50 protein-coding genes, 1 rRNA gene, 1 riboswitch and 1 other annotated feature are annotated in these 56,103 nt (G+C 39.1%); of the genes, 43 read left to right on the forward strand and 8 right to left on the reverse strand.

Annotated features, from left to right (window positions below; all coding sequences use genetic code 11):
• The 26 genes from A3O17_RS02725 to A3O17_RS02850 all read left to right on the forward strand — a co-directional run.
• A partial coding sequence (locus A3O17_RS02725; protein WP_064572380.1) for an LPXTG cell wall anchor domain-containing protein occupies positions 1–1,378 on the forward strand: 1,378 nt, incomplete at its 5' end.
• Positions 1,379–1,781: 403 nt separating this feature from the next.
• On the forward strand, positions 1,782–3,071 hold the full coding sequence (locus tag A3O17_RS02730; protein ID WP_191979112.1) for a sensor histidine kinase: 1,290 nt from the start codon (positions 1,782–1,784) through the stop codon (positions 3,069–3,071).
• A gap of 441 nt (positions 3,072–3,512) precedes the next feature.
• Positions 3,513–4,961, forward strand: coding sequence for an LPXTG cell wall anchor domain-containing protein (locus A3O17_RS02735; protein WP_064212562.1), 1,449 nt, complete (start codon positions 3,513–3,515; stop codon positions 4,959–4,961).
• Between the two features lie 461 nt (positions 4,962–5,422).
• The gene (locus A3O17_RS02740) at positions 5,423–6,403 is read left to right on the forward strand and encodes a Gfo/Idh/MocA family protein (RefSeq protein WP_064212563.1); all 981 of its coding nucleotides are present in this window, start codon (positions 5,423–5,425) and stop codon (positions 6,401–6,403) included.
• A gap of 158 nt (positions 6,404–6,561) precedes the next feature.
• Complete coding sequence (locus tag A3O17_RS02745) at positions 6,562–7,608, forward strand: Fic family protein (protein ID WP_064212564.1); 1,047 nt, start codon at positions 6,562–6,564, stop codon at positions 7,606–7,608.
• Between the two features lie 84 nt (positions 7,609–7,692).
• The gene (locus A3O17_RS02750) at positions 7,693–8,199 is read left to right on the forward strand and encodes a zeta toxin family protein (protein WP_064212565.1); all 507 of its coding nucleotides are present in this window, start codon (positions 7,693–7,695) and stop codon (positions 8,197–8,199) included.
• A gap of 59 nt (positions 8,200–8,258) precedes the next feature.
• Positions 8,259–9,269, forward strand: a complete 1,011-nt coding sequence (locus A3O17_RS02755) for a LacI family DNA-binding transcriptional regulator (RefSeq protein ID WP_064212566.1) — start codon at positions 8,259–8,261, stop codon at positions 9,267–9,269.
• 107 nt (positions 9,270–9,376) lie between these two features.
• Complete coding sequence (locus tag A3O17_RS02760) at positions 9,377–10,651, forward strand: AAA family ATPase (RefSeq protein WP_064212567.1); 1,275 nt, start codon at positions 9,377–9,379, stop codon at positions 10,649–10,651.
• 3 nt (positions 10,652–10,654) lie between these two features.
• Positions 10,655–11,227: an RloB family protein gene (locus A3O17_RS02765; protein ID WP_064212568.1), complete on the forward strand. Its 573-nt coding sequence runs from the start codon at positions 10,655–10,657 to the stop codon at positions 11,225–11,227.
• A 249-nt stretch (positions 11,228–11,476) separates the two neighbouring features.
• A complete protein-coding gene (tdc, locus tag A3O17_RS02770; protein WP_064212569.1) occupies positions 11,477–13,321 on the forward strand; it encodes a tyrosine decarboxylase in 1,845 nt (614 codons plus the stop codon).
• A 78-nt stretch (positions 13,322–13,399) separates the two neighbouring features.
• Positions 13,400–14,812, forward strand: coding sequence for a tyrosine-tyramine antiporter (tyrP, locus tag A3O17_RS02775; protein WP_064212570.1), 1,413 nt, complete (start codon positions 13,400–13,402; stop codon positions 14,810–14,812).
• A gap of 63 nt (positions 14,813–14,875) precedes the next feature.
• Positions 14,876–16,273, forward strand: a complete 1,398-nt coding sequence (nhaC, locus tag A3O17_RS02780; RefSeq protein WP_064212571.1) for a Na+/H+ antiporter NhaC — start codon at positions 14,876–14,878, stop codon at positions 16,271–16,273.
• 38 nt (positions 16,274–16,311) lie between these two features.
• Positions 16,312–16,507: a binding site (T-box leader), on the forward strand.
• A gap of 71 nt (positions 16,508–16,578) precedes the next feature.
• Positions 16,579–17,841, forward strand: a complete 1,263-nt coding sequence (gene tyrS, locus A3O17_RS02785; protein WP_064212572.1) for a tyrosine--tRNA ligase — start codon at positions 16,579–16,581, stop codon at positions 17,839–17,841.
• Positions 17,842–18,089: 248 nt separating this feature from the next.
• Positions 18,090–19,508, forward strand: a complete 1,419-nt coding sequence (locus A3O17_RS02790; protein WP_064212573.1) for an SLC45 family MFS transporter — start codon at positions 18,090–18,092, stop codon at positions 19,506–19,508.
• Positions 19,509–19,609: 101 nt separating this feature from the next.
• Positions 19,610–21,352: a glycoside hydrolase family 13 protein gene (locus A3O17_RS02795; RefSeq protein WP_064212574.1), complete on the forward strand. Its 1,743-nt coding sequence runs from the start codon at positions 19,610–19,612 to the stop codon at positions 21,350–21,352.
• Positions 21,353–21,520: 168 nt separating this feature from the next.
• Positions 21,521–22,900 carry an SLC45 family MFS transporter gene (locus A3O17_RS02800; RefSeq protein ID WP_064212575.1) on the forward strand — a complete coding sequence of 460 codons (1,380 nt, stop codon included), beginning with the start codon at positions 21,521–21,523 and terminating at the stop codon, positions 22,898–22,900.
• A 16-nt stretch (positions 22,901–22,916) separates the two neighbouring features.
• Positions 22,917–23,909, forward strand: a complete 993-nt coding sequence (locus A3O17_RS02805) for an aldose epimerase family protein (RefSeq protein ID WP_064212576.1) — start codon at positions 22,917–22,919, stop codon at positions 23,907–23,909.
• Between the two features lie 22 nt (positions 23,910–23,931).
• Positions 23,932–26,202, forward strand: coding sequence for a glycoside hydrolase family 65 protein (locus tag A3O17_RS02810; protein ID WP_064212577.1), 2,271 nt, complete (start codon positions 23,932–23,934; stop codon positions 26,200–26,202).
• An 87-nt stretch (positions 26,203–26,289) separates the two neighbouring features.
• Entirely contained in the window at positions 26,290–26,958 is a 669-nt protein-coding gene (gene pgmB, locus A3O17_RS02815) for a beta-phosphoglucomutase (protein WP_064208006.1), read from the forward strand.
• A 110-nt stretch (positions 26,959–27,068) separates the two neighbouring features.
• Positions 27,069–27,869, forward strand: coding sequence for a Cof-type HAD-IIB family hydrolase (locus tag A3O17_RS02820; protein WP_064212578.1), 801 nt, complete (start codon positions 27,069–27,071; stop codon positions 27,867–27,869).
• A gap of 103 nt (positions 27,870–27,972) precedes the next feature.
• The gene (locus A3O17_RS02825) at positions 27,973–29,067 is read left to right on the forward strand and encodes a Cdc6/Cdc18 family protein (RefSeq protein WP_064212579.1); all 1,095 of its coding nucleotides are present in this window, start codon (positions 27,973–27,975) and stop codon (positions 29,065–29,067) included.
• A 104-nt stretch (positions 29,068–29,171) separates the two neighbouring features.
• The gene (gene nagA / locus A3O17_RS02830) at positions 29,172–30,326 is read left to right on the forward strand and encodes an N-acetylglucosamine-6-phosphate deacetylase (RefSeq protein ID WP_064212580.1); all 1,155 of its coding nucleotides are present in this window, start codon (positions 29,172–29,174) and stop codon (positions 30,324–30,326) included.
• Positions 30,327–30,566: 240 nt separating this feature from the next.
• Positions 30,567–31,190 (forward strand): FMN-dependent NADH-azoreductase, encoded by a 624-nt coding sequence (locus A3O17_RS02835; RefSeq protein WP_064212581.1) that lies wholly within the window; start codon positions 30,567–30,569, stop codon positions 31,188–31,190.
• Positions 31,191–31,193: 3 nt separating this feature from the next.
• A complete protein-coding gene (locus tag A3O17_RS02840; RefSeq protein WP_064212582.1) occupies positions 31,194–31,670 on the forward strand; it encodes a MarR family winged helix-turn-helix transcriptional regulator in 477 nt (158 codons plus the stop codon).
• Positions 31,671–31,992: 322 nt separating this feature from the next.
• Positions 31,993–32,955 (forward strand): L-lactate dehydrogenase, encoded by a 963-nt coding sequence (locus A3O17_RS02845; RefSeq protein ID WP_064212583.1) that lies wholly within the window; start codon positions 31,993–31,995, stop codon positions 32,953–32,955.
• Between the two features lie 76 nt (positions 32,956–33,031).
• The gene (locus A3O17_RS02850) at positions 33,032–33,694 is read left to right on the forward strand and encodes a uracil-DNA glycosylase (protein WP_064212584.1); all 663 of its coding nucleotides are present in this window, start codon (positions 33,032–33,034) and stop codon (positions 33,692–33,694) included.
• Here A3O17_RS02850 and A3O17_RS02855 read toward each other — a convergent pair.
• Genes A3O17_RS02855 through A3O17_RS02865 form a run of 3 tightly spaced genes read right to left on the reverse strand, consistent with a single transcriptional unit; the run spans position 33,659 to position 36,268 of the window.
• A complete protein-coding gene (locus A3O17_RS02855) occupies positions 33,659–34,324 on the reverse strand; it encodes an energy-coupling factor transporter transmembrane component T family protein (protein ID WP_064212585.1) in 666 nt (221 codons plus the stop codon). The two genes, A3O17_RS02850 and A3O17_RS02855, sit on opposite strands and share 36 nt — an antisense overlap.
• The gene (locus tag A3O17_RS02860; RefSeq protein ID WP_064212586.1) at positions 34,308–35,699 is read right to left on the reverse strand and encodes an ATP-binding cassette domain-containing protein; all 1,392 of its coding nucleotides are present in this window, start codon (positions 35,697–35,699) and stop codon (positions 34,308–34,310) included. Before A3O17_RS02860 ends, A3O17_RS02855 begins: the two co-directional genes overlap by 17 nt.
• A complete protein-coding gene (locus A3O17_RS02865; RefSeq protein WP_064208775.1) occupies positions 35,699–36,268 on the reverse strand; it encodes an ECF transporter S component in 570 nt (189 codons plus the stop codon). The genes A3O17_RS02860 and A3O17_RS02865 overlap by 1 nt, the downstream gene beginning before the upstream one ends.
• A 62-nt stretch (positions 36,269–36,330) precedes the next feature.
• Between A3O17_RS02865 and A3O17_RS02870 the strand changes: the two genes are divergently transcribed.
• On the forward strand, positions 36,331–37,053 hold the full coding sequence (locus tag A3O17_RS02870) for a hypothetical protein (RefSeq protein WP_064212587.1): 723 nt from the start codon (positions 36,331–36,333) through the stop codon (positions 37,051–37,053).
• 50 nt (positions 37,054–37,103) lie between these two features.
• On the opposite strand, the gene A3O17_RS02875 is transcribed toward A3O17_RS02870, so the two are convergent.
• A complete protein-coding gene (locus tag A3O17_RS02875) occupies positions 37,104–37,805 on the reverse strand; it encodes a hypothetical protein (protein ID WP_064212588.1) in 702 nt (233 codons plus the stop codon).
• Positions 37,806–38,028: 223 nt separating this feature from the next.
• On the opposite strand from A3O17_RS02875, the gene A3O17_RS02880 reads away from it, so the two are divergent.
• The 7 genes from A3O17_RS02880 to A3O17_RS02910 all read left to right on the forward strand — a co-directional run bounded on the left by A3O17_RS02880 (position 38,029) and on the right by A3O17_RS02910 (position 44,013).
• Positions 38,029–38,718 carry a response regulator transcription factor gene (locus A3O17_RS02880; protein ID WP_064212589.1) on the forward strand — a complete coding sequence of 230 codons (690 nt, stop codon included), beginning with the start codon at positions 38,029–38,031 and terminating at the stop codon, positions 38,716–38,718.
• A gap of 30 nt (positions 38,719–38,748) precedes the next feature.
• Positions 38,749–39,912 carry a sensor histidine kinase gene (locus A3O17_RS02885; RefSeq protein WP_064212590.1) on the forward strand — a complete coding sequence of 388 codons (1,164 nt, stop codon included), beginning with the start codon at positions 38,749–38,751 and terminating at the stop codon, positions 39,910–39,912.
• 16 nt (positions 39,913–39,928) lie between these two features.
• Positions 39,929–41,287: a D-alanyl-D-alanine carboxypeptidase family protein gene (locus tag A3O17_RS02890; RefSeq protein WP_064212591.1), complete on the forward strand. Its 1,359-nt coding sequence runs from the start codon at positions 39,929–39,931 to the stop codon at positions 41,285–41,287.
• An 81-nt stretch (positions 41,288–41,368) separates the two neighbouring features.
• Positions 41,369–42,112 (forward strand): AzlC family ABC transporter permease, encoded by a 744-nt coding sequence (locus tag A3O17_RS02895; RefSeq protein WP_057827282.1) that lies wholly within the window; start codon positions 41,369–41,371, stop codon positions 42,110–42,112.
• Positions 42,113–42,133: 21 nt separating this feature from the next.
• Positions 42,134–42,475 carry an AzlD domain-containing protein gene (locus tag A3O17_RS02900; RefSeq protein ID WP_086427346.1) on the forward strand — a complete coding sequence of 114 codons (342 nt, stop codon included), beginning with the start codon at positions 42,134–42,136 and terminating at the stop codon, positions 42,473–42,475.
• Positions 42,476–42,586: 111 nt separating this feature from the next.
• A complete protein-coding gene (locus A3O17_RS02905; RefSeq protein WP_064212592.1) occupies positions 42,587–43,396 on the forward strand; it encodes an alpha/beta hydrolase in 810 nt (269 codons plus the stop codon).
• Positions 43,397–43,416: 20 nt separating this feature from the next.
• On the forward strand, positions 43,417–44,013 hold the full coding sequence (locus A3O17_RS02910) for a hypothetical protein (protein WP_064212593.1): 597 nt from the start codon (positions 43,417–43,419) through the stop codon (positions 44,011–44,013).
• A 40-nt stretch (positions 44,014–44,053) separates the two neighbouring features.
• On the opposite strand, the gene A3O17_RS02915 is transcribed toward A3O17_RS02910, so the two are convergent.
• The gene (locus A3O17_RS02915; RefSeq protein ID WP_064212594.1) at positions 44,054–44,728 is read right to left on the reverse strand and encodes a phosphatase PAP2 family protein; all 675 of its coding nucleotides are present in this window, start codon (positions 44,726–44,728) and stop codon (positions 44,054–44,056) included.
• 135 nt (positions 44,729–44,863) lie between these two features.
• Here A3O17_RS02915 and A3O17_RS02920 point away from each other — a divergent pair, with 135 nt between their 5' ends.
• From A3O17_RS02920 to A3O17_RS02935, 4 genes are all read left to right on the forward strand, one after another.
• Positions 44,864–45,760 carry an RluA family pseudouridine synthase gene (locus A3O17_RS02920; protein ID WP_064212595.1) on the forward strand — a complete coding sequence of 299 codons (897 nt, stop codon included), beginning with the start codon at positions 44,864–44,866 and terminating at the stop codon, positions 45,758–45,760.
• 66 nt (positions 45,761–45,826) lie between these two features.
• Positions 45,827–46,474: a metal-dependent transcriptional regulator gene (locus A3O17_RS02925; RefSeq protein WP_057827287.1), complete on the forward strand. Its 648-nt coding sequence runs from the start codon at positions 45,827–45,829 to the stop codon at positions 46,472–46,474.
• 82 nt (positions 46,475–46,556) lie between these two features.
• Complete coding sequence (locus A3O17_RS02930) at positions 46,557–47,300, forward strand: threonine/serine exporter family protein (RefSeq protein WP_064212596.1); 744 nt, start codon at positions 46,557–46,559, stop codon at positions 47,298–47,300.
• A gap of 12 nt (positions 47,301–47,312) precedes the next feature.
• Complete coding sequence (locus A3O17_RS02935) at positions 47,313–47,789, forward strand: threonine/serine exporter family protein (protein ID WP_057827289.1); 477 nt, start codon at positions 47,313–47,315, stop codon at positions 47,787–47,789.
• 39 nt (positions 47,790–47,828) lie between these two features.
• Here A3O17_RS02935 and A3O17_RS02940 read toward each other — a convergent pair whose 3' ends face one another.
• The 3 genes from A3O17_RS02940 to A3O17_RS02950 all read right to left on the reverse strand — a co-directional run bounded on the left by A3O17_RS02940 (position 47,829) and on the right by A3O17_RS02950 (position 50,324).
• On the reverse strand, positions 47,829–48,989 hold the full coding sequence (locus tag A3O17_RS02940) for an LCP family glycopolymer transferase (RefSeq protein ID WP_064212597.1): 1,161 nt from the start codon (positions 48,987–48,989) through the stop codon (positions 47,829–47,831).
• A gap of 113 nt (positions 48,990–49,102) precedes the next feature.
• Complete coding sequence (locus tag A3O17_RS02945; protein WP_057827296.1) at positions 49,103–49,474, reverse strand: DUF1634 domain-containing protein; 372 nt, start codon at positions 49,472–49,474, stop codon at positions 49,103–49,105.
• Between the two features lie 7 nt (positions 49,475–49,481).
• Positions 49,482–50,324, reverse strand: coding sequence for a sulfite exporter TauE/SafE family protein (locus tag A3O17_RS02950; RefSeq protein ID WP_404802688.1), 843 nt, complete (start codon positions 50,322–50,324; stop codon positions 49,482–49,484).
• 137 nt (positions 50,325–50,461) lie between these two features.
• Here A3O17_RS02950 and A3O17_RS02955 point away from each other — a divergent pair, with 137 nt between their 5' ends.
• The 5 genes from A3O17_RS02955 to A3O17_RS02975 form a co-directional block, all read left to right on the forward strand.
• A complete protein-coding gene (locus tag A3O17_RS02955; protein ID WP_064212598.1) occupies positions 50,462–51,361 on the forward strand; it encodes a LysR family transcriptional regulator in 900 nt (299 codons plus the stop codon).
• An 8-nt stretch (positions 51,362–51,369) separates the two neighbouring features.
• Positions 51,370–52,176: a zinc-ribbon domain-containing protein gene (locus A3O17_RS02960; protein WP_180752387.1), complete on the forward strand. Its 807-nt coding sequence runs from the start codon at positions 51,370–51,372 to the stop codon at positions 52,174–52,176.
• A 49-nt stretch (positions 52,177–52,225) separates the two neighbouring features.
• Positions 52,226–52,406: riboswitch (Lysine riboswitch) on the forward strand.
• Positions 52,407–52,556: 150 nt separating this feature from the next.
• A complete protein-coding gene (locus A3O17_RS02965; RefSeq protein WP_064212600.1) occupies positions 52,557–54,038 on the forward strand; it encodes an amino acid permease in 1,482 nt (493 codons plus the stop codon).
• A 300-nt stretch (positions 54,039–54,338) separates the two neighbouring features.
• The gene (gene serS / locus A3O17_RS02970; protein WP_064212601.1) at positions 54,339–55,622 is read left to right on the forward strand and encodes a serine--tRNA ligase; all 1,284 of its coding nucleotides are present in this window, start codon (positions 54,339–54,341) and stop codon (positions 55,620–55,622) included.
• A 337-nt stretch (positions 55,623–55,959) separates the two neighbouring features.
• Positions 55,960–56,103: ribosomal RNA gene (locus A3O17_RS02975) — 16S ribosomal RNA — on the forward strand; the annotation flags it as partial.

Consider the following 56,103-nt stretch of genomic DNA (forward strand, 5'->3'; position numbering starts at 1 on the left):
GAAGGTTGCTTCAAGCAGCAAGCAGTCATCAAGTTTGAAGAGTTCAAGTAAGAAAGTTGCTTCAAGCAGTAAGAAGAGCTCAAGCTTGAAGAGTTCAAGTAAGAAGGTTGCTTCAAGTAGTAAGAAGTTATCAAGCTTGAATAGTTCAAGCAAGAAGAGCTCAAGTTTGAATAGTTCAAGCAAGAAAGTAGTTTCAAGCAGTAAGAAGTCATTAAGCTTAAATAGTTCAAGCAAGAAAACTGTATCAAGCAGCAAGGAATCATCAAGCTTGAATAGTTCAAGCAAGAAAGCTGTATCAAGCAGCAAGGAATCATCAAGCTTAAATAGTTCAAGCAAGAAAGTTGTTTCAAGCAGTAAGAAGTCATCAAGCTTAAAGAGCTCAAGCAAGAAGATTGCTTCAAGCAGTAAGGAATCAACAAGCTTGAAGAGCTCAAGCGCAATCAAGAGTTCAAATACGAAATCAACAACAGGACGTAGTCACCGTGTTGTGATTCGTTCAGTTAAGTCATCAAATGCAGTCAAAGGATCAAGCAGTGCAAAGAGTTCATCAATTGTTTCACAATCATCGAGCTTAAATAGTTCAAGCAAGAAGGCTATTTCAAGCAGTAAGCAGTCATCAAGCCCAATCAAGCACTCAAGTATGAAGATTGTTTCAAATAGTCAGTTGTCAAGCATCGCTAAGCGTTCAAGCGTTAATGCAGCGAAAACGTCAATTAGTAAGGAAAATTCAGAAGAAGTATCTGAAGAGCCGCTTGTGAAATCTTCAGAAGTTGATTTATCCAGTGTTCAAAATGGTAAGAATGACGAACAAATTAATGGAAATAATGATTCTAAGGAGACAACAGTTATTAGTTCGAAGGTTATTAATGTTTCATCAAATAAAAACATTCCAGTAACCGTAAATAGTACTAAAGAAGTCCCAGTACCGGTTAAAAACGGTTCTTCGATTAGCAGCAGTATAAAGAATGAAAGTATTCCAGTGACGTCGATGACATCAACGACGGTGATCTATTCTAAGGTAATTGGAGTACCAGTTAAATCTGAACTTTTAGTTTCGCACAAAGAGAATCAAAATCCTGGAAACGGAACACCAACTTATCATTCACATTCGGCTGAAGATTCGGCTAGAAAAGCAACTGGACAATCAGAAGAAAATTCTCAGGTGATTAAAAAACAACAAAATTTAATGGATATTAAAACAACTGCAAAGTCGATGGAACAATCATCGTCTTCAAGTAAAAAATACGCACCATCGTTTACAAATAAACGGAGTGAAAAACAGCTTCCACAAACGGGAGAAGCTGTTTCACTGTTCGAAGTGGTGATTGGAATCATGACGATTGCATTGGGTTATAATCTTTTAAAGAAGTTTAAGTAAAAAGAAAAGAGGCTGTGACAAGTCACAACCTCTTTTCTATATCCGCATAATTGGGTCGAGCTACGACGCGAAGCTAGAGGAAGTTCGAAAGCCTTCGAATCTTGTGCGATTCGTTCGACTTTCTGCTTCCACCACGTTTATTTTTAACGTTTTGTCACACCTTCTTTATTTGAATTGTTTGTTTAAAATTTTTAAAATATTCATTAGTGTTAATTTTTAAATGTTAAAATTTAGTATATTTTTAATTGATAAGTAAGTTATATAAGGACATAAAAGGTATAATATAATTCTAGCAAGAAAATTGAGAGCAAGGATCACTATGTTACAGTTTATATCACTTTTAATTGAGCCATTGCATGTGATGTGCTTTTACATGTTATTTTTCGCTCAAAATTGGTCACGGATGAAAGAGGTACGAACCAATAAATTTGTTAAGCTTGCAATTACTATTATTACGATGCTAGTAATTCAGGTGGTTATTGAAATCGCAGTTCCGATTCCGTGGTTGATGATTTTATGTACAAATTTAGCAACGATTTTATTTTTGATTTTATTTACATACCTGTGTTTGCGACAACATGATAGTTCAGATTTGACGTTGAGAATTAATGTGTTGCTTTCAATGGATATTTTCATTGCGATTCAAATTTTCTGTGCTTTCTTAGATAAGTCACTAATTGTTTTATGTCACAATGCTGATCTAGTTCATCCGATGTTTTTAGTGGTGATTTTACACAACATTATTGAAGCGATTTTGTCTATTACTTTGGGAATTATTTCGAGTCGATTATATAATATTGATCGAATTATTGATCGAAAAATTGATAAACAGATTCAACGGATTGTGATTGGAATGTTTATCATCACGTATGCTTTAACCGGGGTTTATACCATGATGCAACAACTTTATGATCATGTTGAAAACTTGTTAATCTTTTTACTGATTCAATTAGTTTTATTTTGGGTTTTGTATTTTTCAGTCAATCGACGGGAAAAGCAACGGATTCATAATAAAATGGTTGAAGATCGCTTAAGTAATTTAAAAGAGTATACGGATCATTTGGAACAGGAACAACGCCGTTTACGAAAATTTAAACACGACTATCAAAATATGCTGTTAAGTTTGGAAGAGAACTTAAGATCCACTGATTCGGAAGATGCAAAAAAATATGTTGAAACGTTTAAGCAGTATAGTGACACTTATATAAGTGAAAGCGGATTATGGGTATTTAATGATTTTGATAATATCAAAACTCCATATTTAAAGAGCATTTTGATTAATAAAACTTCACAGGCAATTAAGCAGAAAATTGATATTCATTTTGAGTGCAAGTATGATGTGGATGAAATTTCAATGAAGCCATATGATTTAGTCAGAATCATTGGGATCGCATATGATAATGCAATCGAGGCAGTTAAGAATCTTGATCAAAAGTATAGAAAAATCGATCTTTTAGTTTATCGTACTCAAGGGCAAGTTGAAATTACAATTGCTAACCCAGTTTTAAAGAATAAAAACTTATCACATATCAAAAAGGAAGGAATAACCACTAAAAAAGGTCATTCTGGTTTTGGCTTGGCAAATATTGAAGAAATTAGCGACCAGTATCCTAATTTATTAGTTAATTATCAAGAAAAAGACGGCTGGTTTACGATTCAATTTGTGATTATGGATACAAAGAATGATAAATAAAGTATTTAATGATGGAATAAATGCGACTGTAGGAAGCGTTTATTCCATTATTTTTTTGTAGGAGGAAAACCAAAAATATTATTTTAATAAAAAACTTTATTTATTAAAATAATATATGCAAAACCGGAAATTAATTGGATGTAACATTTTCTTAACTATTTTTTAATATTTAATAAAATTATTTCAATTTATTCAATAACAGTTCTTATTTTATTTATTGAACCAATGGCTATAAATCGCTGATTTGTTAGTCATTAAGCAGGAAAAATAATCAATAACAATTACCAAAGACGAATGGATTTTAGATTAATGTTATTAACAAAAATTCACAAAATTAGCAAAAATAATTCATGATATATTGACAATTAGACTTTGATATGAGAAATTACATTTCAGTGATTAGCAATCATTATATAAAAAAGATAAGGAGTGAGTAATGAAATGGCAAATCACAAGAATCTTAAAAAAGTAATCGCGGTTTCAAGTATGGCAGCCGCAACAATGGGTGCAGGTGCAATGGTAAACGCTGATAACGTTCACCAACAACCAGTATCATCACAAAAATCAAGCATTTCAACAAAGGTTTCATCAGAATCACAATCTGTTAAATCAAGCAGCAAAGTTGTATTGAAGTCATCACAAGCTTCATCAGCTAAAGCAGCAACATCATCAGTTGCTTCATCAAGTTCAAGTGCAGTTGCTTCATCAACTAAGCAAGCTGCTCAACCAATGAACTTGGCTGCGACAGTTACACCTTCAATGACAAGTGCTCAACACGACACAATTCAAAACGACATTAACAACGTAAATAATGTGATCAACAAGTACCAATCAGATAACTCAATGGCTGTTTCAATGGCAAGTTCAAACTTTGGTACAGATCTTGTTACAGACGCACTTGGCGACTACACAAGCGGTTTGGCAACTAAGGAAGAACTTCAAAAGGATGTTCAAAAAGTTCAAGGTGTCCTTAACGATGACAAGGATGCTTTAGCTAAGGAAACAAATGCGCACGCAAAGGAAATTATTCAAGCCCAAGTAAAACTTGACCAAGATGTATACAACTTGTTATCACAAGCTGTAAACGGTAATGCTTCACAAGCTTCAAGCTCAAAGGCATCATCACAATCATCAGCTAAGACTTCATCACAAAGTTCAAAGAAGAGCGAATCAAAGGTTTCATCATCAAAGAAAGCTTCATCAAGCTCAAAGGCTGATAACAAGAAAGCATCATCACAATCATCAGCTAAGGCTTCATCACAAGCTTCAAAGAAGAATGAAACAAACGTTACTCCAGCAGTAAATGCGTTGAAGAACGATGCTGATAAGTACCAAAACTCAAGTGACGCAATCACAAAATCATATGCTCAAGAAGCACAACAATGGTTAGATACCGTTCAATCATTTGCAAACAATGGCCAAAACGACTCAAATGATGAAATCAACTTTCTTAAAAATGATATGAAGTCACTCGAAGACACATTGAATGCTAGTTGGTTTAAGGGTAATGCTCAAACAAAACAAATTATGCAAGACCAAATCAATGCTGACAAAGCAATGTTGGCTTACTTAACAGGTCAAAACCAAGCTTCATCAACATCATCAAAGAAGAATGATGTTAAGGCATCAGCTAAGAAAGCTTCAAGCAACAAAGCTGTTAAGAACAACGGCGTAAAGAGCAATGCCAAGGTTGCTGCAAAGGCAGTTAAGGCTAACCACCAAGCAACAGTTTCAAGCAAGAAAGCTGCTGGAAAGCACGCAACAGCTAACTCAGCTAAGAAAGCTTCAATGCCACAAACTGGTGAAGCAAACAACGCTGGTATTTTAGCCGGAATCGGTGCCCTTGCAATTGCTGCAGCTGGCGCATTCTTATTCCGTAAGCGGGGATAATTAAAAATTAAGAACTATCTTTAAGTCACAGGCGGTCACGTCTGTGGCTTTTTTTATGTGGTTGGGAATAGTGTTGGAAAAGATGTTTGATATGATAAAAATCTTAAAAAATAAGAACGGCACAAAGAACCCTAATTAGGGTTCCTCGAAATTCCATCAATCCATGCAGGCACGGGCGTACGCCTTTACAAGGATGACAAAAGTTTGGTGAAAAGGGTGAAAAATTTGAAATCCCCCCTTTTTAATAGATTGTACTCTAAGTACATTTATATCTTAAGCGAAAGTATGTTCGATGTAAATAGAATGATGATTGATTTTTTTTATCGGATTTATTAAAATGTAAGTGAAAAGGGTGAGGCTCACACAGCTGTGTGGGCTTTTTTTATTTTGACGTTATGTAAGCGTTGTCTTGACTAAAATTTACTTATATAATACAAGTAAACGTTAATGGAGGAAAAGCAATGAAAAAGTACAATTGGGCAATTGTCGGCACTGGCTGGGCAGCTAGTGACATGGCAGATGCATTAAATAAGGAAAATGGCGAAATCTACGCAGTGGTTAATCCACATAAGGAGCATGCCGATCAATTTGCAGAAAAGTATCAGGTAAAAAAGACGTATTATGACTATGCGGCAATGCTTGCGGATTCCAACGTTGACATTGTTTATATTGCAACCCCGCATACATTTCATTATGAACAAATCAAGCAAGCGTTAAATGCAGGTAAACACGTCTTTTGCGAAAAGGCGATCACCGTTAACGCAGCTCAATTTGATGAAGTTGAACAGCTTGCACGCTCAAAAAATTTGATTTTGACAGAAGGTTTTACGTTATATCACATGCCGCTTTATCGCCAAGTTAAGCAATTGATTGCAGATGGTAAACTGGGTGAAATCAAAATGGTTCAGGTCAACTTCGGCAGTTTAAAGAACGATGATCCAACGCAACGATTCTTCAGCAAGGATCTTGCAGGCGGTGCGTTGCTTGATATTGGAGGATACGCAACGGCATTTGCACGGATGTTTCTTGATACGCCGCATGTGGCTGAAACGTCGGTTAAGTTTTTTGAAACCGGGGTTGATGAAATGTCAGGGATCATTTTGAAAAATGCGAAGGAACAAATGGGAGTAATCAGTCTTTCATTCCGGGCTAAACAACCGAAACGCGGCGTTGTTTCCGGAACAAAGGGATTTGTTGAAATCAATAATTATCCGCGAGCAACGGAAGCTGAGATTACGTATACATCTGATGCGCATACTTCAACGACTGACAAAATTAGTGCAGGGAAAACCGATGAGGCGCTGCAATATGAAGTGCGCGACATGCAACGGTACATTGAACAGGGGCATGATGATGGCGAATTAGAATTCAGTCGCGATGTGGCCCACATTTTAGATGATGTGCGTTCTGATTGGGGAATGCGGTATCCATTTGAGAAATAGAAAGGCGAGGCGTGGTTGGAAACCAACGCCTCATTTTTTTGATATCATTTTATTGGATTCGATATCAAATCACCCTAAATGATATCGAATAATTGGCAATGATAACGAATATTCGATATCATTTACTTACAAATGATATTGAATAATGGAGACTGATAATGAAAAAGTTTGATTATAAGACCTTAAATCATTTGAAACTTACAAATTCAATTGTTAATAAACTAAATAAAATATATGAGATTCGCGGGCAAACAGTAAGTTATCAAGCGGAAGCGACAGAGGTTCTTGAACGATTGACAGAAGTTGCAAAAATTCAAAGTACGGATGCTTCTAACCGAATTGAAGGAATTTACACCACCGATTCACGATTGAAAAAGATCGTTGAAAGTAAAGTTGAACCGCATAACCGCAGCGAAGCTGAAATCTCGGGATATCGGGATGTGTTGAAGCTGATTCACGAAAATTATACTTACATGCCGGTTAGTAAAAACACAATTTTAGCAATGCATAAACAGTTATTTGAATATACTGGTGATTCATGGGGCGGTCAGTTTAAAGATACAAATAATCAAATTATTACAAAATATGCGGATGGCAGCGAGGAGATTCGATTTACCCCGTCGGCTGCGTTGATTACCCCTGAACTGGTTGAACAGTTATGCGCTGCGTATGATCAAGCCGTTGAAAGGTCAGATTTTTCGCCGTTAATTTTAGCCGGAGCGTTTATTTTTGATTTTGTTTCAATTCATCCATTCAAAGATGGAAACGGGCGAATGTCGCGGCTGTTAATGCTGTTGACTCTTTATAAAACGGGATTTGATGTCGGTAAGTATATTAGTTTGGAAAAAATCATTGAGGAAACCAAACCGTCCTATTATGAAACTTTAAAGCAAAGTTCAGCAGGATGGAATGATAATCAGAATGATTACGAACCGTTTTTAGATTATTTCTTGGGAGTAATCGTAAAGGCATATTGGCTGTTTGAAGAACGTTTGGGAATTGTCGGTCATCAATCATTGTCAGCCTCGAAACTGGTAATCAAAATTTTACGCCAGGAATTACGGCCACTTTCAATGAGCGAACTTAGTGAAAAAATTCCTCAATTTAGCAAAATTACCATTCAACGAACGGTACGTAAATTACGCGATGAGCAACGAATTGAAATGATTGGTAAGGGAAAAAATACAAAATATATTTTGAAGTGATTATTGAGAATCATTTTAATTGATTCGATATCAAATCACCCTAAATGATATCGAATAATTGGATATGATAGCGAAAGGCAGAAAATGAAACAAGCAGAATTAGTAATAATTGCTGGAATCAATGGCGCGGGAAAGACGACCTTTTACCAGCAAAACCAGCAACGATTTAATCGATTTACGTATGTCAGTGCGGATGAATTTTTGCGAAAGATGCATGGTAATTGGCGCAAAAGTGATGATCAAATCAAAGCACTGTTGCAGACGGATGCAGCAATTCGAAAGCTAATTAATCAGCAAATAAATATTGTTTATGAAGTTAACCTGGGTGGCAATGCCCGCAGTTTGATTAAAATTATGGATTTAGCGCATTCAATGCAATATTCTGTAACGGTGGTTGAAATTCGAATTCGGGATGCAGCTCTTGCGGTTAAACGGATTTTACATCGCTTCAAGGCAGGCGGTTTTGGTGCTGATCCGGCATTGATCACGAAGCGGTTTACGAATCTTGAATCAGATTTTGCCGAACTTGAACAGACGGCAGACCAAGTGATCAAGTTTGATAACACCCAGTCGTTTATTAGGTGTGATTGATTTTAATTATTATTGAACTATAATTTTAATATTAGTGAAATAAAGAAGAGGAAATTGAAATGGCAACAATCAAAGATGTGGCACGCGAAGCCGGCGTGTCACCATCAACGGTTTCGCGAACTTTGCATGACAGTTCGTTAATTAGTCAGGAAACCAAAGAGAAAATTTGGCGGGCAATGAAAAAATTGAATTACTCACCGAATTTTGCGGCGCAAAATTTAGCAAATAACACTTCAAATATTATTGGGGTAATTCTCCCGCCGAATGAGGAATCGGTTGCAAATAACCCATTTTTCGGTCAAATTTTACAGGGAATTACTTCAGTCTGTAACCAGCAGGCCTACATGGTATCAGTTGCGACGGGGAAAGATAACGCTGAGCTGATCGAAAACGTTCAAATGATGATGGAGCGTGGGCGGGTTAAACGGTTTATCGTGACTTTCTCCCAACAAAGCGATGATGTTTTGGAATATTTAGATCAGAATAATGCAGAGTATGTTTTGATTGGAGAGCCGATCAAAAATATCGCTGAAACGTTGTATGTCAACAATGATAATGTGGCTGCGGGAAAGGATGCAACGGAGTACCTGCTTGGTAACGGTTATCACCATCCAGTTTATGTTTATGAAGATTTAGAAGAAATGGTGCAAAAGGATCGTTTTATCGGTTATTCGCACGCAATGGAAGCGGACGAGCGGACACCGTTAAGCTATCAAATCAAAAAAGAGCATACCAAGGAAGAACTTCAAGAATTCATTGACCAGCACCCCGAAGTTGATTCAATGGTTGCTTGTGATGACATTATGGGCGTGACCTTGCAAAACGGTTTGTTGGCCATTCATCAGAATTTAGCTGATTACGGCATAATCAGCTTTAACAATTCGCTGTTTGCCCGGGCTTCGCACCCATCATTAACCTCAGTTGAAATTTTCCCAACTTCTTTGGGAATGGAAGCGGCGGTATTGATTTTAAACGTTGATGATCAAGATTTTACCAAATTGCGGTCAATCCTTTCGCATGTGGTTATTCCGCATAAAATTGTTGAGCGAGAATCAACTAAAAGAAAATAATTAATGAGTAAGAGCGGGTGAAAGGCCTGATTTTTGTGTATTTATATTGATTAATCACGAAATTTCGTGATAAACTTAAACAAAATGTTGAATAAGGGGTGAAATTCATGATCGTTGATTTTACAGTTGAAAACTTTCGTTCATTTAAGAATCAAGAAATTTTATCTGCTGAAGCGGGGGAACGATTGCGCAAATATAATGCGTCTAATACGCTGATGATCAGTAAAACACGGCTCTTGAAAAATCTTTTGTTATTTGGCCCGAATGGTTCTGGGAAATCAAATATGTTGATCGCGTTAAAGTTAATGAAGCAGATGATTTTGAACGATCCAGTGAATGTAACGCAAAAGTTGCCGTACCAGCCATTTGCGTTTTCAAATGATCAAGGGAAACCAACATTGTTCCAAATTGATTTTTTCTATGAAGATACAGAATATCAATATCGTTTTAGTTATAATGCGGAAAAAATCTTATCAGAGTCTTTAAAAATCAGACCTCCACGGCATTCAAAATTTAAAGTATATTTTGAAAGAAGCAAAAGCAAGGATTTTGTTCCGCAAAGCTTGCGGCAAATTTTAAAGCAAACTAAGCAAAACTCACTATTACTGTATAACGCACAGAAAAATAATGACCAACCGGCAATTAATGTAATGAAATGGTTCAGTGAAAATTTAATTTTCTTCGATGATTTTCAAGTTAATGAAAATATGTTAGAAATGGTAAATCAGCCGGACATCAAGAATGCGATAATTGAATTTCTTCAATTCGCAGATTTTAATATTGAAGATGTAACGGTTGAGAAAATAGCTGTCCCACCAATGCCGCAAGAATTTAAGAAGGTTCTCAATCAAATAGGTGGCAATGTCCAACTTCCAACAACCCAGTCACGTTTATTTACGATTCATAAAGTATATGATGCCAATGGAAAGGTAGTTGGAAAGCGTCAATGGGATTTAAATTCAGAATCTTTAGGAACACAAAAGATATTTTTGATTGCCTTGGCATTACTTTATGCCCGAAAATATGGAGATAATAAAACGTTAATTTTTGATGAGTTTGATGATTCTTTACACGTTGAATTATCCAAAAATTTAGTTCGAATCTTTAATTCAACGGAAAATATGAATCAAATTATTTCAACAACGCATGAATTGCAATTGTTGGATCAAAATCTGCGAGTTGATCAAATCTATTTATTTGAAAAAGATTTTGAGGGAATTTCAACTTTGGATTCAATTTTTGACTTTGATGATAGTCGAAATAAAGGAAGAACCGATATCGGATATATGAAACGATACATTAAGGGAAAGTACGGGGCTTATCCTCAAATTGAATTGGAAGAAATGCAGGAAGCGTTAAAGGGAGTAGAAAAGAAAGAGTAGAAAATGGGAAGAAAATCAAAATTAAAAAAATTAAAATCACAAAAGTATATTTTATGCGAAGGAAAATCTGAGGAAAAATATTTTTCAATGCTGAAACGGAAGTATCGTAGGAATTTGATTAAGATTAAATGCGTTGACTGTGGAAATAAAAAGATTTTGACAGAGGCAGCAAAATTAAAAAAAACTCACCTTAATGGTGAAATTTATGTGGCTTTTGATGCTGATGAAATGAGCAAAGTGGATATCGAATGGTGTAAACAATATGCTCAACGAAATAATTTACATTTAATTTTTTCTAATGTATGTTTTGAGGTTTGGATATTATTACACTATGAATATTTTATAAGTAATCTTAGTAAACAGGTGTTGTTTCATAAAATAGCAGATAAAATGGAAATATCAAATTACGAGAAATTTAAGGGCGAACGATATGACAGATGGCTTTATGATCGAGTGAATGTTGCTGCTAGTAATGCAGATAAATTAAGAGATAATAATCCTGAGTTATATCAAAATCCATATACTGATTTGGGAAGAAAAAAGTTAATGACTTTGTTTGATACAGAAAAATTGTAGTTAATTAGTATAAGCAACATTGACAAATCTCATAAGCAATATTATATTGATGACGTGTGAGAACACATTTTACCTAAATCATTTCCCGACGAATGTCGGGATTTTTTTATCTAAAAAAATAACTTAATATTATTGATAACTTTTATTTAATAAATATTAATTATTTTTAAAATGATTAATTTGGGTGGATAATAGAAGTGTAGTAAGGGATTATCTACATTATAAAATATAATAGGGAGGTATCTTATTATGAGTAATAAGGATATTAATATTGATGCCTTATTTATCGGTGAAAAAGCCGAAAACGGTGACATGTTTAAGTCAATTTTAACTGACTTAATTGATGAACACCTTGGTTGGCGTCAAAATTATATGCCACAAGACAAGCCGTTAATTTCTGAAAAGGAGAAAGATTCAGCTGAATATCAAGAAACAGTTGAAAAGATGCGTGACGTTTTAGACGAAGTTTCAACACGTTTACGTAGTAATTCAGTTCCTTGGCATTCACCACGTTACTGGGGACACATGAACTCAGAAACGTTAATGCCTGCTATTTTGGCATATACATACGCAATGTTATGGAATGGTAATAACGTTGCATATGAATCATCACCAGGTACATCACAAATGGAAGAAGAAGTCGGCCATGACTTTGCTGACATGTTTGGTTTCAAAGATGGTTGGGGCCATATTTCTGCTGATGGATCAATCGCTAACTTGGAAGGTTTATGGTATGCACGTAACTTAAAGAGTTTACCAATGGCCATCAAGGAAGTTAAACCAGAGTTAGTGGAAGGTAAGTCAGACTGGGAACTTCTTAATATGACTACTGATGATATTCTTGACATGTTGGAAGAATTGTCAGATGAAGAAATTGACGCTGTAAAGGCACGTTCAGCTCGTGGAGGCGAAAACCTTAAGCAATTAGGTAAATGGATTGTTCCACAAACCAAACACTATTCATGGTTGAAGGCTGCCGACATCATTGGTATCGGACTTGATCAGGTTGTATCTGTTCCTGTTGACAATAACTATCGGATGAAAGTTGATGAACTAGAAAAGACAATTCGTTCATTAGTAGCTGATAAGACCCCTATTTTAGGTGTTGTAGGTGTTGTTGGTTCAACAGAAGAAGGTGCGGTTGATCCAATTAACGAAATTGTTGAACTTCGTAAGAAACTTATGAAGGAAGGCATTTACTTCTATCTTCATGTTGATGCTGCTTATGGTGGTTATGCACGTACAATGTTCTTAGATGAAGACAATAACTTTATCCCATATAAGGACTTAAAGAAAGTTCACAAAGAATATGGTGTATTCCAAGAAGAAAAAGATTACATTTCAGAAGATGTATATAATGCATTCAAAGCAATTGAAGATGCTGAATCAGTAACTGTTGATCCACATAAGATGGGTTACATTCCATATTCAGCTGGTGGTATTGCAATTCGTGATATTCGTTTGCGTAACATTATTTCTTACTTTGCCACATATGTATTTGAAAAGGGATCAAAGGCTCCTTCAATGTTAGGTGCTTACATTCTTGAAGGCTCAAAAGCTGGTGCAACTGCAGCATCTGTTTGGGCAGCTCACCATGTTTTGCCATTGAATGTTGCTGGATATGGTAAATTAATTGGTAAGAGTGTTGAAGCAGCTCACCACTTCTATGATTTCTTGAGTAACTTAAGCTTTAACATTGATGGCCAAGAAATTGAAGTACATCCATTAACAAATCCAGACTTTAATATCGTTGACTGGACGTTCAACATTAAAGGAAACAAGGATCTTGTTAAGATGAATGAATTAAATCACAAGTTCTACGATGAAGCTTCATTCATGAGTGGTCCAATTTATAACAATGACTTTATTACTTCACATACTGACTTTGCAATTCCAGACTATGGTAATAGTCCGTTGAAGTATGTTGAAGGCATTGGTTATGATGAAAAAGAATGGAATCGTGCTGGTAAAGTAACAATTTTACGTGCATGTGTTCTTACACCATTAATGTATGACAAGAAGCACTTTGAAGAATATGCAGAAAAGATCAAGAGTGCTATGGAAGAAAAATTGACTCGCATTTTAAGCAAGTAATTATTTGATTATATAGCCCGGAGATTTATGGTCTTTAGGGCTATATTAATTTAAAAGGAAATATAAAGAGGTATTAAAATGGCAAAAGAAAGTAGTAAGATTGGTTTTGTTACATTTGTTGGTATTGTAATGGCCATGGTTGCTACAGTTCGTAGTATTCCAACTTTGGCTGCTGCAAGTTGGCAAATGATTTTTTGGATGATCTTTGCAGTTTTGTTCTTTGCTCTTCCAGTTTCATTGATGTCTGGTGAGTTATCTACAATGTTGCAAGATGAAGGTGGCCCTCAATTGTGGGTAAAAACTGCAATGGGTTCAAAATGGGGATTTGTTACAGCATGGTTACTTTGGGTTCAAATGTTTCCTGGAATGGTAATGGTTGCTTCAACTCTTGGACCTTTGTTAGGAAATGCAATTGGAAATACAACCTTAGGGAATAATCACTGGTTCACATTAGGATGTATCTTAGTTATCTATTGGATTATTACAATTTTAAACTTGAAGTTTGATATGGCTAAAATCGGTGGAAGCATCGGTGTATGGCTGGGTGTATATATTCCAGTTGCTGTAATGGTAATCATGGGTGTACTTTCATTTTTGAAAGTTGGTATCCAAGCTCACTCAGTATTAGGTTCATTTTCACCAATGAAGTTATTACCAACAGATACTAGTTCATTGAAATATGTTGGTGCAATCGCATTTATCTTTACCGGAATTGAAACGGCTGGGGTTTATGTTCCACGTCTTAAAGAAGCAACAAAGAACTTCTCACGTGGCTTGATTGTCGCATTAATTGGTTTAATTTTCTTAAATATTGTTAATGCTTTCTTTGTAGCTGATGTTGTTCCAAAGGGAAGTACACAATTAACAAATATTACACAACCAATTTTAATTTTCTGTCATATTTTAGGCTGGCCAACTATTATTGCTAATATCTTTAGTTTGCTTGCATTTATCGGGGTTATTTTGCAACTTTCTGCTTGGGTAACTGGTCCATCACAAACAATTATTCAAGTAGCTAAGGAAGGTTTAATTCCTGCTAAATGGCACTTCCAACGTGAAAATAAGTATGGCGTTTCAAAGAATGTTGTATTGACACAATCAATTTGTATTTCATTATTTGCTTTAATGTATGCATTACCAAATATTAATACAGTATTCTTAACATTAGTTAACACAACAACATTGTTATACTGCATCATTTACTTGTTCATTGGTATTGCATTTATTAAATTGCGGTACTCAAAGGCAGATGTTGAACGTCCATATCGAGTTGGTAAGAATGGTAACGGCTTAGCATGGACTATGACCGTAATGTTCCTTTTTGGTATCATTTTAATCGGAATTGTATCATTAGTTAGTCAACCTCTGCTTAATGCTGTGATTATGCTTGTGATTACAGTTGTTTTGACAATCATTCCAATTATCATTGATAAGTTCAAGAAGGATGAATGGTATACGGATGCACAAGAAGATTTGAAAAACAATAAATAATTAAAGTAAACAGCATAGGAAGCAGTTTCTTATGCTGTTTTTTATGTTAAGGAATGAGGATTTATGAAAAAAGAAAATAAAACTGTACATATTGGGGTAGCAGAAGCAGTTTTAATTTTAATTGTTCTATTTTGTATTTTAGGCTTTTTAATTATTGGCCTTCATATTTCTCCACAAGTTCCTATTTTGACTGCATTAACTTTTTTAATGTTTTACGGTAAAATTAGAGGATTTTCTTGGAATGATATTATGGATGGTCTAGAGTCTGGAATTAAACCTGGGATTATTCCATTGATGATTTTTCTGATGATAGGATCATTGATAGCATGTTGGATTTTTTCGGGCACAATACCAACTATTATGTATTTCGGATTTAATATAATTTCGGCTAAATTCTTTTTACCAACTGTATTTATCGTATGTTCATTAGTTGCAATTACTTGTGGAAGTTCGTTTACGACGGTATCAACGATGGGGATTGCTTTTATAGGTATCGGAACAGTATTAGGAATAAATCCAGGTTTAACGGTTGGAGCAATTGTTTCAGGTGCATTTTTCGGTGCGAATGTATCGCCATTATCTGGAACAACAAATTTGGCAGCAGGAATTGGTGAAATAGATCTTTATACTCATATAAAGTCACTTTTATTGACTGATATTCCAGCCTTTGTTATTTCATTGGTGATTTATTTCTTTTTAGGATTAGGAACAAAGTCAGTTCGATTAACTCAAGTAACTTTAATGATGCAACAGATAAAAGGTCATTTCTGGGTTTCGCCTTGGACTTTAATCCCAGTTGTATTATTATTGGCCTTGGCTTGGATGAAAGTTCCTGCCGTACCTTCATTAATTGCAGGCTCGGCTATGGGGTTACTAGTAGGTTTTATACATAATCCTAAAATCTCAATTTCTACGTTGGCAAGTTACGTTATGAATGGTTATGTGGCACATACAGGAAATAAAATGTTGGATGCCTTGTTTTCAAAAGGGGGCATATCAAGTATGTTGTCATCTGCTGCGTTAATTATTTTAGCCTTAGCTTTGGGTGGTACATTAATTAAATTTAACATTATAGGTGTATTAATTAATAAAATGTCTTCGTTTGTTAATACGCCTGGGAAACTAGTTTTATTGACTGCTTTAGGAAGTGTAGGCGTTAATTATTTAGTTGGCGAACAATATCTTTCAATTATTTTGCCCGGACAGACATTTGAAAAATCGTATGATAGACTAAAGCTACCACATAAATATTTAACGAGAACATTAAACGATGCAGGTGCGGCGGTTAATTCAATTGTTCCATGGGGTGTAAGCGGAACGTTTATTTCAGGGGCATTACAAATTGAAGCTTTGAAATATATTCCATTTGCCTTTTTCCCAATTATTGTTCCGCTGTTGACAATAATACTTGGATTTTTTGTGAAAAAACAAACAATTACAAAAAAATCGCTTGACAAATAAAAACCAATGTTTTTTAATATAGATAAATCATAATAGTCTAAAACATTAGAGATGAAGTAGGATTTACCCAACATTTAAGAGAGTCAATGGTTGCTGTGAATTGATATGTGGTAATATTTCGAATTACGTCTCTGCATAAAATATGTTTAGCTAGCTAGCGTTAAAAGCAAATGAGGCACATGTTTATTTGTGTGCGAACATGGGTGGTACCACGGAGATTAATTCGTCCCTAGATGAAGTTTTTCATCTAGGGACTTTTTTAATCTGGGTTTTTGTGGGTTTTGATTTCAATTGGAGGTTTTTTTATGGATATCTTAGAAGATTTAAAATGGCGTGGAGCTATAAATCAAGAGACTGACGAAGAAGGATTACGTAAACTGTTAAGTGAAAAGAAGATTTCTTTATACTGTGGAACGGATCCGACAGGTGATAGTTTGCACATTGGACATTTGATTCCTTTTATTGTTTTAAAACGGTTTGAACTTGCAGGGCATCATCCATATATTTTAATTGGTGGCGGAACAGGTTCTATTGGGGATCCTAGCGGTCGTAAAACAGAACGCCAATTACAAACAATGGAAAAGGTTCAACATAATGTTCAAGCATTAACAGAACAAACTACAAGAATTTTTGGTGGCAGCGGTCATATTACTTTTGTTAATAATTATGACTGGTTATCAAAAATTAATTTGTTAGATTTCTTGCGTGATTACGGTAAAGAATTTGGTGTTAACACAATGATTAAGAAAGACATTGTTGCTAGCAGACTAGAAAATGGAATTTCATTTACAGAGTTTACATACCAAATTTTACAATCTGTGGACTTTCTTCACTTGTACAAGAAAGAAAATATTCAACTTCAGGTTGGTGGAGCAGATCAATGGGGGAACATTACATCAGGTGTAGATTTAATTCATAAAAAAGAAGGACAAGATGCTCAAGTTTATGGATTAACAATTCCATTGATGCTCAAAGCAGATGGAACAAAGTTTGGTAAAACAGCAGGTGGAGCAGTTTGGTTAGACCCGAAGAAGACTTCGCCATATGAATTCTACCAATTCTGGTTGAACCAAGATGACCGTGATGTTGTCAAATACTTGAAGTACTTTACTTTCTTAAGTCATGATGAAATTGATGCTTTGGCTGAAAAGGTTAAGACACAACCTGAAAAGCGTGAAGCACAAAGAGCACTTGCGCGCGAAGTGACAACATTTGTTCATGGCAAGGAAGCAATGCAAGAAGCAGAAAAGATTTCTGAAATTTTATTTAGTGGAAATATTAAAAAATTGACACCAGATGAAATTGAACAAGTATTTGGTAAAATGCCTTCAGTTGAAATTTCAAGCAACAAACAAAACATTGTTGAGTGGTTGGTTGAAAATAAAATTGAATCTTCCAAACGCCAAGCACGTGAAGATATCCAAAACGGCGCAATTACAATTAACGGAGAACGAATTCGTGATTTAAACTTTGAGATCGATCCATCACAATCGTTTGAAGGAAAATATGTAGTTGCCCGTAAAGGTAAAAAGAATTACACTTTGGCTAAAGTAAATGATAATGAATAATTTATGTAGATAATCCCAAAAATAAGTTATTTCCCTATTATTTAGTTGGTTGAATTATATTCAATTTACCTAAAAAGCTGCCTATATAGGCAGCTTTTTTAGTTATTATATTGTAAAGATTATTTTTTTACATTTTTATTAATTAATTTTTTGAAAACGGTTGCAAAGAAGAGCTTAAGCGTTTATAATAAGATTTGTAAGACGATGCAAGCGCTTGCATCATAAATAAAGTAAAGGGGAGTTGCGTAATGGATAACTCACAAGGAAAAAAACGAAAGCCAATGCCTAATTTGGCGATGAGCGTTTTAATGTTAATGACCTTTGGTAACTTGGGTACATCAATGGCCTTTTCATTACAAAGTTCACAAATGAGCCGGATCTTCCAAACAATTGGGGCTGACCCGACGAAATTAGGTTTCTTCTTTATTTTGCCACCATTAGCAGGGATGGTTGTTCAACCACTTGTTGGATGGTTCTCAGATCACACTTGGATTCCAAAGATTGGTCGGCGGTTACCATACTTGATCGTTGGTTCAGTTGTTGCAATGATTGTTATGTTCTTATTACCTAATTCTGGATCATTTGGTTTTGGATTTGGTTCAATGGCTGCTCTTTGGTTTGGTGCAATTTCAATTTTGTTCATGGACTTAATGTCAAACATGTCAATGCAACCATTCAAAATGATGATCGGTGATATGGTAAATGACAAGCAAAAGGATAAGGCTTGGGCATGGCAAACAATTTGGTCAAATATTGGTAGTTTTGCTGCTTACTTATTCCCATTTGGCCTTTCAGCATTAGGGGTTGCTAACGTTGCTGCTAAAGGGGTCGTTCCGGCAACTGTTCGTTACTCATTCTACATTGGAGCTATTATTTTAGGTGTTACAGCACTATTTACAGTATTCAAGGTTCACGAATATGATCCTGAAACATATAACGAATATCACGGAATCGATCCTGAAGCTCAAAAGAAAGAAAAGACTTCGATTAAGTCAATTTTAAAGAATGCACCAAAGGTATTCTGGACATTAGGATTAGTTGAATTCTTTAGTTGGGTAAGTTTCCAATACTTGTGGACATACGCTCCAGGAGCTTTGTCAGCAAATATTTGGCATACAACAGACGCAACTTCAGCAGGTTTCCAAGCTGCAGGTAACTGGTATGGTGTTTTGTCAGCCGTTCAAACGGTTGCTTCAATTCTTTACGGATATGTTTTATCACACTTGAATGATAAGACCCGGAAACCATTCTACTCATTAGGATTAGTTTTAGCAGCTGGCGGTTTTGCAATGCTTGCATTCTGCCACAGTAAAGTAATGTCAGTTGTTGCATTTATCTTTATTGGAATTGGCTGGGTAACAATTAACTCGATCCCATTCACAATTTTGACAAATGCTTTAGACGGAAAGCACGATGGAACATACATTGGGTTGTTCAACTGCTGGATTTGCTTGCCACAAATCTGCGCATCAGTTGCAAGTTTTGCATTGTATCCAATGTTTACCAAGATGAGTCATGGCAATGGTTCCGCAATGATGATTCTCTTTGGTGCAATCTTCTTCATCATCGGAGCATTTGCAGTATGGATTGTTAAGGAAACGAAAGGGAACAACGCCGCAGCTGCAACGGAAAAGATGGAAGCTGAAAACTTAGATACAAATGAATAGTTAAAATTAACTGTGATTTTACAAGAGAGTCGTATTATTTAAATGGTTTTAGTAATATATAAACTTGTAAATCACAGTTTTTTAGAAAGAAGGGATCAACAATGAATTATGCAGCAATTTATCACCGTCCTGAAAGTGAATATGCATTCTTGTTAGATAAAGAAACGATGCATATTCGAATTCGGACAGCTAAAGATGATATTCGCAAAGTTGAAATTGTATATGGGGATCCATACGCAATTCGTTCATTAAATAGTAACTGGTATTTGCAAAAAGTACCGATGAAAAAAGGTTTAAGTACCGATGTATATGATTACTGGACAATTTCGATCAAAGAACCCAAGCATCGGGTCGCATATGGATTCTACTTAACTGACACTGAAGGTGAAGAGGTCCTCTATAACGATCAAGGAATTAAGACGTCATACAGTCAAGAATATTTAAAAAATGAAAATAACTATTTCCGGATGCCGTTTTTCCAAGAAATTGATATGTTTAAAGCTCCGCAATGGGTTCGGAATACGGTTTGGTACCAAATTTTTCCTGAACGATTTGCCAATGGTGATCCGGAATTGAATCCTGAAGGGACAAAGGCGTGGGATTCAACGGTTCATCCGGGCAGACAAGACTTTTATGGCGGAGATTTGCAAGGCGTTTTGGATCACCTTGATCATTTAGTTGATTTAGGAGTGAATGGAATTTACTTTAACCCGATCTTTAAGGCTCCTTCAAACCACAAATATGATACTGAAGACTACTTTGAAATTGATCCGCATTTTGGTGACAAAAAGTTATTTAAAAAGTTAGTCGATGAAGCACACAAGCGCGGCATCAAAGTCATGTTGGATGCGGTCTTCAATCATATTGGCGATCAGTCACCGCAATGGCAAGATGTAATAAAGAATGGTAAAGATTCAAAATACGCCGACTGGTTCCATATTAACAAGTTCCCAGTCAGCTATACACCAACTGATAATTTTGAATTCAGTAATGACGCAACGTATGAGACGTTCGATTATACTCCGCATATGCCAAAATTAAATACGGCTAATCCAGAAGTTCAAGAATACTTACTTTCAATTGCCACTTACTGGATCAAAGAATTTGATATTGATGCATGGCGGTTGGATGTTGCCAATGAAATTGACCATCACTTCTGGAGAAGATTCCATGATGCAACAACGGCCCTTAAACCTGACTTCTACATTTTGGGTGAAATTTGGCACACTTCTCAACCATGGTTGCAAGGTGATCAATTTACAGGAGTTATGAACTATGCATATACTGAAGCAATTAAAGAACATTTCTTGACCCATGAAATTGATGCTTTGGAAATGAAAAACAAACTGAATCAGCAGCTAATGCTGTATAATGATCAAGCAGATTCAATGATGTTCAATGTCCTTGATTCGCATGATACTGCCCGAATCAAAACATTGGCGAATGATGATATGGAACTTGTTAAGCAGATTTTTGCATTTACTTTTGTTCAGCCCGGAACACCAAGTATTTATTATGGAACAGAATACGGAATGACCGGCGAAAATGATCCGGACGACCGGAAACCAATGGTCTGGGATGAAAAACTGCAAGATCATGACATGTATCAGTTCATGCAACACTTAATTGAAGTTCGAAAACAAATTACGAATGAGTTGAATGTTAAGGATTTGAAGTGGAATATTGCAAGTGATGGATTGATTGGATTAAATTACAATGATATCCATGCAGTATTTAATACAACGCAATCAGCGGTCGAATTAACGATTGAAAATCCGTTGATTTCAAATCTTTATCAGGATCAACAATTGATGCCAAAAGGATTTATCTTATATAAGGATTAGTGATTTTAATAGAAAAAATCCTTATAACCTTTGTAAATTTTGTGCAACCGATTGCACAAAATCCGAGAAAGCGGTATACTTTTAATTGTATTATTTTTGGAAATCGTTTACATAGTTTGAGCAATTATTTAAGTAATCGATTGGAAACAATTTAGGAGGAATCGCGAAATGAAAAACGATCAACCGAAAGCAGGACTTCCTAATTTGAAACCAAGTATCATTTGGATGATCAACTTCGGCTTCTTAGGGGTTCAGATGGCTTTCACATTGCAAAGTTCACAAATGAGCCGGATTTTCCAAACAATCGGGGCTAACCCGAATGATTTGGGATGGTTCTTTATCTTGCCACCATTGGCTGGATTAGTTGTTCAACCATTAGTCGGCTACTTCTCAGACCGGACATGGGCACCGAAACTCGGCGGCCGGCGGCTTCCATACCTTCTTTTAGGAACGATTGTTGCGGTTATCGTTATGTGCTTGTTACCGAACTCAGGAAGTTTAGGATTAGGTTACGCTTCAATGGCCGCAATGTGCTTTGCCGCAATTACCGTTGCCTTTCTTGATTTGTCATCAAACGTTGCAATGCAACCATTCAAGATGATGATCGGTGACATGGTTAATGATAAGCAAAAGAGTTACGCATACGGAATTCAGAGTTTCTTATCAAACACCGGTGCGGTTTTAGCAGCTGTTTTCCCATTTGTATTAACATTCTTTGGAGTTGCTAATACTGCTCATAAGGGTGACGTTCCAATGTCAGTTAAATTATCATTCTACATTGGCGCTGCAATCCTAATCGTTACAAGTTTGTTCACTGTTTTCCGGGTTCACGAATATGATCCGCAAACATACGCTAAGTATCACGGCATTTCAGAAGAAGACAACGAAGAAAAAGTTGGCATGTTCACATTGTTGAAGAAGGCCCCAAAGGCATTTTGGACAGTTACATTAGTTCAATTCTTCTGCTGGTTTGCTTTCCAATACTTATGGACATACTCAAACGGGGCAATTGCTGCCAACGTATGGCACACAACGAACACCGCTTCAGCCGGTTTCCAAGCAGCTGGTAACTGGTATGGGGTTTTAGCTGCCGTTCAATCAATCGCCGCTGTTATTTGGTCATATGTTTTAGCTAAGTTACCAAACAACATGCACAAATTAGGCTATGCCGGAAGTTTAGCTCTTGGTGCAATCGGCTTCGGTTCAGTCTTCTTTGTTCACTCAAAGATGTTATTGATCGTTTCATTCACGTTAGTCGGAATTGCATGGGCTGCAATGAATACTTACCCATTGACAATTGTTACAAACGCATTGTCAGGAAAGCACATGGGAACATACCTTGGCTTGTTCAACGGTTCAATTTGCTTACCACAAATTGTTGCCTCACTTGCCAGCTTCGTCATTTTCCCATTGCTTGGCGGAAAGCAAACCAACATGTTCCTTTTGTCAGGAATCGTAATGCTTTTAGGTGCCGTTGCAGTATTTGCAATTAAAGAAACAAGTGCTGAAGCACCTGAAGAACCACATACTCCAATTGAAGAAGAGTAATTAAGCAGGTGAAAAGATGAAAAAAGAGATGTATCAGGGGAAAGAAATTGAACGTTTCACGTTAACGAATGCGAATGATACGCGGGTAACGATTTTGTCACTTGGCGGAATCATTCAAGAATATTCGATCATGCACAATGGTCAACGTGAAAACTTAGTTGTTAATTTTGACAGTGCTCAAGAATATGCGGATAATCCATATCAAATCTGCAAACAAATTGGGCGGATTGCAGGCCGGATCAAGGATGCGCGCTTCGAACTTAATGGGCGCGAAGTTCAGGTCCCCGCAAATGAAAACCATAACAGTCTTCACGGCGGTGACCGGGGCGTAAGCACGCAAGTCTTTGATGGGTATCAAGTTTCAGCCAATGAAGTGACATTGAGTTTGAATTTGGATCCAACGGTTGACGGGTTCCCGGGAAGCTTAACGCTGATGATCAATTACACCTTGCACGACAATGACCGGTTGGATGTTACTTATGACATCACCGCTCAAAGTGCAACGGTCTATGATCCAACGATTCATATTTACTGGATGCTTCCGCAAGGCTTGAAGAACGTTGATGTTCAAATCAACGGCGATCAACGCCAAGAAGTTAATGCGGAAAAGATTCCAACCGGAAAACTGTTAGCGAATAAAGGAACAGCGTTTGATTTTTCAAAACCGCGTGATTTGGCAGAAGCCGTTGAAACATTGCGGAAAGAAGAAAATCAAAAGGGATTCGATAATGGCTATGCGGTTGAACCGTCAATGACGAGTCCCGTTGTTGAAATTAATAAAAAAGATCAAAAAGTTAAAATCAAAGTCTTCAGCAACCGGAACGGATTAGTGATTTTCACTGCTGATCCGCAAAACGGCGAAAATGATCGTCAGGGTATTTTTGACTCGCTGGCAACTGAAGTTCAAACGTTACCGGATGCATTGCATCACGATGAATTCGGCAATGTGCGGTTAGCGGCCGGCGAACATAAACAAATCAAAATTGCCTATCAAGTTGAAGGTTACTAAAAAATAATAAGAGGTGACACAGATGAAAAGAATCTTTGAAATCGATCCTTGGAAGATCGTAACACATGAATTTAATCCTGAAGATAAGCGTCTTCAAGAAAGTATGACAAGTATCGGGAACGAATACATGGGAATGCGTGGAATGTTTGAAGAAAACTATTCTGGCGACACCCACCAAGGAATTTATCTTGGCGGTGTATGGTATCCTGACAAGACCCGTGTTGGTTGGTGGAAGAACGGTTATCCGGAATACTTCGGTAAAGTTCCGAATGCCATCGATTATATCAGTGTTGACATCAAGATCAACGGTGAATCAATTGATTTGGCAAAGGATTCATTCTCAGACTTTGAACTTTGCTTAGACATGAAGCGCGGCGTCTTAGACCGTTCATTCATCGTTGAAAAAGATGGTCACAAGATCAAAGTGACATCTGAACGGTTTGTCAGCATCGCATTCAAGGAATTGTATGCTAACAAGTTGACATTCACAAACTTAAGCGACGAACCAGTTAAGATTGAAGTTCAATCATTGATCAACGCTGATGTTTATAACGAAGATTCAAACTACGGTGAACAATTCTGGGGCGTAATCGACAAGTCAGTTGCTGACAAGTCAGGCCGCTTAGTTGGAAAGACTGCTGAAAATAACTTCGGCACACCTCGTTTTACTGTTGAAATGGCAATGAGTCACGAAACAGACTTGAAGGCAGTTCAATCAGAAAATGAAGAAAAATATGTTGCTAATAATTTTGAAGGCTCAATCCAACCTGACCAAACAGTCTCATTTGAAAAGCGCGTAATCGTAACAACTTCACGGGATTATGATACGGTTGATGCTTTGGATAAAGCAACCAACGACTTGATGAACAAGGCCGGCGAACAAACATACGACCAATTAGCAGATGCACAAGCAAATGCATGGGCAGAACGTTGGGAAAAATCAGACATCACAATTGATGGTGATGAAGCTGCTCAACAAGGAATTCGATTCAACTTATTCCAATTATTCTCAACATACTATGGAAACGATGCCCGCTTGAACATTGGTCCGAAAGGATTCACTGGTGAAAAGTACGGTGGTGCTACATACTGGGATACAGAAGCATTCTGCTTGCCAGTTTACTTAGGAACATCAGACCCAGAAGTTGCCCGCAACTTACTCTTATACCGTTACAACCAATTAGATGGTGCCCACCACAATGCCCAACAACAAGGTTTGAAGGGTGCTTTATATCCAATGGTTACATTCAACGGAATCGAATGCCACAACGAATGGGAAATCACCTTTGAAGAAATTCACCGGAACAGTGATATTGCTTACGCAATTTACAACTACACAAAGACAACTGGTGACAAGAGCTATGTTTTGAACGAAGGTAGCGAAGTCTTAGTTGAAATTGCACGGTTCTGGGCAGACCGGGTTCACTATTCAGAACGGAACGGTCAATACATGATTCACGGGGTAACAGGTGCCGACGAATACGAAAACAACGTTGACAACAACTGGTATACCAACGTAACTGCTAAGTGGGAACTTGACTACACTGCTCAAATTGCCAAGGAAATCTCTGATGAACAAGCTAAGAAACTTGGCATTACAGATGAAGAAGTTTCAAAATGGCAAGAAATCGCTGATAAAATGTACTTACCAGAAGACAAGGAACTTGGAATCTTTGTTCAACACGATGGCTTCTTAGACAAGGACATCACATTGGATGAAAACAACAACCCAATCAACAAGATTCCAGCTGATGAATTACCAATCAACCAACACTGGTCATGGGATAAGATTTTACGTTCACCATACGTAAAGCAAGCTGATGTCTTACAAGCAATGTGGTACTTCATGGATGACTTCACAGAAGAACAAAAGAAGCGTAACTTCGACTTCTATGAACCATTGACAGTTCACGAATCAAGCTTGTCAGCTTCAATTTATGCAATCATGGCTGCTGATTTGAAGTACGAAGAAAAATCAGTTGAATTGTATGAACGGACAGCCCGGCTTGACTTGGATAACTACAACAACGATACCGTTGACGGCTTGCACATCACAGCCATGTCAGGTGGTTGGTTAGCAATCGTTGAAGGATTTGCAGGCATGCGGGTCAACGACGGCGAATTGCAATTTAAGCCATTTGTACCAAAGGCTTGGAACGGATACAACTTCCGCTTAACATTCCGTGGCCGCTTATTAGAAGTTAAGGTTGCCAAGGACAATACTGAAATCAAGTTAATCAAGGGTGAACCATTAACAGTTAAGTTAAACGGCGAAGAAATTGAAGTTAAATAATAACGGTTAAACGTTAAAAACAATGAGGCTCTGGAGTTTCCAGAGTCTCATTCATCAAAAGAAGAAAGAGGGCAGATTTTTATGCAAATGCAAGGTGCAGTATTTGACTTAGATGGGGTTATTACTGACACAGCAAAGTATCACTTTGCTGCATGGAGTAAATTAGCAAAGGAAAACTTGGACATCGAATTACCAGCTTCATTTGAAACTGAATTAAAGGGTGTTAGCCGGATCGATTCATTAAAGAAGATTTTGGAATATGGTAACAAGCTTGACCAATATTCAGACGATGATATTCAAGAATTAGCTGCCAAGAAAAACGGCTACTACTTGGAAGCGATCGAAGGCTTATCAAAAGATGACATTTTACCGGGAATCACTGAATTGATTGCTCAATTAAAGGCCCACAACGTTAAGATGTCACTTGCATCAGCTTCAAAGAATGCGCCGGCAATTTTAAAGAAACTCGGATTATTTGACGAATTTGATGCCATTGCTGACCCTGCAAAGGTTGCACATGGCAAACCAGCTCCAGATATTTTCTTAGCTGGTGCAGCTGCTGTTGACTTGAAACCAAGCGAATGCGTCGGGGTTGAAGATGCGGTTGCTGGGGTTCAAGCCATCAAAGACGCTGGCATGGTTGCCGTTGCAGTGGGCGACGCAAACGAATTAGCAAAAGCTGATAAGGTTGTGCCAACAACTGCTGATTTCAGCTATGATTTGTTTGAAGAAACATTTGAAAAAGCAAACGCATAATTTAATGGTCAATAAAGGAGAACTCAAAGGAACTTGCCTTTGGGTTCTTTTTTTGGTTTATTTAATGTGTCGGAGAAGGAGATTCAATCTTTTACGAGGAGAATTTTGAAATGCAAAATGATATTAAGCTTGTTGCAACCGATATTGACGGAACGTTTACTCACGCTGATCACACTTATGATGTAGAACGATTTAAACGAATTTTAACACGGATGAACGCTGCTGGATGCGAGTTTGTGGTTGCAAGCGGTAGCCAGTATTTTACCATTCGCGATTTATTTGCTGACTGTGCAGACCAAATCAACTTTATTTCAGAAAATGGGGCAATGATTGAAAGTCATGGGAAAATCATAACAATCAATGAAATGGCAACCGATGTTGTTGATGAGATGATTTTGTTTGCGCACCATCATCCGGAAATTGAATGGGTGATGTGCGGGGCAGCAAATGCATACTGTGAACGCGGACAGGTTGATCAAGCCTTTTTTGATCAAACCAATTTTTATTATCACCATTTAAAGTGGGTCGCCGACTTTAACGACGTTGACGATCAAATTTTAAAATTTGCGATCAATGTGCCGGAAAAAGAAACTGATCATTATTTGGAATTGTTCCGCCGTGAATTTGCGGGAAAAATTGAACCAACTTCAAGCGGCTTTGGAGCAATCGATTTAATTGTTCCCGGTAATCATAAGGCGGCAGCATTAAAACACCTGGTTCAAAGATGGGACATTACCCCAGCGCAGTGTGCTGCTTTCGGAGATGGCGGAAATGACATCGAAATGCTGCGGTATTGCAACCATAGTTATGCAATGGCGAATGCACCGGCTGAAGTTAAGCAGGTTGCCCAAAATATTTGTCCATCAAATGAAGATGATGGGGTTTTAGTGACATTAGACCAATTGTTTTAGGAGAAGGCGTGACCTTTTAGGCCCATCTTCTTTTTTGCTTAAAAGTATAAAGAAGTATAAAATAAAATCAAAAGTATAAAGGAGTATAAAAGAGGTGAAAGCGATGAATCCATTTAATCCAAGTTTTGGAAAAGTTCCAGAATTGTTTTTGGATCGCAAATCATTAGTGAAAAAAGTAACAGATGGGTTAGAAAATGTTAATAGCCCTTATCAAACTTCATTGGTATATGGGCTTCGCGGAAGTGGAAAAACATCATTTTTAACTGATATCAGTAACTTAATGCAGCAAAAAGAAAATTGGATCGTTGTTAATTTAGCGCTTGGAAGTAAATTAATTCCGACGTTGATCGATTCAATTTATAAAAAAGCAACCTCAACTCTAAAAAAAGCACTGAGCCGAATTGAAAATGTAAAATTCTCTGCTTTAGGACTCCAGCTTGAGGTTCACCAGAATGTTCAAGTGTCACATAATTATCAGATTTTATTGGAATCAATTCTTCAAAAATTAAAAGAAAATGGCATTTCACTGTTGGTTACGATTGACGAAGTCAGTTCAACCCCTGAGATTCGCGAATTCATTTCAATTTATCAAATTTTGATTCGTGAAGGATATCATGTTGCATTAATGATGACCGGATTGCCAGGAAAAATTTCGGAACTTCAAAATGACGATGTGCTTACTTTTTTGCTTCGCAGTGCGCGCATCACGTTGAAACCGCTAGACCTTGCATCGGTTAAATATGCTTATCTTGATGCGTTTGAAAAGGCAGGACGTCGAATTGAAACGGCGGCTTTAAATGAAATGACAAAATTGACCCGGGGCTATGCCTATTCTTTCCAATTAATGGGATATTTGATTTGGGAAACAAATCAAAAAGTGGTTGGGATGGATGTTTTAAGTTCAGTGATTAGCGAATATCAACAACAACTTTTCCGGAATGTATATACCAAGTTATATCTTGAACTGTCGCCAGTCGATCGTGAATTTGTAAAGAAGATGGCAGCGTATAGAGATGACATTGTTCCGGTTGCCTATTTGGGAAAAGCCTTGAATAAAGATAAAAATTATATCTCGGTATACCGTAAAAGATTGCTTGATGATCAGCTCATTGCGGCAGCAGCTCACGGACAATTAAGTTTTACATTGCCGTATTTCAAAAACTTTGTAAATGAAAACGCGATTTTGTACGAAAGTTGATTAAAACACTTGCAAGCGATAACAAAATGTGAAAGAATAGTGGTTGTAACAAATGGTCTATTCCAATTTTGGCGAAACTAATTTAGAAAACGAGGAAGAATATTATGGCATATTACATTCATGCAGCAAAATTCTTTTTAAAGAATACAACTGAAACAAACGGCTACTTGGAAATTACCGATGACGGCAAGTTTGGTTCATATTATCCAGAATCAGCAAAGCCAGCTGGCAAAATCGTTGAATACGGCGACAAGTGGGTTGCCCCAGGATTGTTTGATACTCATATTCATGGTCTTCTTGGCCATGATGTTACGGATGGCGACTGGGATGCAATCAATGAAATGTCAGAAGGGTTGTTAAAAGCCGGGGTTACTTCATGGTTACCAACAACGGTTACAGCCTCATTTGACCAGTTGAACAACGTATGTAAAGCAATTGGTGATCATCAAGGACAAGAAACCGGGGCCAAGATCCGCGGTATTCATTTTGAAGGTCCATACTTCACGGAAGAACATAAAGGTGCTCAAGACCCGAAGTATTTACGCGACCCAGATATTGATGAATTCCACAAATGGCAAGAATCTGCGCATGGCTTATTGAACAAGATCTCAATTGCGCCTGAACGGAAAGGGGCTGCAGAATTTACCCGTCAAGCGGTTGAAGAAGGCGTTGTGGTTTCAATCGGTCACAGTTCAGCAACCTATGAACAAGCTAAGCGGTGCATTGAAGCTGGCGCATCAATGTTTACGCACACATACAACGGAATGAACGAATTCGGTCACCGTGACCCTGGAATGGTCGGCGCTGCTTACACGATGGATGATACAACATGCGAAATCATCTGTGACGGACATCACAATGCACCGGCTGCTGTTCGGGTATTGATCGATCAAAAGACGCCGGACAACGTTGCGTTGGTTACCGATTGCATGCGGGCCGGCTTAATGCCTGATGGCGACTACATGCTTGGTGAACTTGAAGTTTACGTTAAAGACGATATGGCACGGTTAAAGGTTGGCAATAACCTTGCCGGAAGCATTCTTCTGTTAAAGGATGCCTTGAAAAACGTTGTTGACTGGAACATTGCAACGCCAGAAGAAGCTGTTCGGATGGGCTCATTAGTTCCTGCCAAGAGCATGCACATGGAAAATAAGGTTGGCTCAATTGTTCCAGGTGCCGATGCGGACTTCTTGATTCTGAATTCGGATATGACTTTAAGTGAAACATACTTGGATGGAAAGTCACGGTATCAGGCTTAAAGAAGAAGGTGTGACAAAACGTAAAAAACGAGCGTGGTGGAAGCAGAAAAGCGAACGGATCGCGGAGCATAGATTCGGAGGTTTTCGAACTTCCACTCAGCTCGTTTGTTTTGGAACCCGATTATGCAGAGGTTGCGACGGATGTCACAGCCTCTTTTTTGTTGCTAATCAACATTAATGTTGACAAGCAACAAAAATAATTAGATAATACTTTGGGAAATTAATTTGGGAGGTAATTAAATGACAAAAGTATTGGTAATCAAGGCGCATCCGCATGCTGAGGATAGTATTTCAATCAGTGTCGCTGACTATTTCATTAAGAAGTACCGGGAACTTCATCCCGATGATGAGATCATTACGCATGATTTATATGCCGAAAAAGTCCCGCCGTTAAATGACACAACAATGGAAGCATGGAAGCACCAACGGAATGGGCAACCATTATCTGATGAAGAACAGCAGGTAATTGCGGCGCATAATCAATGGTTAAACGAGTTTTTAGAAGCTGATAAGTATGTGTTTGTCAACCCAATGTATAACTTCTTTTTGCCGGCAGAAATGAAACAGTATGTGGACATTATTGCGGTTCCACGAAAGACGTTTAAATATACGGAAAAGGGCCCGGTTGGTCTGCTTGAAAATAAGAAGGCACTCCACATTCAAACAGCCGGAAGTGTTTATCATGGAACGCCACTTGAAAAATTTGATTTTGGTGGGACCTATCTTAAATTAGCGTTGAAATTGTTTGGCGTGGACGACTTTACTGATCTTTATATTGAAGGGGTTGATCAGTTTCGTGATCGGCGTGATACAATTAAAGAAAAAGCAATGCAGGATGCTGCAAAAATCGCGGAGAAGTTTTAATCAATGAATAATAAAATCAATCAAATTACAATTTTAATTTTCCAAATTCAAAATGCACATAACAGTGAATTAACGGTTGCCCAAGAATGGATGCTTGAGCACGTTAAGGATCCGGAACTAAAGAAGAAGGTTCCGAAACTTTCAGTTGTGGCATATCATATTTTGGATACGTTAAGCCAGCATCAAGAGCTTACCGGAATTAAAATTGCTCAAGAGCTGGGAGTTACCCGTGGCGGAATTACCCGGGCGGCTCGCAAAATGCAGGATGAAAAATTGATTGTTGCTGTGCGGCATGAAGACAATAAGAAGAACATTTACTATCAACTGACCCCCGAAGGCCAAAAGATTGCCAACTTACATGCTGAAATGCACCAAGAACTTTACCGCCAGCTTCAGGAAAAAATTTCGACTGATTTTACCAGTGATGAGCTCGATTCGATCATTCGTTTTTTGAGTTACATCAAGGATCATGTGATGTAAGAAAGATTGAATACAACGTTGAGATTATCCAAATTGTATTTCAAGAAATTATTTATTACGCAAATGCTCTTAAAGATAGTCCGTACCAAAAGTAAATAATCTTATGAGAAATCTGGTTTCATGCGGATTTTTCTTTTTTTATAAGGAGTTCCATAAGTTTTTTAATTATTATTAAAGAATAAAATAAAATAATTCTATCAAAATTTGGGCGTAAATGTTTTCATTTATTTATCTGATTTGGTAAAATAATAGTCGTTGAAAGTTTTAAGCAATTAAAACTTTTTCTAAGGATTTTCCTTAAATAATTTATGAGGTGATATAGATGGCTAACACAAGAACATCAAGAAAAATTGCTATCGTCGGTGTCGGCGGTGTAGGTATGGGTTGTGCATACTCAATCTTAAACCAAGGTCTCGTTGATGAAATGGTATTAATCGACGTTGCCGGTGACAAGGCTGACGGTGAAGCTCGTGACTTAATGGACGGTGTTACATACGCACCAGAAAACTGCAAAGTTTACCATGGTGACTACTCAGATTGTAAAGATGCCCAAATGGTTATCATTACAGCTGGTATCAACCAAAAACCAGGCCAATCACGTTTGGAATTAGTTGGTACAAACGCAAAGATCATGCGTTCAATCGTTAAGGAAGTTATGGGTTCAGGTTTCGATGGCAACTTAGTTATCGTTTCAAACCCTGTTGATGTATTGACATATGTTGCATGGGATGAATCAGGCTTACCACAAAACCGTGTTATCGGTACAGGTACATCACTTGACTCAACTCGTTTACGGATGCAATTATCAAACAAGACAGGTGTTGACGCACACGACATCTCAGCATACATCGTTGGTGAACACGGTGACTCAGAACAACCATTATGGTCACAGGCTACAATCGGTGGCAAGCCATTAATGGACTGGATCGAAGACGGCGACGAAGGTGTTATCAAGAAGGATGAACTTGAAGACATCCGTAAGACAGTTCGTGACGCTGCTTACTACATCATTGATCGTAAGAAGATCACAAACTGGGGTATCGGTTTGAGTACAGCTCGTCTTGTTCGTGCAATCTTAGAAAACGAACACGCAATCTTGACAACATCAGCATACTTCAACGGTGAATACGGTTTGAAGGACATCTACACAGGTATCCCAGCAATCGTTGGCGAAAACGGTGTAGAACGCATTGTTGAAATGCACATCACAGACGAAGAAATGGCCGGCTTACACAAGTCAGCTTCAGAACTTAAAGAAGTTCTTGACTCAGTTCGTGAAAAATAATCTAATTGAAAGTTAGACAATTAAGTCTGTTGGGTGATTGTCGCCTGACAGGCTTTTTGTGTTTTAAGAGGTTAAAATGAAATATCCTGAAGAATTAGTAGCACGGGTAAAGCAACGGGCAGCTGGTTATCGGCTTGAAGGCTTTTTATCCGGTCAGGGAAAAATCAATCCGCCGTTGATGATCGTTGGTGAAGCTCCCGGAAGAAAGGAAATTACGGCCCATATTCCGTTTTCTGGACAGTCCGGGCAGGAATTGATGAAGTCATTAGCGATTACCGGACTGACGCGGGATGATGTTTACATTACAAGTGTTGTTCGTAGTCGCCCGTACTCAGTTAAAAAAGTTAAGAATAAAAAGACTGGTGAAATTGAAACAAAAACGCCGAACCGGACACCAACGAAAAAAGAAGTGTTAGCCTATGCCCCACTTTTTGACTGGGAATTAAATCAGGTTGATCCGGAAGTCATTGTGACGGTTGGCAATACGAGTTTGCAGCGCATTTTAGGGCCTAAATTCAACGTTGGGACCCATCACGGTCAAGTATTCCGCCAGCCAATCCAGCAGTTAAATGCAACGGGAGACGGCTATATTTTATCTGATCGGGAATATACGGTGATTTCAACATTCCATCCCGCAGCAGTTTTTTATAACCGAAAATTAGCCCCTGAAATTGAAAAGGACTGGCACTTGATCGATCAGGTATTAAAAAAACGCCAGTCCGCCGCAAATCAAGACTAAAAGAATTAAGAGGCCCCACTGAAAAATTGAAATCGAATCGTGATAAGTTTCGGTGCGGGGATAATCGTTGGAAAATCCTTGAAGGGTCATTGCAACGGCAAGGTTATCTGACCAATTTAAACAACTAACAATAATTTTTAAGTAAAGCATCGGATTCCACCAATTCAGCGTTTGGTTATGCATATTGGCGGCAATCCGAATTTTTTTGATTTGAGTCTTTACATTCTGAACCATGCCGACTGCAGCGAGAATCCCGTAAACAAATGTGTTTGAAAGGTGAAAATGCTGATGCAGACTTAAAAGGACTGTTTTCAAAGAATAACAAAGGGTAACGAGGGCGCCCAATGAGAAATAAGTATAGATCCGGGTCGCATACAGCCAGGCACTTGGATATGAATGACTAAATGAAACAAATGATAACCAGCTTCCAAGGGCAAACGGAAACGCGATCAAAAAGGCGATCCCGATTTTTTTAAAAGAAACCCGACAAACCGCAAGATATAGTAAACATCCAATGAAGATAACAACGTTTAACCAAATTTTCGAAGCAAACGTCAAAATTAGTCCGAGAACCAGCATTAATAAAACGGCAATCGTCGGATTAAGACGGGGGTTAGCGGTTGATTTCATTTAATGACTCTCCTTTCGGTAAAGGTTGAAGCTGCAAGTTATGAATTTCAAGAACATAGTCATAATGGGTGAGCGATTGAAATTGATGATCGATGATCAAGATTCCACATCCAAGTTGCTTAAGCGTTTCGATTAGTTTCCATGCAAGCGCAACGGAGGCGCGGTCAAGGCCGGTTAAGATCTCGTCAAGCAAAATTACGGGACTGCTGATGATCGCTAAGGTCAGAAGCTGGACTTTCTTTTGCTGGCCGCCGGAAATAAAATATGGACTTTCATTAAGGATATCTTGCAAGTTAAGTCTTTGAATCCATGAGCTAATTTGCGAATCTGTCCAAAAGTCCGGGTGATGCGAAGCCTGTTGTGCACTTTGCAGTTCTTTGCGCACCGTTGCTTTGATAAATTGATCTTCGCTATTTTGGAAACCGAGGGTAATTTGCCGGATCCATTTCCGGACGTTGGCCCGTTGTTCATTTTGCTGATCATAGGTGATTTGACCGGAATACGGGTGTTGTTTGGTAAGCACATTCAAAAGGGTCGACTTGCCGCTTCCGTTTTTGCCAGCTAACAATCCAACCATTCCCTGAGGTAACTTAAAGGTACTTTCGGTAACGAGTGGCCGCCCGGACTGACTAAACGTTAATTTGTGCCACTGAATTCGGGACGGTGTTGAAGCCGGCAAGGTTGCGGTTACACGTGAAACAGCCCGCGAATTTTGAAATTCGGGGCGGAACGGTTGTAATTTTTGTGCGGTAACAGTGAGCCAGTTATCAGCTAAATCTTGATAATATTGTAATTGATGATCCGTCACAATGATTGCAGTGTTATTTTTTTTATTTTTTAACATGTGGATAAGCCAAAGTTGGTGGTCGCGGTCCAGGTTCGCAAACGGTTCATCCAAAAGCAGATATTCAGGATCAAGACTGAAGATCATCGCAAGCGCCATCTGCTGCAATTCGCCACCGGAAAGCGTTGTTACCGGCTGGTCAATAAGGGCCTCCAATGAATTTTCACTGATGATTTGATGGATAATTTCTGGAATTTGGTCCCTTGGCGTTTGAAGATTTTCAAGCATAAAGGTCAGCTGTTCCCGCCCGGTTTTAAACGTAAAAAAGTGGCGGGTATTTTGCGGAAGGTATGCCAGATGCTGAATCCGGGCCGCGGGAACAATTAAGGCTGCATCTTGCTGATTCAGTTGAACTTTCCCGAATGATGGTGAAAGAATCCCTGCTAGCAATTGCAGAAGGGTTGATTTTCCGCTGCCATTTTGTCCGCCAATGACCGTTAATCCGCGAGTTGGAAAATGATAAGTAACATTTTCCAGCAATGACGGTTGTTGGGGATAGGCAAAGGTCATGTTTTGAATTTCAAGATCCATTATGCAGTCACCACCTTTGTTTTAATAAGTAGTTTCTGAATTGCCGCGACCATGAATCCGGCAAAAGTTCCGATTGAAATGAAGCGCAGAAACAATAAGATGATCAACATGTGCAGGGGATAGTGCAGATAACCGCTTTGAAAAAGATCCCACCCGAAAGTGATCAGGGTCGCCGTAATTGTGGATAAAAATAAGCCGAAGCGGTCAAAATGACGATATCCGGTAAGGGCAAATCCGCATTCTGAGCCCAGTCCTTGAATTAATCCCGAAATGATCGTCGCAACGCCCCAACTTGAGAAAATAAACATTTCTAAAATCGCAGCTAGCAACTCGCCAATCAGACAAGCATTGCGTTTTTTTAATAATAGGGCAGAAACCGGGCCGGCCATTAACCAAACACCAAGGGTCAAATCGTTAGCATACGGTTTTAATGGTGTTGCCGCAAGTAAGTAATAAACGTAATTCCATCCCTGATAGATCAATCCAAAGAAGATCGCGATCAGGGAAAGCAAAATCACATCATGAACTGTCCAATGTTGTTTATGGGGATTAACTGTGGGTAACTGCATAAGATTCACTTCATTTCTTTGATATAATTTAATTATACCGGATAATGGCAGGTGAAATCACAATGGAGCTTGATAATTATGTGAAACAAATTCAAGCAATTCGGCAAAATTTTCTTAAATTAACGCCGGTTGTGGAAAAATGTGATCAGATTTTAGCAACGATCAGCGCTTATCAACAGCGGCAATTACCAAATGTTGAATTAACAGAATTGGAACTTTCAACGGATCTGATTTTTGACAATTTGATTGGATATCCGCAACTAATGGATGTTTCCCCGCAATTTGAAAATTTAAGACAGGTACTGATTGAAAATTTTGGAATTTGGCATGTTTGCAATCAGCTTTGGATCAATGATCTGCAAGCTTTTTGCGGTCCCAATTCATGTAATTTGGAGATCATGGCGGGCAATGCGGTAATTAGTGCGAACTTGAAAAATACAATTGCAACGGATAACCTTGATTGGCAAGGCCAAGATAATGAGCGACCATGTCCGTGGACGGCAGTGGAAAAATTGGATGCGGTTACCGCGGTTCGAAAATATTATTCACATGTGGATAATATCATTATGGCCTGGGCGCCGGATAGTGGGGATGTTGATTGGCAAGTTTTGCAATTTTTGCGCCAAAATCACTTTCAAGGGAACTTGATCGTGATTGGTGAACGCAATGGCGCAACCAATTCGGCAAAGTTTTGGCAAAATGCACGGTTGCAGCTGATCGATCAGCTTAATCAGCATCATCGCCCGTTTGATTTTATTAATGATCAGGTTTGGCTTGTGAAATAAAAAAGACGTGGAAATTTTCCGCGTCTTTTTAACGTAGTTTAATTGATCAATTAGCCGATGATATCGAAGTTTTCAACAAAGTTTTCAAAGTCAGCTGCGGTGTAACCGTAACGAACCATGAAGACTAATAAGTGACCCAGGATCGTATCACAATCACAGTCTCTCAAATCAGCTGTTTCAAGTGAATTGCCGTCTTCCTTATTCAATTCATAGTAAGCAACTTCTTCAAATGAGTATACGCCAGTGTTGAACATGTCGTAAAAATCAAGGTCGCGTTTACCGTTGAAACCGTAATTTTCTTCCGTTAAGATTTGAACATTTCCGTCCTTTGAGACGTAGATGCGTGGCATTTGAACTTTGCCATCTTCTTTTTCAACTGGGAAAAGGTTCCGCAACGTTGAAGTTTCGATCAACCCTTCATCTTCTTTGCTGATTTCAGCAGGTAATGCCTTGACTGCTTCTTGGAATTGGCTCAACTTTTCTTTGAATGCAAGAAATGTTGGATTGTCTTCGTAAGCTTCGGTTGAGAAGTACATTCCATATTCAGCGTTGTATTTTGCAGGGAAGTCCTTGGCACCTAAAAGGGCGTTGTCATCTGTCCAAAGTAATTTCCGTTCCATGATTTGGCTGAATTCTGGACGGTTGTGTTCGATCTCACGGACCATTGTTCCAAAGTGGCCGATCAAGTTGACAACCATTTTATTAAAATTGTCTGATGTTAACGTGTTATCGATAAAGTCTTTGACTAACATCAAGTGATCCTCCTTCAAAGTTTTATACCTCTATTTTATGATAATTTTGAAATTTTGGAAAATATAAATTTAAAGAAAAATAAGAATATTTAATGAAATTCGATATTAATTTTTCGTTTAGTTAAATTTTTTGTTAAAATGAATAGAGTAGACTAGGTTATTTGACAGTCATGCCATCTAGAAATGGATGATTGGATACTACAGAATAGGAGAAAGATGCTATATGAAGATCTTAGTTGTTGATGATGATAAGGATATTGTCGAATTGATGAGCATTTACATTACAAATGAGGGGTACGATGTAGAAAAAGCTTACAACGGCAAAGAAGCAATCACAAAGCTCAATACAAACCCCGATATTGGATTGATGATTTTGGATATCATGATGCCGCAAATGGACGGCTTAGCTGTTTTACGCGAAGTCCGGAAAGATTCACAAATTCCGGTCTTGATCCTTTCAGCCAAAACCGACGATCTTGATAAGATCCAAGGATTGATCCAAGGGGCTGATGATTATGTCACGAAGCCATTTAACCCATTGGAAGTAATGGCACGGGTCAAGTCGTTGCTCCGGCGGTCACAACATGATGTTCGCAACGAAGAACCAGACCAAATTGAAATTGGGCCGCTTATTATCAAAAAGGATTCACATGAAGTGATGACTTCAACCGGCAAACCAATTCAATTAACAGCACTTGAATTTGGAATTTTGTACTTGCTTGCAAGTCATCCGAACCGCGTCTTTTCAGCTGACGAGATTTTTGAACGGGTATGGCAACAAGAATCAGTTGTTTCAGCAAAAACGGTTATGGTTCACGTGAGTCACTTGCGCGATAAGATCGAAGAAGCAACAAACGGTGAGAAAGTTATTCAAACAGTATGGGGTGTAGGTTATAAAATTGAAACACGTTAGAAATAGGGAGCGCGAAGAAGGCGAACAACAATGAAGTTGAAGATGACCTCCAAGGAAAAACGCGAACTCCTTTTGGAGATCCTGTTTACCCTTGTTTTGTTGTTAGCAGCCGATTTCGCAATTTATATTTTACTGAATGAGTGGACACGGCATATTCCCGGAATCACGAGCGGAATTTTTGATATTAAAATGTCGCTTACATTGGGACCGAATACCGTTAAATTCGGTAACTGGGGATTGCTTTTTGTGTTCATTGCAACTGTTTTTGACAGTTTTATTCTGTATTGGCGGATCGTCCACCAATATCGTCAAATTCAGCTTTATCACGTGATTTCTGAATTACATTACATTGCGTCAGGTCATTTTGACCACCGGATTCCATTTGTCCTCAACGGATCAATGCAGCGGGTAGTTGAAAGTATTAATGCTTTGGTTGATAGCACCGTTGAGTCAATGAAAGAGGAACGGCGAATTGAGAAATCAAAGGATGAGCTGATCACGAATGTCAGTCATGATATTCGAACGCCATTGACTTCAATTATTGGATATTTAGGACTGATTGAGAATAAACAATATCAGTCAGAAGAAGATTTGATCAAGTTTGCCCACATTGCATTTGTCAAATCAAACCAAATGAAGTCGCTGGTCAATGATTTATTTGAATATACAAAGGTCCGTCAGGCAGATACGCCGTTGAATTTAATGACGGTTTCTTTGATGTCGCTTTTTGAACAGCTCGAAGCAAGTTTTGAGCTGGAAGCTAAAGAAAAAGGAATGGCAATTTCAACTAAAATGCCTGACGGGGATTTGAAGCTTGAAGCTGATCCGGAAAAGTTTGCCCGGATTTTTAATAATTTGATCACGAATGCGTTGAAGTACGGTAAAGGTGGCAAAAATATTTACCTTTCAGCCCGGCGAATGAATGATGATGAAATTGAGGTTCAAGTTTCAAATGATGGCGAGCCGATTCCGCATGATTCATTGCCGCAAGTTTTCGAACGCTTTTACCGGGTTGAAAAATCGCGTAATCAAAAGACCGGTGGAACTGGATTAGGATTAGCGATTACCCAGCGCATTGTTGAATTGCATCATGGAACGATCAAGGTTGAATCGAATAATCACCTGACAACTTTTGTCATGCGCTTCCCGGTTGAACAACCGACAAAAGAGGAAAAAGTTGAAGAACTTGACTAGTATTGGAGATTAGAAAATGCATTTAATGAAGAAAATACAGAAAGTTTTAATTGGATTAGTAACGGCAGTAACGGTGTTTGCTGCGGGCGGAGCAGCGGCGGTTCAAGCTGCAAGCTCTTCGGCGACGGCGAGTTCAGCAGCAACTGCTTCATCAAAGACCAAGACTGCTCAGCAGACGCAGGGCTTGCATTTGGACGTTAAATCAGCGATTGCAATCGATGAAAAAACGGGGCAGATTTTGTACCAGCAAAACGCTGACCGATCAGTTCCAGTTGCTTCATTGTCGAAGTTATTGACACTGTACATCGTTATCCAAGCCATTCAAGATGGAAAACTTTCATGGAATCAAATGGTTAAGCCATCGAATAATGTCTGCGCTGTCAGTCAGGATACTTCTTTGAGCAATGTTCCGCTTGAACAGGGCAAACAGTATTCGGTAAAAGCTCTTTACCAGGCAACCTTGATTTATTCAGCTAACGGAGCAGCGATGGCGCTTGCTCAAGCAGTTGCCGGAAGCCAAAAGAAATTTGTTAACATGATGCGGCAGGAAGCCAAGAAACTTGGAATCAATGACGCGCAAATCTATACCTGCAACGGATTAACGAATAAATTAATGAAGAGCGATGCTTATCCGGGAGTTTCACCGAATGCCGAAAATAAGTTTTCAGCCAAGGATATGGCCTTGATTTCAATGAAACTTTTGCAAGAATATCCAGAAATCGTCAAGACTTCAAGTGTGAAGGAAATGAACTTTAATACTGGTAATCAGCAAGTCCAAATGAAGAACTGGAACTGGATGCTTCCAGGCGGTCAATGTTCATACACCTTACTACCAGTTGATGGGCTTAAGACCGGGACATCCGATGCTGCGGGAGCTTGCTTCGTTGGAACAACGAATAAAGACGGTCACCGGATCATTACGGTTGTTTTAGGCGCATCACACAAAAACGACTCTGACCCGGCCCGGTTTGTTCAGACTCAAAAACTAATGTCGTACATTTATCATACATACAATTACGTAACCTTGAAGAAGGGCCAAAAGACAGCCGCTTTACCTGTATATCATGGAAAACAGGTCAATGTGAAAGTTGCGAATGCATCGGCTGAAGGTCTCTGGTTAAAGAAGGGGACGAAAGCTAACAATGTCGCAGTCAAGGTTAACGTGAAGAAGAGTCTGCTTAACAAGAAAGGCAATGCGCTTGCCGCTCCATTATCGAACCATGAAACGGTTGGGACGATGAAGTTTACGGTTGATGGGCAAAACCTTGAAACTGTAAACGGAACGAAGTGCGCGGTTAATGCCCAAACAACGGCCGCCATTAAAAAGGCGAATATCTTTGAGATTGCATGGCGGTGGGTAACCAACCTCTTTTAGTCATGAGTTATTAAGTGCGGATATTGTTCGAAGTATGTTATACTCAAAATATAGGTACTTTTTTATAAATGGAGGTATGTTGTGACTAAAGAACAACCACGCTGGTTGGAAGTACTCAAAGTAGCACTTCCGCTTTGCCTAAGTTACATTCCAATCGGTCTTGCATGTGGAGTCCTTCTGCATGCAGCTGGTTTTAATACGATCTTGACGGGCTTAGCGTCAATGCTCGTTTTCTCAGGTGGGGCGCAGTTCTTGATTGCGTCGATGTTAACTGCAAATGCTCCAATGCATACGATTTTATTCATGTTATTCTTCCTTGAATTGCGGTATGCATTGTTAGGGTCAAGTTTGTCACAATATGTTCAAGGAACAAGTAAGAAATTTATTTACTTCTTTGCAATTTCGTTGAACGACGAAAACTATGCGGTTAACTATTTGAAGTTTGCAACTGATAAAGAGTGGTCACCGAATGATGCGATGATGGTTGAACACTATTCTCTTTTATCATGGACGGTTGCAAATGTAATCGGCAGTTTAGTTGGTGGAATGTTACCGAAGATCAACTTGGAAATTGTTGATTTTGCGTTAACATCGTTATTCTTGTACATGATTGTGATGCAGATTCGGAATAAACTCACGATTTTGATCAGTGCTTTTTCAGCTGTTTTGGCAGTCATTTTTATGTGCTTGCTTAAGAGTACGATGGGGCTGGTTGTTGCAACCATCATTGCCTCATTGACAGGGTTTGCGATTGAAAATTACTTACGCAAACATGGTCGTGAGAAAGGGTTCTTGTTGAAGAACATCAAGCCGAATAAGCAGTGATTTTAGGTAGGAGAGTTTGCTATGCATATGTCGAGTACAGATCATTTTATTTTGATCATCTTATCAATGTTGGTTGCGTTAGGACCACGACTATTGCCAATGAAATTTTTTACAACACGGAAAATCCCGGAATGGTTCAATGAATGGATGAAGTATGTTCCGGTTTCGCTGTTTACCGCATTAGTCGTGAAGGATATTTTCATTAATACATCGCACTATACGTTTATCGGATTTGGTCATTTGGCCAAATTACTTGCAGCGGTCATCGTAATGGTTGTTGCATACAAGTCACGGTCAATGGGGCTTTCAGTTGTGCTAGGACTCGCAGCGGTTGCCTTATTGTCAATGGTAATTCCAGGATAATTACATATTGAAACTTAAAAGTCACTGAATGATTGAAGAGGTCAGATTCAATAATTCAGTGACTTTTGTTGTATAATTGAAGTAGATTTCAGATAGAAAGGTTTAATCGCGATGCAATATTTAAAGGAAAAAATTAAGACATCATTTGAAGATGCAGAATTAACAGGATATGTTTTAGATAATTCACCAGAAATCGATGAAAACCGGGTTCGGCCAGCCGTTATTATTTGCCCCGGTGGCGGTTACAAGATGGTTTCTGAACGTGAAGGGGAACCAATTGCCGTAAAGCTTTTAGGAATGGGTGCTCAAGCATTTGTTTTGAACTATTCATGCATGCCAGTTCACCATCCAGCCCAATTAGCTCAATTAGCAACGGCCGTTAAAATGGTCCGTGATAACGCTGCTCAATGGCACGTTGATCCAAATAAGATCATTGTGATGGGAACATCTGCTGGGGGTCACTTAGCAGGAATGCTCGCAACAATGTGGAACTCACAAACAATCAAAGACCTTGGCTTCAATCCGGAAGATGTTAAACCAAACGGCTTGATCATGGGTTATTCAGTTGTTACAGCTGATCAACAATTTGGCCACCAAGGTTCATTCGATCACTTGTTGGGCGAAGATGCAACGCCAGAAGAACGCGAAAAGTTATCTCTTCAAAAGCATGTTTCAAAGGATACTCCAATGGCATTTATTTGGACAACAACTGAAGACACCACGGTTCCAATGGAAAACAGCTTAATGATGGTTGAAGCTTTGCGGAAGAACGGTGTTAACTTTGAATTCCACGTCTTTCCACACGGTCAACACGGTCACAGTTTAGCAACCAAGGAAACAGCGAACAAGGATGCTCAAATTGTTCCAACGTTGCAAGTTTGGCCAGAATTGTTGGAAACATGGCTTCACGAAAACTTTTAATTTAAAGTGGGGAAATTGAATTGCGAAGAAAAGTTCTGATTGGATTAGGAGTTATTCTTCTTGCGGTTGTTTTTATCGGCTTCGGGTTTACGAAAAACGTTGAAGTCCAAAAGGAATATGAACAAGCAATGGAACGGGGAATTACCCAAACAAAAAAATGTGAGTACCAGGCTGCAAAGATCAGCTTTCAGAATGCGGCCAAGCGAAAGCAGGATGACCCGCAGGCTGAGCGGAATATCAAACAGCTTGATTTGTATATGAAAGCCAAATCTGCTTTAAATCAGCGAAACTATGATCAGGCCAAAAAGTTTTTTGATCAAGTCGCTGACGCAGATCACGGTTTAAATGTTTTGGTTCGGCGTTCGAGTGCATATGCGACTGAAATTGAAGAAGCGCAAAATCAGCTTGCATCATTTGAAAAATTGTATGATGAAGCGGTTGAGTGCAACGAAGAAGGAAACTATGCCAAGTCAAATACATTACTGACTTCGATTCTTAAATATCGCGAAATCAATGAACGATATTACGATTCGATCTTGGCAAAGGCTAAACATTTGAAACATGAAAATGACCGGTTTCTTGCCCCGGCTTATCCAGTAAAATCAGAACATAAATAAAAATGGTTGTGAATCATCACAACCATTTTTGTTTACTTAATTATTGAAAGTGCCGACCTTCAGAATTAGCAACATCAACTTTTTGTTTGAAAAACTTGATCCAAACCATTACGGCAAATTCCCAAACTGCGCCAGCTAGTAACAAACTGCCGAATGTGTCAGTTGGATAGTGAACCCGTAAGTAAATGCGTGAAAGCATAATGAAAATTACCCAGATAACTGCAAGAACGCGGATCACTGATTGGGTCGTGTGGTTCTTGATTCGCGGAACGATCAGCGTAAGTAAAAGAAGAACGAATAACGTTGTTCCAAAAACGTGGCCGCTTGGGAAACTATAACCGTGCGCAGGAGCAAGCCGTTGGGCAAGCGCTGGACGCGGCCGGGCAGCGATGTGTTTAAAGACCCATGCCAAACCGTTTCCAATGATCAACGTTCCAAATCCCCAGATTGCAGCAGCGTATTCGCGTTTGAAAAAGACAAATGCCAATACTAAGCACGCAAGGATCAACGAAACAACTGGCGAACCAAAATTAGTGAGAATACTTATTAAAACCGTTAAATGTTCATTAGTGAATGAAAAAACAATTGACTGAACAATATGATCGATCCCATGGACAATTGGACTGTTTAATTTGACCAATAAAAGAAGGATTAAAAAGATGATTGCATAGACCGTTGCTAAAATCGGTCGGTTTTTGTTTTCTTTCAGGTCCAAGAAGTTTCACCTCAATTAATAATAAAATTACATTTAATATCTTACCATTATCTCACTGGATTTTTGTTAATTAAAGTTGTTTTTTTATGATTTTTTAAATTATGATAAAAATAATCAAATCAAAGGACAGGGAAAATGCAATATCTTATTCACAAAACTGATTCAAAAAAGGAAGCTGCTGGGAAAATTTTGCGGCAAAACGGAATTAGCGGAAGAACATTAAAGAAGATTCGCCAAGGCGCAGGGCGGATTCTTTATCAGAAAAAGCTGATCACTGAACGGACAAAAATCGATGGCGAAGCAACCTTGATTTTGGACCTGAAACCGGAACAACCGGATCCGAACGTTGCTCAAAGTACGTTGCCAATCGAAATCATTACGGAAGATCAGTATTTCTTAGCACTGAATAAGGACGCGCAAACGACAAGTGTTCCGGGACCGGCAAATTCAACAACGACTTTGGCAAACCGGGCATTGGGATATGCCCAAACGCAATCCCAACCATATGTCCCGCATATTTTGACCCGGTTGGACTTTGATACCAGTGGGGTTGTTCTGTTTGCTAAAAGCAATTTCATCCAAAGCATGGTTCAGGATCAGATCACCAATCACACAATGAAAAAGGAGTATCTTGCGGTGGTGAGTGGCCGTCTTCCAGATGATCACGGAATGATCGATCTTCCTTTAAAAAAAGAAAGCTATGAAAGTGCCCGTCGAATCGTCGCTTCAGATGGAAAACCTTCGCAAACTGAATATTGGGTCCAAGAACGTTTTGAAGACGCGACGATGATCAAGGTGCGGTTACATACCGGGCGCACACATCAAATTCGCGCACACTTTGCCCATCTGGGATTTCCGTTGATCGGTGATGAACTTTATGGCGGACCGACGCAATTAATTCACCGGCAAATGCTGCACGCAGCCCATTTAGAGTTAGTCAATCCGTTTACTGATCAGCCTGAAAGTTTTAATGCGCCATTGCCGGATGATTTCCAGAAAGCATTAATTCATTTACGAAAAAATCAGGCTTAATTGGGGCTTTAAATTAAGCCCGTTTCTGATATAATGAATGCGAATTAAAAAAATGAGGTGAAATCAATGACACCTAAAAAAGAAGACTATTTAAAAATTATCTTTGAACTAGGCGGTCGGAAAAAGAAAGTCTCAAACAAGCAGATTTCAATGAGTTTGAATGTTGCAGCCGGATCAGTAACGGAAATGGTGCGTAAGTTGGTGAAAGAGGGGTTAGTTCACCATGAACCTTACGGGGGAATTTCATTAACTGCGAATGGGGTGCAGATTGCCGAAGAGTTGATTCGGCGGCATCGTTTGTGGGAAACCTTTTTGGTTACAAAATTGAACTATTCATTACAGGATGTTCATGAAGATGCTGAAGTGCTTGAACACGCCACAAGCGGGAATTTAATGGATCATCTAGATGAATTTTTAGGTCATCCGCAACGGTGCCCGCACGGTGGCGTTATTCCGGATAAAAACGGCGATTATGAAGAAGATAGCCATGATATTTTGATGGATGTTCCGGACGGATCAACCGTTGAAGTTGATCGCTTTATTGATAATCATGATTTATTGACGTACTTAGCAGGGGTTAAATTAAAATTGGGTGAGCGAATTAAGGTTTTGGCCCACAAACCATTTGAAGGACCGATTGAAATTGAAGTGGAAGAGACCGGTGAAAAAATGGGAATCGGCTATAAAGCAGCCCACTATATTTTTGTTAAATAAAAATGAATTAAACTCCGAATGAGGCACTGACGATGGTCATGCCTCATCGTTTTATTCTGTGGAAAGTAACGAGGTGAAAAGGATGGAGGATGCAAACTTAATTATTGATACGGTCTTATTGGCTGGGAAGATCATGATCGAAAATGGAGCTGATATGGCCCGGGTCGATGATACCTTACAACGGATCGCGCGGAATGCAGGAATTCAAAGCCCGCGGATTTTTGAAACGACAACGGGGATCATGATGTCGATTCAAGGCGGCGAAAATTCCCAGGTTGAATCAATTGACAAACGGCGAATCGACCTTGAGCGAATCTCACGGGTCAATGATGCTTCCCGGGCATTTCAAGCGAAAAAATTGACGTTGCAGCAAATGTATGATCGGTTAGTAATTTTGGATGAATCCACTCCTGATTTTCGTCCCGTTTTAAAGGTGATTGCGTCGGCCTTGATCGGCGGAACGTTGGAAGTCGTTTATGGTGGTCGGTGGTCAGATATGCTTTTAACGATGGGAATTGCCGCGTTAGGATATGCCAGTTACGTGATCTTGAATCGATTTTTTAGAACGGAATTTGCCAGCGAATTCATTGCGGCAATGGTAATTGGAATTTGCGGGGTAAGTGCTGTTAAAGCCCATTGGGGAATCAATATGGGGATGATCATTACCGGGGGGATCATGCCTTTAGTTCCAGGGGTGTTATTGACCAATGCAGTCCGTGATCTGCTTGCAGGTCATATTTTAAGTGGTGCATCGCGGATGATCGAAGGGTTGATCACTGCATGTGCGCTTGGAATGGGAATCGCGCTGGTCTTACGGTTTAGTTAGGGGGTTGATTGAATGAACATTTTACCAATTACGGGGGATGGCTTGCTGGTGCATTTCCTTTTTAGCTACATTGCAACGATGGGATTTGGAATTTTGATCAACATCCCGCATAATGCGCTGTTAGGATGCGGAGCAGTCGGCAGTTTAGGATGGATGACATATATTTTGATTTTTCATGCTCATTTAGGAACGATGCTTGCTAACTTAAGCGGGGCGTTAGTTGTTGGGCTCGGAGCAGCTATTATGGCGCGGGTCAAAAAGATGCCGATGATTTTGTTTAACGTTCCGGGGATGGTTCCCCTTGTCCCAGGAAGTCAATCGTATAAGGCAATTTATAACTTTGCGTTTGGAAGGAACAGCATTGCTTTGCATTACCTGGTACAAGTTGCAATGATTGCTGGGGCAATTGCAATGGGCTTTTTCCTTGCCGAAATGATTACGCGGATGTATTACCGAATCAAGGGATCGGTGAAGAATAAGGCAGTTTGAGAAAGCAAAAAAAGGTTGCGGTTCAAGCCGCAACCTTTTTTAATATTGTCCTTGATATTGAGGTGTTTGATATGTTTGGTATGTCTGACCGGTTGAAGTGGTCGTATCATTCGAATTTCCGGTTCCGGTCCCTTCAAGCTGATTTGGCGATTCAAGGTCAGTGCCTTTCAAAGTATCGCCAGTTTCAGCATGGGGTAAATCAAGGGCTTTTCGTAAGACATCCGTAATTTCCTGTTTATTTTTCCGGCTTGCAACTTCAAAATCAGCTTCACCGATTACCTGGGTTGTTCCTTGAAGGTGGGTTGATTTCATGTGGTGAGTTGCTACCCGGTATTTCATGTTCAAAGAGACCATGTTGTTAAAGGACAAGTCAGTGCGTAACTGTTTCGATAACGAATTCAAGAAGTCATCGTTTAACAAACTGGTTAATTGAACTCCCTTAAACGCCAGGGCCATGATAACTTGCCGTTGCCGGTTTTGGCGTCCGTAATCTCCTAATGGATCTTGATCACGCATCCGGCAATATTGTAAGGCTTCAGTTCCATCCATATGGGTCTTTTTACCTTTCACAAAATTGTATCCGGCAAACGAAAACGACAGCAATGGCTTAATATCAACGCCGCCAACAGCATTGATTAATCCTTCCAGACCGCCCATGTTGATCGTGGCGTAAAAGTCGATCGGAACGTTGAGGTATTTTTGAACGGTTTTGACCGCCGTTGCTGAGCCGCCGTAAGCATATGCCGAGTTTAATTTACTTGGATAGTACTGTTCATAACCGTTGATTGCAACCAGGGCATCGCGCGGCAGACTCACAAGGGTCATGGTTTTATCTTTTGGGTTTAAAACGCAGACCATCATTGTATCAGTCCGTCCTTTAAATGACCGTCCAAGCGCCCCGGTATCGGTTCCCATCAGCAGAATTGAAATCGGCTTGCCTTCTTTAAGCAACCGGTCAACATCGCGCTGCTTTTTAACGCTGTTCGGGGCATAAACGGAATCGGCCGCTTTTCGGGCATTTAAGTAGTGTTCGTGTAGCACATGCCCACCAATTCCGAGTACAATTACTAAGATCAGTAAAATCCAAAAGAAAATTATTTTTTTGCGTGATTTTCTTCGGGGACGCGAAATCATTTCTTCGCGCTCCAACTCATCAGGTTGGTTTTCAAATTCTTCATGTTGTGAGCGATGTAAACTCATAAGGGTTCCTCCCTCATAAAAAAATAAGGTCGCATTTAACGACCTTGAATGATTGCAAAGTCAAAATAATCTACTAGAATCAATTTGACCTCATTATATCATGAATATTGATTTTAATGGTCAGCATGGCCAAGGAAGAAACTAATCAGTAAGATTACTAAAACGGCGGTGGTTACGATCGTATACAACTTATCGTGTTCCTTAAAGAACGTGTAGATCGAAGTTGCAACCCGCAATGCGGGGGTCAAGATTAATAAGAAGATTCCGCCCATCATAATTGCATATGGTTTTAACTGAATAATTCCTTGGCAAATCGCCGTTAATGTTGTTGGAAATGTTCCACCAGGGTATCCAGTTGAGTGTTTAACTACCATTAAAATGTAGCCAATCAGCATTACGACTGCAGCGGTTGCAACGCCGACTCGCATGATCTTCCCGATAATGATTTCCATGTGGTTCATTTCTTCTTGGGTTCTTTTATCCATTTTCATCTTAAATCGTCACCCCAAACGCTTTGAATGCCATTTGTAATCCTAAGTATGCCAAAATTGGAACGAAGATGATCCGCAACCATCTTGAAGGCATGTGTTGCATGATTCGGCTTCCGAGAGCGGCACCGACAATGATTCCCAGTGACAATGGAACCGCGATATCTGGCCGAATTGAGCCGTTAAAGAAATAGATCGTTGCACTTGCAGCGGCGGTAACGCCCATCATTAAGTTACTTGTTGCACTTGATGGCTTTAACGGCATCTTCATTACATTATCAAGAGCCATGACTTTAAAGGCTCCTGAACCGATTCCGAGCAGACCGGATGCAAGACCGGCACCGAACATGATCGTCATCCCACCAGGAACATTTTCAACTTCGTAATCGACTTGTTTGTGAAGGTTCTTGTCATAATATGAGTTATTCAGTTTTAATTTTTCAGCCAGTTTGTCTGGCGTTGCCCGGTGAAGGACCTCTTTTCCAGAACGTAATTTATGAACCATGTTCCAGCTTGCAAATAAAAGCAAGCATCCGAATAAGAAGTAAAGGATCGCCGGATTGAAGACCCCGGTTAAAAGGGCCCCAACAATGGCGCCGATACTGGTAGCAAGTTCAAGGAACATTGCGACCCGTAAGTTCAACACATCATCTTTCAAAAACGCAATGGTTGAACCCGAACTTGTTGCAATTACGGCAATGATACTTGCCCCGATCGCATACTTGATTGGAAGGCCCATCCCTAAAGTAATAATTGGTGTGATGATCATTCCTCCACCAATTCCTAAAATTGCTCCCATGGTCCCGGCAAAAAGACCAATCAGCAACATTAAAAATGCTGTATGCATAATTAAATTCCTTCTCTCATTTTGTTTCCTTTTAAATCCTAACATTAAACTTTCATAAAGAAAAATATTTATTTGTTGTGATAGATATGCAAAAATTGTATATGATAATAGTGAGTAATTATTTAGGGAGCTAAGTTATGAATTTAAAACAATTGGAGTATTTTATTGCTGTTGCCGAGGAAAAGCAGGTTACAGCCGCAGCTAAACGGCTTAACATTGCGCAACCGCCGTTGAGTTATCAACTGAAACAGCTTGAAAAGGAACTCGGAGTTCAGCTGCTTAAACGAACGGCACATGGAGTTCAGCTGACCCCGGCTGGAAGTACGCTGGCTGAATATGCGAAGCAGATCGTTGATTTAACCAAGATCACGGAGTATAAAGTCAAAAATATTGATCAGGGATTTTTAGGGACGCTTCGAATTGGGGCAACGTCAACCAGCGGCGGCGTCTTACCAAATGACCAAGCCGCAGAGCTTATCAAAGCATACCCGGGAGTTAAGTTTGAGTTAAGCGAAGGAAATACTTATCAGTTATTGGATCTTTTAAATAAGAATTTGATCGACGTGGCGGTTTTGCGAACTCCATTTAACCGGGAAGGTCTTCAAGTGCGGATGTTTCCGGCTGAACCGATGATGGCGATTATTCCAGAACGCTTATTGACAACTGATTTGGCTAAACGGAAAAGCATTTCGATCGAAAAATTGAGTACCTTGCCGCTGATCGTCTACCGGCGCTTTAAGATCATTATCAAAGATTCCTTTGAACATCGGGGACTGCAACCAACTTTTGTGCTTGAATGCGACGATGCCCGGACAGGAATTCGGTGGGCTGAAAAGGGAGTCGGGGTTGCCTTGGTTCCCGCAACGTGTGCTCAACGGTATGCGACTTCGCAGGTCAAACTGATCCCCGTTCGCCACGAAGCATGGCAGACGAATCTCGCTCTTGTATGGAAAACTGATCAACAGCTTTCACCGGTTTTAGCAAAATTTATAAATTGTTACAAAAATGATACCATTAAAAATAAAGAGAAAGGATGATCACAACGATGACGTATTATTGTGAAAAATGCGGTCATAAGCTCGATGAAAATGAACGGCGCTGTGCCTTTTGCGGAGCAGTTCAAAAACGGTTTTCAGATCAGGATTATGAAACGAAAAAATGTAAAAAGTGCGGCAAAGATATTTATGTCAATGCTAACTTTTGTCCGTATTGCGGGACTGACCAAGCAATTTTAAACTTAAATGAAGACCTTAAACGCGACGATGCCGATCAAAAGACGACGTCAAGTTCAAATTTGAATTTAACTTCTGAACAAAAACTTGCTCAGGGATTAATGAACACGAACTTTGATGATCAGGATTCGTTGAATAATTTTATGAAGCAGATGCAGGATGCCGGAATCAAGGTCCGGGTCATCAAGCCAGAAGAAAAAAATGAAACCGGCAAGCCAGGATTGATTGCCTCAACGAAACTGTTTTTTCGGGACATGTTCAAAGTCAATAAACGGCTTGGAGTCAATGACTTCTGGTGGGGCTTTTTCGGCTTCTTCCTGATTTGTATGGTTGCTGCCATGCTATTATCTGAATTGCTACCATTTTTTAAGATTCCAATGACAATGAAGACGATGTTCAAGCTTTCAGCTGGCATTTCAGTCGTTTTTCGTCTCGGAGTCTTGACCGCGATCATTCGGCGGTTGCATGATATCCAAATGCCGGCGTGGTTTGTAATTCTGTGGTTTATTCCGATCGCTCAATTTTTCATTTGGTTTATTTGCATGATGGGACCGCGATTGGATAACAACCCATATACGTTTAATGTCGAAGATTGGAAAAAACGGCAAAATAAATTTTAAAAAAGAGTAAATTAGACTTGATTTAATAAGAATTAAAAGCGATAATAATTACATCGAAGAGAGGTCGCACTGCTTATCAGTACCCTTCATGAATTGCTAAAGCAATGGGGATTGAAGGTGAAAGGAATCGGTGCCGAAGTGATTGATTGCTTTAGAAGTCAACCGCTGGGGTCTAGCTTAAGAGGCTAGGAACTGTCGCAGTGAAAACATTGCGGAGCGCTATCGAAAGTCTATTATTATGATATTTTTTAATTTTAAATTTAAAAATTTTAGTCTTAGTAGAACTTCAACGCGCATGCTTCGAGCTGCGCGTTTTTATTTTGCTTTGTAGTGATTGAATCTGTGCTCTTTGACCGGATATATATTAGGAGGTTAAAGTTATGGCAGAGGAAAATCAAGTTAAGCGATCATTGAAGACTCGACACTTGTCGATGATCGCGTTAGGTGGAAGTATTGGAACCGGGTTATTTGTTGCGAGTGGATCGGCAATTTCACAAGCCGGGCCTGGTGGAGCGATCGTTGCCTATATCGGAATCGGGGTCATGGTATATTTCTTAATGACTTCATTGGGTGAAATGGCAACGTACCTTCCCGTTTCGGGATCATTTGCAACGTACTCGCGGCGCTTTGTTGACCCCGCATTAGGATTTGCAATGGGCTGGAATTATTGGTTTAACTGGGCGATCACGGTCGCAGTCGATGTTTCAACGTGTGCACTGGTTTTGAAGTTCTGGTTCCCCCACGTTCCGGGATGGGTTTTTAGTTTATTTGCCCTGTTACTTGTATTTTTGATCAATGCGATCTCGGTTAAGTCGTTTGGGGAAACGGAATACTGGTTATCGTTGATCAAGATCGTAACGGTCGTTATTTTCCTTGCAGTTGGGGTCTTAACGATTTTCGGGATCCTTGGCGGCAAGGCAACGTACTTACACAACTTTACATATAAGAAAGCTCCGTTCGTTGGTGGAATTCCGGCAGTTTTGAGCGTTTTCGTTGTTGCTGGATTCTCATTCCAAGGAACTGAATTAGTTGGGGTAACGGCCGGCGAATCAGAAAATCCGGCAGAAAGTGTTCCCAAGGCAATTAAGCAAGTCTTTTGGCGGATTTTATTGTTCTATATTTTATCAATTTTTGTAATTGCAGCAATTATTCCGTATACAAGCAAGTATTTACTTGGTTCAAGTGCTTCGGATATTGCGATCAGTCCGTTTACGTTAGTCTTTAAGCGTGCCGGATTAGCCGCCGCTGCCAGTGTGATGAATGCGGTTATTTTGACATCCGTGTTATCATCTGCCAACTCCGGAATGTATGCTTCAACGCGGATGTTATATTCGATGGCTCAGGATGGGGATGCCCCGAAGATCTTTGCCAAGGTCAATAAGCGCGGAGTCCCAATGGCTGCATTGCTTGGAACGGCTTTTGTTGGATTGTTGACATTCCTGACAAGTATTTTTGGAAATCAAATTTATCAATGGTTAGTTGCTGCCAGTGGATTGACCGGTTTTATTGCATGGGTTGGAATTGCAATTTCACATTACCGGTTCCGGCGGGCATATGTTGCTCAAGGACGCGATGTCAATGATTTGGTATACAAGGCAAAGTGGTTCCCGTTTGGACCAATTCTTGCATTAGTAATGTGTATTCTTGTGATTATCGGTCAAGATTTACAAGCTGTTGCTCACTTTGATTGGAAGGCAATGCTTGTAACGTATATGTCAGTTCCATTGTTCTTGATTTTATTCTTCTATTACAAGTTCAAGCATCACACGCACATGATTCCGCTTGAAGAGGTTGATTTAACAACGCCGGATATCAAGCAGGATTTTGATGAGGAAGATGACACCTTGGTTGAAGATCACTAGACTTGATTAATTATAGGTAAAAGGTTAAAATAAATTTGAAATAATTAAAACGTCATGGATCGCCATAAGTAGGTATACAGAGAAGCGGTGGGTGGTGCGAACCGTTACCGAAATTCCAGCTTTCTAAACGACGGGCAGGCAATGCTGCACGGGAGACCGTTATTAAGTTGAGTGTGTTATTTTGCATGCATTTGGAAAATAACAAAGTTGGGTGGTACCGCGAATAAGTCTTTCGTCCCATAGGTGGATGAAAGGCTTATTTTTTTAATTATTTTAGAAAAATTATCGGAGGAAGTTAAAATGTTAGATATTCGCCAAATTCGGAAAAATCCCGATGAATATAAGAAACGTTTAGGAACTCGGGGAGTTGAACCTGAAAAAATTGATGCTTTATTGGAAAAAGATAAGGAACGGCGTGATTTACTAGTTGAAGCTGAAAACTTAAAGAAACAACGGAATGATGTTTCAGCTGAAATTGCAAAAGCTAAGCGGAATAAAGAAGATGCAACTGCTCAAATTGAAAAAATGCGGGAAGTTGGAACGCGAATCAAAGCTTTAGATGAAGATTTAGATCGGGTTGAAGCTGAAGAACAAGACATTGCATCACGGTTACCAAACTTGCCAAATCCAACGGTTCCAGTTGGCTTGACTGAAGCAGAAAGTGTTGAATTATATAAGGTTGGAAAGCCAACTGAATTTGATTTTGAACCGAAGAATCACTGGGATGTCGGCGAAGATCTCGGAATTTTAGATTTCGAACGGGCTGCTAAGGTTTCAGGTGCTCGGTTTGTTTACTATTTAGGAGCTGGGGCAAAGTTGGAACGGGCCGTTTACAACTTTATGCTTGATGAACATGCTAAGGAAGGCTTCACGGAAGTTCTGCCGCCATACATTGTGAATGCTGCTTCAATGTATGGAACAAGTCAATTCCCGAAATTTAAGGAAGACGTTTACCAAGTTAATGGGGAAGATATGACGTTAATTCCAACGGCGGAAGTTCCATTGACGAACTACTACCGGGATGAAGTCATTCCAACTGAAAAGCTTCCAGTCTACTTAACAGCATTAACTCCTTGCTTCCGTTCAGAAGCCGGAAGTGCCGGCCGGGATACTCGGGGATTGATTCGGATGCACCAATTCAATAAGGTTGAAATGGTTAAGTTTACGAAACCGGAAGATTCATATGATGAATTGGAAAAGATGACGAAGTGTGCAACTAATATCTTAGATAAGTTAGGATTGCCGTATCACGTAATTACTTTATCATCAGGTGATATGAGTTTTAGTGCTGCGATGACGCATGATATTGAAGTTTGGATGCCTGCGCAAAACAAATACCGTGAAATTTCAAGCTGTTCAAACTGTGAAGACTTCCAGGCACGCCGGTCACATATTCAATACCGTGATGAAAATGGTAAATTACAATTCGTTCACACATTGAATGGCTCGGGATTAGCTGTTGGACGGACCGTCGCTGCAATTCTTGAAAATTACCAAAACGAAGACGGCAGTGTAACGATTCCAGAAGTCTTGCGTCCATACATGCATGGAATGGAAAAGATCACTTTAGAAAACAACAAGTAATTGACGTTTATTTAAAAGGTTGAGCTGGTGGCTCAACCTTTTTTGTTTAAGAAAAAGTTATCAAAAATTAAAAAAAGTGATTGACGAAAAGAAAGGAAGCTAGTAATATAGTAAATGTTCGCAAGAGATGAATGATTTGATAATTTATTTTAATGAAGATGGTTGACATCGATTTATTAAATTGATATTATTAAACAGTTGTCTTTTGACAAAAAGTTGTAGATCTTTGAAAACTGAACAATGTTTCGACACACACAAATGTGCAGGGCAATTCATGAAAATGAATGCAATAACATTTGCGAAGTCAATTCGCTAGTAATTACGAGTCACAAACTTATAAATTGAGAGTTTGATCCTGGCTCAGGACGAACGCTGGCGGCGTGCCTAATACATGCAAGTCGAACGAGAATTTCTTACACCGAGTGCTTGCACTCACCGTAAGAAATTCGAGTGGCGGACGGGTGAGTAACACGTGGGTAAC

The organism is Ligilactobacillus aviarius, assembly GCF_001654615.1.
Lineage (GTDB): Bacteria > Bacillota > Bacilli > Lactobacillales > Lactobacillaceae > Ligilactobacillus > Ligilactobacillus aviarius_B.

Excerpts from the sequence above, each read along its gene's own strand:
- A3O17_RS02730 (WP_191979112.1), top strand. The coding sequence starts at position 1,782 with ATGAAAGAGGTACGAACCAATAAATTTGTTAAGCTTGCAATTACTATT.
- A3O17_RS02735 (WP_064212562.1), top strand. The coding sequence starts at position 3,513 with ATGGCAAATCACAAGAATCTTAAAAAAGTAATCGCGGTTTCAAGTATG.
- A3O17_RS02740 (WP_064212563.1), top strand. The coding sequence starts at position 5,423 with ATGAAAAAGTACAATTGGGCAATTGTCGGCACTGGCTGGGCAGCTAGT.
- A3O17_RS02745 (WP_064212564.1), top strand. The coding sequence starts at position 6,562 with ATGAAAAAGTTTGATTATAAGACCTTAAATCATTTGAAACTTACAAAT.
- A3O17_RS02750 (WP_064212565.1), top strand. The coding sequence starts at position 7,693 with ATGAAACAAGCAGAATTAGTAATAATTGCTGGAATCAATGGCGCGGGA.
- A3O17_RS02755 (WP_064212566.1), top strand. The coding sequence starts at position 8,259 with ATGGCAACAATCAAAGATGTGGCACGCGAAGCCGGCGTGTCACCATCA.
- A3O17_RS02760 (WP_064212567.1), top strand. The coding sequence starts at position 9,377 with ATGATCGTTGATTTTACAGTTGAAAACTTTCGTTCATTTAAGAATCAA.
- A3O17_RS02765 (WP_064212568.1), top strand. The coding sequence starts at position 10,655 with ATGGGAAGAAAATCAAAATTAAAAAAATTAAAATCACAAAAGTATATT.
- tdc (WP_064212569.1), top strand. The coding sequence starts at position 11,477 with ATGAGTAATAAGGATATTAATATTGATGCCTTATTTATCGGTGAAAAA.
- tyrP (WP_064212570.1), top strand. The coding sequence starts at position 13,400 with ATGGCAAAAGAAAGTAGTAAGATTGGTTTTGTTACATTTGTTGGTATT.
- nhaC (WP_064212571.1), top strand. The coding sequence starts at position 14,876 with ATGAAAAAAGAAAATAAAACTGTACATATTGGGGTAGCAGAAGCAGTT.
- tyrS (WP_064212572.1), top strand. The coding sequence starts at position 16,579 with ATGGATATCTTAGAAGATTTAAAATGGCGTGGAGCTATAAATCAAGAG.
- A3O17_RS02790 (WP_064212573.1), top strand. The coding sequence starts at position 18,090 with ATGGATAACTCACAAGGAAAAAAACGAAAGCCAATGCCTAATTTGGCG.
- A3O17_RS02795 (WP_064212574.1), top strand. The coding sequence starts at position 19,610 with ATGAATTATGCAGCAATTTATCACCGTCCTGAAAGTGAATATGCATTC.
- A3O17_RS02800 (WP_064212575.1), top strand. The coding sequence starts at position 21,521 with ATGAAAAACGATCAACCGAAAGCAGGACTTCCTAATTTGAAACCAAGT.
- A3O17_RS02805 (WP_064212576.1), top strand. The coding sequence starts at position 22,917 with ATGAAAAAAGAGATGTATCAGGGGAAAGAAATTGAACGTTTCACGTTA.
- A3O17_RS02810 (WP_064212577.1), top strand. The coding sequence starts at position 23,932 with ATGAAAAGAATCTTTGAAATCGATCCTTGGAAGATCGTAACACATGAA.
- pgmB (WP_064208006.1), top strand. The coding sequence starts at position 26,290 with ATGCAAGGTGCAGTATTTGACTTAGATGGGGTTATTACTGACACAGCA.
- A3O17_RS02820 (WP_064212578.1), top strand. The coding sequence starts at position 27,069 with ATGCAAAATGATATTAAGCTTGTTGCAACCGATATTGACGGAACGTTT.
- A3O17_RS02825 (WP_064212579.1), top strand. The coding sequence starts at position 27,973 with ATGAATCCATTTAATCCAAGTTTTGGAAAAGTTCCAGAATTGTTTTTG.
- nagA (WP_064212580.1), top strand. The coding sequence starts at position 29,172 with ATGGCATATTACATTCATGCAGCAAAATTCTTTTTAAAGAATACAACT.
- A3O17_RS02835 (WP_064212581.1), top strand. The coding sequence starts at position 30,567 with ATGACAAAAGTATTGGTAATCAAGGCGCATCCGCATGCTGAGGATAGT.
- A3O17_RS02840 (WP_064212582.1), top strand. The coding sequence starts at position 31,194 with ATGAATAATAAAATCAATCAAATTACAATTTTAATTTTCCAAATTCAA.
- A3O17_RS02845 (WP_064212583.1), top strand. The coding sequence starts at position 31,993 with ATGGCTAACACAAGAACATCAAGAAAAATTGCTATCGTCGGTGTCGGC.
- A3O17_RS02850 (WP_064212584.1), top strand. The coding sequence starts at position 33,032 with ATGAAATATCCTGAAGAATTAGTAGCACGGGTAAAGCAACGGGCAGCT.
- A3O17_RS02855 (WP_064212585.1), bottom strand. The coding sequence starts at position 34,324 with ATGAAATCAACCGCTAACCCCCGTCTTAATCCGACGATTGCCGTTTTA.
- A3O17_RS02860 (WP_064212586.1), bottom strand. The coding sequence starts at position 35,699 with ATGGATCTTGAAATTCAAAACATGACCTTTGCCTATCCCCAACAACCG.
- A3O17_RS02865 (WP_064208775.1), bottom strand. The coding sequence starts at position 36,268 with ATGCAGTTACCCACAGTTAATCCCCATAAACAACATTGGACAGTTCAT.
- A3O17_RS02870 (WP_064212587.1), top strand. The coding sequence starts at position 36,331 with ATGGAGCTTGATAATTATGTGAAACAAATTCAAGCAATTCGGCAAAAT.
- A3O17_RS02875 (WP_064212588.1), bottom strand. The coding sequence starts at position 37,805 with ATGTTAGTCAAAGACTTTATCGATAACACGTTAACATCAGACAATTTT.
- A3O17_RS02880 (WP_064212589.1), top strand. The coding sequence starts at position 38,029 with ATGAAGATCTTAGTTGTTGATGATGATAAGGATATTGTCGAATTGATG.
- A3O17_RS02885 (WP_064212590.1), top strand. The coding sequence starts at position 38,749 with ATGAAGTTGAAGATGACCTCCAAGGAAAAACGCGAACTCCTTTTGGAG.
- A3O17_RS02890 (WP_064212591.1), top strand. The coding sequence starts at position 39,929 with ATGCATTTAATGAAGAAAATACAGAAAGTTTTAATTGGATTAGTAACG.
- A3O17_RS02900 (WP_086427346.1), top strand. The coding sequence starts at position 42,134 with ATGCATATGTCGAGTACAGATCATTTTATTTTGATCATCTTATCAATG.
- A3O17_RS02905 (WP_064212592.1), top strand. The coding sequence starts at position 42,587 with ATGCAATATTTAAAGGAAAAAATTAAGACATCATTTGAAGATGCAGAA.
- A3O17_RS02920 (WP_064212595.1), top strand. The coding sequence starts at position 44,864 with ATGCAATATCTTATTCACAAAACTGATTCAAAAAAGGAAGCTGCTGGG.
- A3O17_RS02925 (WP_057827287.1), top strand. The coding sequence starts at position 45,827 with ATGACACCTAAAAAAGAAGACTATTTAAAAATTATCTTTGAACTAGGC.
- A3O17_RS02930 (WP_064212596.1), top strand. The coding sequence starts at position 46,557 with ATGGAGGATGCAAACTTAATTATTGATACGGTCTTATTGGCTGGGAAG.
- A3O17_RS02935 (WP_057827289.1), top strand. The coding sequence starts at position 47,313 with ATGAACATTTTACCAATTACGGGGGATGGCTTGCTGGTGCATTTCCTT.
- A3O17_RS02940 (WP_064212597.1), bottom strand. The coding sequence starts at position 48,989 with ATGAGTTTACATCGCTCACAACATGAAGAATTTGAAAACCAACCTGAT.
- A3O17_RS02945 (WP_057827296.1), bottom strand. The coding sequence starts at position 49,474 with ATGGATAAAAGAACCCAAGAAGAAATGAACCACATGGAAATCATTATC.
- A3O17_RS02950 (WP_404802688.1), bottom strand. The coding sequence starts at position 50,324 with ATGCATACAGCATTTTTAATGTTGCTGATTGGTCTTTTTGCCGGGACC.
- A3O17_RS02955 (WP_064212598.1), top strand. The coding sequence starts at position 50,462 with ATGAATTTAAAACAATTGGAGTATTTTATTGCTGTTGCCGAGGAAAAG.
- A3O17_RS02960 (WP_180752387.1), top strand. The coding sequence starts at position 51,370 with ATGACGTATTATTGTGAAAAATGCGGTCATAAGCTCGATGAAAATGAA.
- A3O17_RS02965 (WP_064212600.1), top strand. The coding sequence starts at position 52,557 with ATGGCAGAGGAAAATCAAGTTAAGCGATCATTGAAGACTCGACACTTG.
- serS (WP_064212601.1), top strand. The coding sequence starts at position 54,339 with ATGTTAGATATTCGCCAAATTCGGAAAAATCCCGATGAATATAAGAAA.